Raw genomic sequence first — 57671 nt, forward strand, 5'->3', positions numbered from 1 at the left:
TGGTCTTCAAAGAAATAGAATCCCTGAAGCACATCTGCCTGTTTGATATAAGGGGATCGCAGGATCCTGTCCCAGCTCCATTTCTGGTTAATAGGTCGGTTAGACCGATCCAGGTCTTCCACGGTAACCAGTTCCTTATCCAGAAAACCATCCTGCTGCAAATAAATATTGTATTCTTCCGAGCGTGGGAAATACAGGTTCTCGGCAACGGTAGACCAGCCTTCCAGTTCCGCAGCGGTTAATTTGGTATGGCCCATGATGCGACCGTGGTCTTCCGGATAGCCTTCTTTCACTTTCTGGATTTGCTCTAGTGCGTATTGTATACACCAGCGGGCGGTATAATTGGTGTACCAGTTGTTGTTCACATTGTTCTCGTACTCATTGGGTCCGGTTACTCCAAGGATAACATATTTGTTCCGGAATTTTGAAAAAGTAGCGCGCTGGTACCAGAAGCGGGCAATCCCGATCAGGACTTCCAGTCCCATCTCCGGGATATAGGAATAGTCGCCGGTGTAACGGTAATAATTGTAAATCGCAAATGCAATAGCTCCATTTCGGTGTATCTCTTCAAAGGTAATCTCCCATTCATTATGGCATTCTTCACCGTTCATAGTTACCATAGGATAGAGTGCAGCCCCATTTTCAAATCCGAGCTTTTCAGCATTCTCAATAGCCTTATCCAGCTGGTTGTATCTATACTGTAAAAGGTTGCGGGCAACGTGGTGGTCCTTGGTGGCCATATAAAAAGGTATACAATACGCCTCCGTATCCCAGTAAGTACTACCCCCGTATTTCTCACCTGTAAAGCCTTTGGGGCCAATATTGAGTCGGGAATCCGTTCCCAGGTAGGTCTGGTTAAGGTGGAAGATATTGAACCGGATACCCTGCTGTGCTTTCTGGTCGCCTTTGATGGTGATATCGCTCATTTCCCATATTTTGGCCCAGGCATCGGCCTGTTCGGCTAGTAATTGGTCAAATCCTTTATCCCGAGCCATAGACAGGGTTTCCTTTGCAGCCTGTATCAGGGCATCCGCCTTATGATTTCGGGATACGGTATAGCCTGCAAACTTTACGAGCTGAACAGCCTCTCCCTTTTCTGCCCTAACCGCATATGAATGCGTTACCTTCAAGGGTTCCTGATTGAGTTCGGGTTCTGTTTCCTGCTCTTCCCCACCTTTAAAAAGAAGGTTGTCCATAAAGGTGCAGGTTTCAAAATGCGTCTTCATGGTATGGGCCTCTATGAATGCCTGCCTGCCTTCGGAAAGCACTTCGGTGGTATTCCAGAACTGGTCGTCCCAGTTGCTGTCCTCGTTCTTTATTCCGCTATCGAGATAGGGTTTAAAGACAACCTCTGCTGCCTTGTTAAGTGGTGTCACGCTATACCGGATTGCACCCAGTTCGTCCTGCACCAGACTAAGGAAGCGCAGTACATTTACGTCAATCTGGATTCCATTTGGCAGGGTAGCCTTGAATGTCCTTTGGTACCAGCCCTCCTTCATATTTAGTTCCCTTCTGAAATCTGAGACCGATTTACAAGTGTTGAGATCGAGCACCTCCCCATTAATCTCCACGTCAATGCCAATCCAACTGGGGGCATTGAGCACCTTGGCAAAATACTCCGGGTATCCATTCTTCCACCAGCCCACCCGGGTTTTGTCGGGATAGTATACCCCGGCAATGTAACTTCCCTGGAAGGTGGATCCGGTGTAGCGCTCTTCAAAATTAGCCCTTTGCCCCATGGCCCCATTGCCAAGGCTGAAAAGGCTTTCGGACGACTTTACCTGTTCCGGGTCGAATCCTTCTTCAATAATAGACCAGTTATCCGGTTTAATATAATCCTGATTCATTCTATATATGTACTAGTTGTTTAATAAATTTTATATCGATCTCAGTAAAATCCTTAAAAACATGCTGTGCTTCTGACAGGACCCCGGGGTCTCCGATCCCAACGCTTATCATATCTGCTGAATTTGCAGCCTCAATCCCGGCAACAGCGTCTTCAAAAACCACACAGTTTTCTGGTGACACCTGTATATCCCTGGCTGCGATCAGAAATACTTCCGGATCCGGTTTTGCCCGGGTAACCTTGTTGCCATCCACAACCGTGTCAAAATAAGACAATAGATCCACTTTTTCCAATATTGGAATGGCATTTTTACTCGCCGAGCCTAACGCCATGGGCACATGGTTTTCTTTGAGGAAATTCAGGACCCTGGGCACATCAGGCAAAATTTCGGAGGCGTCCATTCTGGCGATGTAGGAAAGGTAGTCTTCGTTTTTCTCATGAAGCCATTGCTCAAACTGAGCCTCATCCACCGTTATGCCACCCAGTTCAAGAAGGATCTCCAGGCACCTGCGACGGCTTACTCCCTTAAAGGCCTCGTTCTGTTCTTCGGTAAAATCAAACCCAAGTTCATTGGCAAGGTTCTTCCAGGCCAGGTAATGGTATTTGGCGGTGTCCACAATAACCCCATCCAAATCAAAAATAAATCCCCGTTTCCCCATATTTGGCTTAACTAAATAATTAATCTGTTGATTCCCTATCAATAATACTAGCCTTAATTACCTCAGTAATGTACTCAGGCTCATCCATATCCCGAAAATCGGCTTCTATGCGATCCACCAGCAATCGGGCTGCTGTTTCACCCATAAGCTCACCGTGCTGGGCAATAGAAGTAAGTGAGGGAATGGAATATCTGGAAAGAATCCCGTCAGTAAAGCCAATTACCGCAACATCCTGAGGTATGCGCTTACCCTGACTTTGTAGATGCCTCATACTGCGTACAGCGTAAATTTCATTCACGCAAAGGACGGCATCGGGATTTGTTCGTCTAAAGAATCCTTCGCTTAAGTTTTCCTCATGATACATATGTGGCAAAACCAGAACCAATTCCTCATCCACAGGCAGGCTATGTTCCCGTAAAGCCCTGTAATATCCTTCTGCCCGCTTCTCACTGACATTAAAATGTGCTTCGGAAGTTAATAGGGCGATGCGCTTGCGACCTGAGTTTATCATTTTCTTTACCGCGAGGTAGGCTGCCTCTTCATCATTGATAACCACTTTGTCACAGGCCACCTCGTCGGTTACCCTGTCAAACAACACAAGGGGGATGCCCTGATCGGTTACTTGTCTGAGATGGTTGTAATCGTTTTTTAGCTGGGTTCCCGCAGAAAGGGCCATAATAAATCCGTCGATACTGCCATTAGCCAACATTTCCATATTGATCACCTCCTTGTCGAATGATTCATCGGAGATGCAGGCAATAACGTTGTATCCGCGGGCATTGGCGTATTTCTCTATACCGTGAAAGACAGTGGTGAAAAAATGATGGACAATATCCGGCAGGATTACCCCGATATTCTTGGTCCTCTTGTTTTTGAGGCTGATCGCGATGTTATTGGGACGGTAATTGTACAGCCTGGCAAATGCCTGTACCTTCTCTTTTGTATCCCTGCTAATTTCCTCACTGTTCTTCAAAGCTTTTGAAACAGTAGAAATGGAAACATCGAGTTCCCTGGCAATATCCTTAAGTGTTATCTTTCGCTTCAAGCTTTTTTTATAAGAAATTGTTCCGGACTGCCTTTAACATAAAAGGTGTTAAAGATATTTAAAAAAAATGGTAAAGAAATAATTATGGTAAGGATCAATAAGGGTCAGAAAGCGCCCGTAAATTATAGCTTCAAAGTTGACCGTATAAAAAAAATATTATATTTGTTCGGGTTTTGGCAATAAATTCACCCCCAAATTCAGGATAACATAATTTTTATATGCCATTATTATGTATCCGTCAGAACCAAAAAGTTATCAACACGAAAACGGTTTCGTGCTTGATAGCCATTTATATTTAAATGTATTAACATTTATTTTATATATGTTTAACCCTTAGAATTAAAATTAACTAAACTTAAAATTAACTATCTATGAAGATTACGCTACTTAAAAGCTTTTTATTGGTTGGGGCCATTTTGTGCTTCGGACTGGTTGAAGCACAAGAAGTATCAGGTACGGTTACAGATGCTAACGGTCCTTTACCAGGAGCTAGTGTTGTAGTGAAAGGTACTACTACTGGTACGCAAACAGACTTCGACGGTAACTACACCTTAAGTAACGTAGATGCAAATGCTACGCTGGTCTTTAGTTACATTGGTTACAGTACGCAGGAAGTCCCTGTTAACGGAAGATCTACTATCAATGTAGTGCTGCAGGAAGACGCGCAGGCGCTGGATGAAGTAGTTATCATTGGTTATGGTACCACTACTGTTAAGGACGCTACCGGAGCAGTTGCCTCCGTATCATCGGAAGACTTTAACGGCGGGGTTATTTCATCTCCTGAGCAATTAATACAAGGTAAAACTGCCGGTGTTCAGATCACTCAATCCAGTGGTGAGCCTGGAGCAGGAATAGCTCTGAGAATTCGAGGTACAGGTTCCGTTAGGGCCAACAACAGTCCTTTATTCGTTATTGACGGTGTCCCTGTTTCTAATGATGGTGTTACCTCAGGTACAGCTGACCTTGGTGTTGGTGACGCTGGTGCCAGAAACCCATTGAATTTCCTGAACCCTAATGATATTGAAAGCATGAGTATCCTGAAAGATGCTTCTGCTACTGCTATTTATGGTTCCAGAGGTGCAAATGGTGTTGTGGTAATTACTACAAAATCAGGAAAAGCCGGAGGTGCACAAGGGCAATGGAATTTTTCCACTAACCTGAGCTTTGCTGGAACGGCAGACCGATACGACCTTTTAAGTGCAGATGAATTTGTTGAAAGGGGTGGTTCCGATCTAGGTGGTAATACTGATTGGCAGGATTACATCTTCAGGACTGCAGCCTCAACGGATAATAACTTGTCCTATGCCATGAATTACGGAAAAGGAAATGTAAGGGCAACCTTTGGATACGCCAAACAATTTGGTGTTATTGAAAACACCGAACTGGAACGTATTACAGGAAGGATAAACGCGAATCACAGATTTTTTGATGATAAATTAAGAGTAAGTCTGCAAGCGACTCTTTCCAGGGTAAATGACAAGTCTCCTTTTATAAGTAGAACATCCGGTAGTACCGGAGACTTACTGTCTGCTGCTTATTATTCCAACCCTACTTTGAATGCAGACCCTGATTTCAATACCAATCCAGACAGAAACCCGGCAAACCTGTTGAAATACTACGATGACAATACTAATACGGATAGATTTCTCGGAAACCTGTCTTTTGAGTATGACATAACCGAGGAGTTTTCAGCTAAATTGACTTTAGGTATGGACACCTCTGAATCTGTCAGGGGTCAGGTTGTAGGGCCACAGATTGTAGCGATAGATAATGGTGCAATCAATAATGGTAGGGCTGCGGTTAGTTATTTAGATACGGAAAGCCTTTTGATGGAATTGACAGCCACCTATAAAAAAGAGTTTGAAAATTCTTCTATAGATGCCCTGGTTGGTTATTCTTTCCAGGATTTTAACAGACAAGGGCAGTTCCTTTTGGGTCAGGGTTACGCGAGCTCAGATTTGAACCAAATCATATCCATTACCCAGGACACCTATAATTCCACAAAAAACCTTGCTGACAATTATCAGCAATATGGCATAGGTGTATTTCAAGATACTGGTGTACGGGAATTCAGAGTATTAAGCTTATTCCCGTCTCCTTCAGATAACTCTGTTCTACCTGTACCAGGTATTCCTATCGATGCATTTGGTGTTAATACTTTTGATAACACAGATGAATTACAATCCTTCTTCGGGAGGGTTAACTATACCTTAATGGACAAGTACCTGTTCACTGCGACACTAAGGGCTGATGGATCTTCAAGGTTTGGTGGCAATAATCAGTATGGTTATTTCCCTTCTGCTGCTTTTGCCTGGAAAATCAATGAAGAAGATTTCATGGGAGATTCCTTCTCAACCCTGAAGTTGCGATTGAACTGGGGTATTACCGGTAACCAGGATGGTATTGGCTACGGTCAATTTGTAAACAGAACAAGGTGGGCAGATGGAGGAATTAACCCTAATTCGCAAATAAACACTCCGGCCACTTCTGAAGTAGCATTTGCCAACCCTGACCTCAAATGGGAAGAAACCACACAATACGGACTAGGTATCGATTTTGGCCTGGGTAATGACCGATTGACAGGTAATATTGATTTGTACAGGAAAGAAACAAGAGACATCCTATTGAATTTACCTGCGGTTCAGCCAGCAACAACTCCTTTTGTTTTCCAGAATGTTGATGCAGTAATTGTTAACCAGGGTATCGAATTTGGTGTGGATTATGATATTGTCCAATCCGAGGATTTCACCTGGAATGCTAACTTTAACATTGCATACAATGAAAACGAGTTAACCGAATACGACGGTCCTAACCTTCAGGCGGGTAATCTATTCGGGCAAGGATTAACAGGTGCAACAAGCCAGATTTTAACAGAAGGCAGGTCTCTATTTACTTATAACTTACGTCTGGTTGATGATAACTTAAACGTAGATGCAGAGCCAACTATTCTAGACAAATCCGGTCTTCCAGATATCACTGCGGGATTCTCAACAAGTGCCTCCTACAAGAACTGGGATGCTTCCTTGTTCTTCTCGGGACAATTTGGCCATTATGTTTACAACAACACGGCAAATGCACTGTTTGCACTTCCTCAGATTGGAAGTAGAAACAATTTAAAAAGTGTTTTAGACAGGGGTGATAATTTATCTTCAACAAATCCAAGCACCTACTTTTTAGAAAAAGGTGACTTTGTAAGACTTCAATCTGCTTCAATTTCTTATAATGTTCCTCTGAGTGGTGATGGAGCTTTAAAGAGTATGCGTCTTAGTTTGAATGGTCAAAACCTGTTTCTAATCACAGATTACAGTGGTCTGGACCCAGAGGTAAGTACGACTAATATACCAGCAAATGGATTGCCTTCCGCTTCCATTGATTACCTTCAGTATCCTAGACCAAGAACTTTTACATTAGGAGTTAACGTTACCTTTTAAAAAAAAAAATCGATTATGAGAAAAATAACAAATTATTTAAGTATTGCACTTTTGATCCCATTTGTGTTTTCCTGCACAGATCTGGAGATTGAAGGTACTGATTCATTGATCAGTGATGGGTTTGCAGGTGTTGCCAATATTAAAGGTGAAGTTGATAATATATCTAACACTATTGCCAATGGTGCCCTGGCTAATCAGGAAAGTCTTTATGCATTAAACGAGGTGACTACGGATGAATACTTCGTTCCTACCCGGGGAACTGACTGGGGGGATAACGGTAGGTGGTTATCCATCCACCAGCAAACCTGGAATGCGGAACTTTTTGATGTAGTTCAACCCTGGCAGGCCTTAAACAGTGTTACTATTAATGCTTCCCGGGTTATTAACGAAAAGAGTGTAAATACAGCCAGCGGGGATGTGGCACAATTAAAGGCCGAAGCACGGTTCTACAGAGCCTGGGCTATGGAATGGATCCTTGATATGTGGAGACAAGTACCTATTAGGAATGTTGATGAGCCTAACAGTGCTATTCCTGATGTACTTACAGGACAGGATGCCATTGATTTTATAGTTGCTGATCTTACTGCTGCCCTTCCAGACCTGCCTACGGTTACCGCAGCTGATGGTATTGATTTAAAATCTCGACCTACAAAAGCAGCGGCAAACCTTTTATTGGCCAGACTGCATTTAAACAAGCACGTCTATTTAGATACAAGTCCGGATAATGCAGATATGCAGGTAGTTATTAATGCAGTAGACGCAATTACTGCAGATGGGTACACATTAGCAGCTCCTGGTGAATATTTTGATATTTTCCGTCCAAGTAATGATGTGGAAACAATCTGGTGGTCACCTGCTGATACAGGGCCCAGAATCTGGAATACTTTACATTACAGTCAGGACTGGCCGGGTGTCAATGATGGAGGCGGATGGAATGGTTTTGTCACGCTTTCTGAATTCTACCAATTATTTGAAGGAGATCCGGATGTTAACACTCCTGGTAGTGGACAGGAAGAACGAAGAGGGGTGGTTCACGATGCTTCTACAGCAGATGAAGATAACCTGGGTATTGGTTTAGGCTTCTTGATTGACCAGCAATACGATCAGGATGGTACGCCTTTAAATGCCAGGAATAATGTAGGTGGAGTTCCTTTAGTATTTACCAAGGAAGCAGAGAAAACCGAATATTCAGCCCCAGCTGATAATGCTGTACTTGAAACAGCAGGAACAAGATTGTTGAAATACCACCCTAATGAAGAAGGTGGAGACAGAAGAAGGCATATCGTTAGATATCGATATGCAGATGCCTACCTGATGAAAGCAGAGGCTATGTGGAGAATGGGAGGTGATCCTTTAACAATGATCAATGCTCTTAGATCACAAAGGGGTGCTACAGAACTAACAGGGCCACTTGATGGACAAGACCTATTAGATGAAAGAGGTAGAGAACTTTACGGTGAAATGGTAAGAAGACAAGATCTTATCAGGTTCGATCAGTATCTTAGGGCCTGGAACCAGAAAGAAGCTGGTTCTGACCATCTGAAAATATTCCCAATACCAGTTTCAGATGTATTGGCTAATCCTAATCTGTCTCAGAACCCTGGTTACTAAACCATTTAGAACTATAAAAAAAACCCTTGCCTGCCGGCAGGGGTTTTTTTATTAAATAATTGTATATCTTGTTGCTATAGCACAGACAATTCTTAACCGATCCTCTTAGTTATTACTTCAACATTCAGCATTTGGGATTATTTGATTTTTGCCGCTTACGGTTGCCTGATACTAGTCGTAGGACTATGGGTGTCACGTGACAAAAAAGGGCACCAGAAGAATGCCGAAGATTATTTTTTAGCAGGAAAATCCCTCCCCTGGTGGGCGATCGGAGCTTCCTTAATTGCCGCCAATATTTCTGCAGAGCAATTTATTGGGATGTCGGGCTCTGGTTTTGCCGTGGGGTTAGCTATTGCCTCCTATGAATGGATGGCGGCCATTACGCTGCTAATCGTTGGAAAATTCTTTCTGCCCATCTTTATTGAGAAAGGGCTTTACACCATACCGGAATTTGTTGAAAAACGCTATTCCACCAACCTGAAGACCATCCTGGCCATTTTCTGGATTGCACTTTATGTCTTTGTAAATCTCGCCTCAGTGCTCTACCTGGGTTCCCTGGCCCTGGAAACCATCATGGGGATTCCAATGGTCTATGGTGTTCTTGGTTTAGCGCTTTTTGCCGCAGCTTACTCACTCTATGGCGGGCTCTCTGCCGTGGCCTGGACAGACGTTATACAGGTTATTTTCCTGGTCCTCGGCGGACTGGTTACCTCATACCTGGCCCTGTCTGCAGTTTCTGATGGCCAGGGAGTTTTGGCTGGATTGAAAACCGTATATGAGACAGTCCCTGAAAAGTTTGTAATGATCCTGGACAAGTCCAACCCGGAGTATAAAAACCTTCCAGGCCTAGGGGTAATTGTAGGAGGTCTCTGGGTAGCCAATCTCTATTATTGGGGATTTAATCAGTACATCATTCAGAGGACGCTGGCGGCAAAATCACTCAGGGAATCTCAAAAAGGGATTATACTGGCCGCTTTCCTGAAAATCATTATCCCAGCTATAGTCGTTGTTCCGGGTATTGCCGCCTATGTGATGGTAAAAGACACAGAGATTTTATCACGACTTGGAGAAACAGCACTTCAGAATATGCCTTCTCTGGAGCAGGCAGATAAGGCCTACCCCTGGTTATTGCAATTCCTACCCGTAGGACTAAAAGGTGTTGCTTTCGCAGCCCTGGCAGCCGCAGTGGTTTCCTCCCTGGCCTCAATGCTTAATTCCACTTCTACCATTTTTACCATGGATATATACAAGCCATATATAAATAAGAAAGCATCTGACAAAGCCACGGTAAATGTAGGTCGAATTTCGGCGGCCGTAGCACTCATTATTGCCAGTATCATGGCACCATTATTAGGTGGTATTGATCAGGCTTTTCAATTTATCCAGGAATATACCGGTCTGGTTAGTCCCGGTATCCTGGCCGTATTTATCCTGGGTTTATTCTGGAAAAAAACAACAAACAGGGGCGCCATAGCAGGTGCCCTGGTATCTATTCCAATAGCTCTTTACTTCAAGGTCGCGCCCAATAGCTGGTCCCAAAGTGACTTTTTTTTAAACGTTCCCTTCCTGGATCAGATGGGATATACCTGCCTGCTCTCCATGCTGGTTATCTCACTGGTAAGCCTGGTTCAAAACAAAGGAACCGATGACCCCAGGGCAATCCCGGTTTCAAGGAAAACTTTTACCACCAGTCCCAAATTTAACATAGGGGCGTTCGCAGTAATGATCATTACTTCGGCTATTTACGCTTTTTTCTGGAGTTAAGCAGAACAGCAATGCCTCTGGTGTTCCCCACAGACCGTTAAATATCGTTCTAAAATCGCAATTTGCTTATCTCTAAATAGGATAGGATAGTTGATTATCTTAATTTTGAGATTCGACTTTTTGACCCTAGTTTAGGCTACAATCAGCTGGTATAAACCCATTTTATTGATTGTACAAGCCCACCCGATAAAACAGGCTGAACTTTTACAGGTCAAATAAAATTTTAATGATCGGGTTAACCATTATCAGAAAAAATCTTATGCAGATTAAACTGAACTTACTAGTAGGCATAATTATTTGTAGTAGTCTGTTCTATTCATGTTCTACCGAGGATAAATCAGCTAAAAAAGAAAGCGAAGAAAAACTGACCCTATTTAAATTGTTATCCCCCACCAAAACCGGTGTACGGTTTATAAACGCCATAGAAAACCAAAAGGATTTCAATATCTTCAAGTACAGGAACTTCTATAACGGGGGTGGTGTTGCTATTGGTGATATAAACAATGATGGCCTTGCCGATATTTATCTGACGGGTAATATGGAACCGAACAGGCTCTACCTCAACAAAGGCAACTTGACCTTTGAAGACATTTCCGAAAGTGCAGGGGTTATGGGAAATAAGCCCTGGTCCACTGGGGTTGTCATGGTTGACATTAATGCAGACGGACTTCTGGACATATACGTCAGTAATGCCGGAAATATGGAAGGAAACAACCATGACAATGACCTGTACATCAATAACGGGGATCTCACTTTCACAGAAAAGGCGGCAGAATATAACCTGGCCAAAACTGGTTTCTCTACACACGCCTCATTTTTTGATTATGATAAGGATGGTGACCTGGATGCCTATATCCTGAACAATAGCAATATTCCGGTAAGTAGCCTGGGTTATGCCGAGCAGCGGCAGGTAAGAGCCCAGGATTGGGAAGGGGTGCCTAAAATATTTCGAGGTGTTGGGGATATGCTGCTCCGTAATGACAACGGCAAATTTGTAGACGTAAGTGAAGATGCCGGTATTTACGGCAGTTTGATAGGTTTTGGCCTGGGGGTTATGGTGACTGATATCAATAAAGACCTGTATCCGGATATTTATGTTTCCAATGATTTTTATGAGCGGGATTACCTTTATATCAATAACCAGGATGGCACCTTTACGGAGGATATCAAAAACTGGACCTCACACTTGTCCTTGTCAGCCATGGGAATCGATATGGCAGACATCAATAACGATGGGCATGCCGAGATCTTTATCACAGACATGCTTCCGGAACCCGAGGAGCGTGTAAAATCTGTTATGACCTTTGAAGGATATGATGTCTTTAGACTTAAGCAAAGTAAAGACTTCTATCAGCAATACATACAGAATACCCTGCAGTTGAATAATGGTAATGGCTCTTTTTCCGAAGTAGCCTATTTCAGCGGTGTAGATGCTACTGACTGGAGCTGGGCTGGTTTGATTTTTGATATGGACAATGACGGTTTTCGTGACATCTTTATCACCAATGGTATCAATCACGATCTTACCGACCTTGATTTTGTAGACTTTTTTGCCAATGAAATCATCCAGAAAATGGCCCTTACTGGTAAGAAGGAGTCCATAGATTCCATAATTGCCAAAATGCCTGTCAAGCCACAGCCTAACTACGCATACAAGAACAACGGGGATATTACCTTTGATAATGCTAATAAAGACTGGGGATTTGAATTACCAAGCCTCTCCAATGGTGCAGCCTATGGTGATCTGGACAACGATGGCGACCTTGACCTTGTGGTCAATAATGTAAATATGGAGACTTTCATTTATCAAAACCTTACTGATGAGCAAAGGGATCACAACTATATCAAGATGCGGTTCGAAGGCACGGAGAAAAATAAATTTGCAATTGGTACCACGGCATTGCTTTACTATGGAGAGAACATTGTATTTCAGGAGTTAATGCCCTTTCGTGGTTTCCAGTCCTCAATGGACTACAACATGACAATAGGATTGGGAACAACCGATAGAATAGACTCGATCAGAATTATCTGGCCGGATGACCGAACACAATTCCTTAAAGACGTCTCGGTAAATCAATCACTTGACTTTAAATATTCCGATACCCTTAAAACTTATCAACCGCCGCAACTCGAACCTATAAGACCCCTGCTGAGAGAAATGGAAAATAGCTCGCTGATTGCGCACAGGGAAAATAACTACAATGACTTTGACTATGAGGGCCTTATCTATAAGCAACTATCTCAGGAAGGTCCCGCATTGGCTATAGCGGATGTTGACAGAGATGGGAATGACGATATTTTTATCGGTGGCGCCAAAGGGCAGCCGGGTATTCTATACAGACACCTGGGTAATGGTAAACTAGCCATCGTTGAACAGTCCGCCTTCGGTAAGGACATGGATCTTGAAGACACAGCTGCAGCTTTTCTTGATGTCGATGGTGACGGTGATATGGATTTAATGGTTGGTAGTGGAGGAAACCAGGTCGGGGACGAACAGTCCTATCGTACGCGTCTGTATTTGAATGACGGCAAGGGAATCTTCTCAAAATCACCTTCGCCATTGCCTTCGGTATTTAAAAATATAGCCGTGATTGCACCTCAGGATTTCGATGCTGATGGAGATATGGATGTATTTATAGGTTCACGCAGTGTGGTTGGCACTTATGGGGTAAATCCGGATCATCTTTTCCTTGAAAATGATGGAAATGGTTCCTTTTCTGATGCAACCGAACGACTGGCTTATGATTTGAGGAATGAAGGAATGGTTACCGATGCTATCTGGGCAGATCTCGATGGTGACGGAAGGAATGACCTGCTAACCATATCCGAATGGGACAACCCGCGCATTTACAGGAATACGGGCAGGAGGTTAACCCAAATGCCAACAACCCTTGACAGCCTGAGTGGTTGGTGGAATACCGTGGAAACAGCCGACCTGGACAAAGATGGGGACCTTGACCTTATCCTTGGAAACCAGGGAGCAAACCTTCATTATAAACCTTCTCCAAAAGCGCCTATGCGAATCTGGATCAATGATTTTGATAACAACGGGACTATTGAACAAATCGTAACCATGCACGAAAATGGTAAGGACTACCCGATTCACCAAAAGAAAGAACTCACCAGTCAGTTGGTTTCCCTTAAAAAGGAAAATCTGAAAGCCTCGGAATACGCCAGAAGAAGCATAGATAAACTTTTCCCCAGGAATATTTTCGAAAGGTCAATCATGAAAGAGGTAACCTATTCGGAGTCAATAATTGCCATTAACGAAGGGGATGGGAAATTCAGCATACAATTCCTGCCAAACCGGGTACAACTATCCTGCGTTTGTGGAATTAGCTGTGAAGACGTCAATGGCGACGGTAATCTCGACTTAATCATGGGAGGAAATAATTTTGAATACAAGCCGCAATTCTCCCGTCTGGATGCCAGCTATGGAAATGTATTGCTCAATGACGGTAATCTTGGATTTACCTGGCAGGATTATAAGCAGAGTGGCTTCTTCATCAAAGGTGAAATCAAACACCTGAAATCTTTCAAGGATAAATCCGGAAAGCGCTTCCTGATCGCAACCATCAATGACAATAAACCCAAGATTTACGCCCTGGATGAATAAATTCATTGCACTTTTTTGCCTGGTAATGGTCCTCATTTCCTGTTCAGGGGATGGAGAATTATTCCATAATCCAGACGCATCTGAAACCGGAATCGATTTTAAAAATGTGTTGACTCCCAGGGAGGACCTGAACATCCTGGATTATCTGTATTTCTACAATGGGGGAGGCACGGCTATTGGCGATATTAATGGAGATGGTCTGCCCGATATCTATCTGGCTGGTAACCAGGTGAAAAATAAACTTTACCTCAATAAAGGCAATTTGGAGTTTGAGGATATAACTGAACAAGCCGGAGTGGCCGGAAATAGCAGCTGGAATACGGGAGCTATAATGGGTGATGTAAACGGGGATGGCCTGCTGGATATCTATGTCTGTGCCGTAGTAGGGATTAAAGGTTTTAGCGGATACAATGAGCTTTTTATAAACAACGGGGATAACACCTTTACCGAAAGTGCTGCTCGCTATGGGCTTGATTTTGACTCTTACAGTTCGTCAGCAGCCTTTCTGGATTATGACCTGGATGGGGATTTGGATCTCTATCTTCTGAACCATGCAGTGCATACTGAAGAATCTTACGGTCGCGCCAATCTACGGTACAAACGTAATTATGAAACCGGTGACAAGTTACTTCGCAACGACGGAGAATCCTTTACGGACGTAAGTGAAGAAGCAGGTATTTTTGGCGGGATCATCGGCTATGGCCTGGGGGTTGCTGTTTCGGATTTTAACCAGGATGGCTATCCGGACATCTATGTGGGTAATGATTTCCACGAAGACGACTATTACTACCTGAATAATGGAGACGGAACCTTTACCGAAAGCCTGAAGAAATTTTTTGGTCATACTACTCGGTTTTCCATGGGAAATGACGTGGCTGATGTGAATCACGACGGCTGGCCAGACCTAATTTCTTTAGATATGCTTCCCGAAGAGGAAGAGATACTCAAAACATCGGAAGGCGATGACAATGTTCAAACACAGCGAATGCGCATTGACCGTTTTGGTTACCATTACCAATTTTCTCGGAACATGTTGCAGTTGAATCGTCCCGGCTCTTTTTATGCGGAAACCGCACTTCAAAGTGGTATAGCTGCCTCTGACTGGAGCTGGAGTGCCCTATTTGCTGACTATGACCAGGACGGAGAACAGGACCTGTTTATCTCTAACGGGATTCCAAAAAGGCCCAATGATCTGGATTATATTCGCTTTGTTTCCAGTGAAGAAATAAGAAGTAAAATCAACAATACACGGCTGGTTGACCAGGATGCTCTGGAAATGATGCCTTCGGGAGCAGTCCATAACTATTATTTCCGCGGTAAGGGAGCATCATTTGAAAATCTTTCAGAAACCATGTTGCGCAAAGACACATTGGTTTCCGGGGCAACGGCCTATGCCGATCTGGATTTGGATGGGGACCTGGATCTGGTAACCAATAACCTGAACCGTGAGGCCAGTTTGTACATCAATCAAACAAATAACAAAGCGAATTACCTGAAAATCAAATTCAATTATCCCGGACCCAATAAATTTGGAATTGGAACTAAGGTGTTTTCATATCATAAAGGGCTGCTTCAATATAAGGAGCTGTACCCGGTGAGGGGCTTTCAGGCCTCCTCCGAGCCCATTATACATTTTGGATATGGACAGACGGATGTAGTAGACTCACTTAAGATAGTTTGGCCCGATGGGACATTTCAGGTAGTGAAAAATGCAAAGGTTAATCAGACACTAAAGCTTAGTCCTGAAAACACGCTAAAGTTTGACTATGCTTCACTCCTGCCGCAGCAAGGGAATCGCTTTAAACAAGTAACGGATAATCTGGGGATCGATTATGAGCATGTGGAAGACAATTACGTTGATTTTAACCGACAAAAACTTATACCTTATCAGATTTCAGACAGGGGGCCTGCGGTGGCTTCCGGAGATCTTAATGGGGACGGGAAAGACGACCTCTATTTTGGAGGTTCCAAGTATCATTCTGCCCAGATATACCTGCAAACAGACACCGCCTTTGTAAGCTCATCTTATCCGGAACTTGTCAGGGATTCCGTTATCGAGGAAATAAGTGCTGTAATTGAGGATTTCAATTCGGATGGTAAAAAAGATCTGTTCCTGGGAACGGGGGGTGGCGACTTTTTTGGACAAAGTACGCGCTTGCTGGACAGGTTATTTATACAGGGAGAAAGTGGATTTAATCAAGCCCAGGTTCCGGAATACTTTGAACATGCCGCTGTGATAAAACCCCACGATATTGATGGTGATGGTGATCTTGATCTTTTTGTCGGTAATTATACCCGTACCAATGATTTTGGTGCCATTCCACCTTCCTACCTTCTTAGAAACGAAGGTGGTGTTTTTCAAATCGTGGATAACCTGTCGTTGCAAAAACTGGGGCTTGTTACCGATGCCTATTGGGCAGATCTGGATAATGACCAAAAGGAGGAACTGATTGTAGTAGGAGAATGGATGGCCCCGCGTTTCTTTAAAAATGACAAGGGTAGTTTAACAGAGGTTGAACTGCTGGAACAGGAAATTTCAGGGCTATGGCAGGCTGTTATCCCTAACGATATAGATGGCGATGGGGACCTGGACCTCATTTTAGGTAACTGGGGAAATAACAATAAATTTAGGGCCTCACAAAGCAATCCCCTGAAAATGTACTACGGGGATTTTGACTCCAACGGGAGTACAGAAACCATAATAGCTATCCCCAAAGATGGTAAATACTATCCCCTGGAAAGCCTGGAAGGTTTATCTCAACAGATAGTATCACTGCGAAAAAAGTTTACTACTTTCCGCAGTATGGCAGGGAAATCTGTTGAGGAGATACTGGACAAAAAAACACTTAAAGAAGCAAGCCTATTCCAGGTCAGTGAATTGCGTTCCGGCATTCTTATGAATAATGAGGGAAAATTTTCTTTCACGCCCTTTGGACAGGAACTGCAAGTGGCACCAATAACTTCTTTTGTATCCTATGATTTCGACCAGGATGGCAAAGAAGAAGTTTTGGCCGGGGGAAATTACTTTGGTGTAAAACCCTATCACGGGAGGTTTGGTTCCTTTTCCGGGGCTATGATAGCCGGCGAAAATGATGTAATTTTGGGGCATGAAATGGGGATGGACTTTTCACAAAAAGCTGTACGCCATCTTCATATAATACATATGAATGACCAGCCTTATATATTGGTAACATTCAATAACGGCAAAGCAGAGGTATATCAGTGGTTAAATTAAATCGGATTGGTGATGAGGAACTTTAGTGTATTGGTTCTGATACTTTGGATGGTATCTTGCAACGTGAAACAAGAGCCAATAGAGGTATCTGCAGAAGAATTGCATAGTGCAGTGGATAGGGTCACTAATATTATGGTTCATGACATATTCTCACCTCCTGTTGCCAGCCGGATATATGCCTATCCCAATATTGCTGCCTACGAAATCATGGCGTTGAACAATGAAGGGTACAATTCCCTTTCCGGACAGGTTCGCGACCTAAGTCCCATTCCAAAACCAGAAGCGGAAAAGGCCATAAATTACTCCCTTGCCGCACTCATTGCCCATATGGATGTAAGCCGCCGACTGATCTTCACAGAGGAAATGATCGAGGTATTCCGCGACAGCCTCTATGGTGTTTGGGAAGGGCAAAACAGCAAGGAATTTAACGAATCCAAAGAATACGGCCTTAGAGTAGCTGAACATATTGCTTCCTGGATGGATAAGGACAACTACAAGCAAACCAGGACCATGCCGAAGTTTACTGTTGATACGGACAATCCCGGGCGCTGGCAGCCTACACCTCCGGCCTATATGGATGGGATTGAACCTCACTGGAACAAAATCAGGCCATTTGTGATTGACTCTGCCGATCAGTTCAAGCCTGTTCCCCCTCCTCCATTCTCCATGGAGGAAGGATCGGACTTTTATAAGGAGGTAAAGGAGGTATACGACATCAGCAATGAAATAACAGAAAAAGGAGATACTTCAGAGGAAATTGAAATTGCGCAGTTCTGGGATTGCAATCCCTATGTTTCCGTAACCCGGGGACACCTGATGTTTGCCACCAAGAAAATCACTCCCGGAGCCCACTGGATTGGAATTACAAAGATAGCCTGCAGAAAAACCAACAGCTCCTTTGACGATGCCCTGTATGCCTATACGAAAGCTTCCATTGCCATGGCCGATGCATTTATCAGTTGCTGGGATGAAAAATACCGCAGTAATCTGATACGGCCGGAAACTTTGATTAATGAACACTTTAACGACAACTGGAAACCCATTTTACAAACCCCTCCTTTTCCGGAATATACCAGTGGTCATAGTGTAGTTTCTGGAGCCGCAGCAACCACCCTTACTAATATCTTCGGTGATAATTTCGCATTTGATGATGATACGGAACTGCGGTATGGACTGCCTGTGCGAAGTTTTAATTCCTTTAATGAAGCTGCAGATGAAGCTGCTATAAGTAGGATGTACGGGGGTATCCACTACAGGACGGCAGTAGAGGTTGGTGTTAAACAGGGGCGTGATCTTGGTAAATTTGTATTGGAAAATCTAAATATGACTAAGGAAACAATAGTAGCTACTAAATAACAAATCGATGAAAAAGATTTTATTCGTTGTGGGCGTCTTATTAATAGGCGGTCTTGTTTGGTATTTATTTCTAAGGCCTTATGATTATGTGGTAAACTTTAAGGCTAAAACATTTCCGGGAGCAATTCAACAGACTATTCAGCTGTGGAATAATAGACTCGATAACTCAGAGATAATAGCTAAAGAGGGAATTACTGAATTTACCCAGCAACTAAAATTCGGTGATTCGGTTCATATATACGAATGGCAGATAATACGTATCAATGACTCGCTTTCCAAGATTAAGGTCTATGCCAGGGATCGGGATTATAGTTTGAGCAATAAAATTGCAATACCTTTTTCAGATACTGACTTTGAAAAGCGAACCAGAAAAACCATTTTGGATCTTGGAGAAATGCTGGTAAACCATATCGATAAATTTAAGGTTGATGTAATAGGAAAGGAGCAACTGAAAAGTACATACTGTGCATGTACTACATTGCAGACCAACCAGTTAGACAAAACCAAGGCAATGAGGAATGACTTTCCTTTATTGGATAGTTTCTTTGTCAGCAATGATGTTCAGCTAAACGGGCAACCGTTTATTGAAGTAACGGCTTGGGATATGCTAAAGGATAGTATTCAATTTAACTTCTGCTACCCAATTATACAACCAGAGCTCGATCCCTTCCATCCGGAGATAACCTACAAAAGACTTACTCGCCAGCAGGCAATAAAAGCAGTATACTATGGAAACTATACGACATCTGATAGAGCCTGGTACGCTTTGTTAGATTATGCGAAGGAAAATAATCTGGAAGTGACAGGCCTTCCTGTCGAATTTTTCTTTAACAACCCGAATTTGGGAGGGGATGAACTGAATTGGAGAGCTGAAGTTTATATGCCCATTAAAGATGCGCTTTAGTCTCTTATTGGCTCTGCTTCCTTCGCTTTTTATCATGTGCGCCCAGTACGGGCAGCTAACCCCCATAGCCGACCTCCCCAAAAGGCTCAATGAAAGCTCTGGGATGGTGGCAGTAAACGGGGAGGCCGTCTGGATCATAGAAGACAGTGGAAACCCGGATAAGATCTTTAAAGTGGATTTACAGGGAAAACTGCTTAAAGAGTTTAAGGTTAAAAATGCCCGTAACCACGACTGGGAAGCACTTGCGCAAGATCCTGAGGGCAATCTTTATGTTGGCGATATTGGGAATAATGAAAACCATAGGCAAGACCTGGTGATCTATAAACTGCCTGATCCGGATAAGGAAAAAGGGGATAAAATAGATTCGGAAAAGATTCATTATCGCTACCCGGACCAGGATAAATACCCCCCTAAACGAAAAGACTTTCGCTACAATGCAGAAGGGTTGTTTTACAAAGATGGCTTCCTCTATGTTGTAAGCAAGGATATGACTCGACCCTACCAGGGAGAAGCCCGAATCTATAAAATCCCTGCTGTGCCCGGAAAGCATAAGGCTGAGCTTGTTTCGGTGATAAATACCTGTGATGATTCCCGCAGATGCTCTATAACCGGGGCAGACCTTTCTCCGGACGGAAAAACACTTGTTTTTCTTAGCTACGGTCAGCTATGGGTGTTTAAAGACTTCAAGGGCGATGATTTTACTTCAGGAACAATAGACCTCATAGACCTGAGAGCCAATACACAACTGGAAGCCATTACATTCCTGGACAATAATACCCTCTTGCTCTCCGATGAATGGAGCGGGGGTGGCGGGAGGAACCTTTACCGCTACACCCTCAATTAAAATCCAAATCCCAGAGCGAAAGCAAACCGCAGACCATCGTCGCTGTTGAACAGGGATATGCTCCCGGCAATAACATCAGCAGCATTTACAAAAAAGCCTGCCCCTACGGAGGTATTCCATTGCTCTTCATTGAAGTCGGGGTTCAATAAAAGGTTGTCGTCTACCCAAACTCTTCCTACATCAAATCCTCCAAAAAGACCCGTCTCTATGGGTAAAATACCTGTCTTCTTCCTGCCGAAATTCCATCTGATATCAGAGCTTTGATAAAAGGCATTTTTTCCTGAAAACCGCTGGAAACGGTAGCCTCTAAGACCATCATTCCCACCAATACTAGCCGCCTGGTAAAACTCAAAATCATCCCCAAAATTCAAGTGCGCCTTAGAACGGGTGGCAAATACCAAATCTCCGGAAGGTATGAGGCGATAAGCAAAATCAAGAGAGGGGATCAGGTAGCCAAAGCCATTAGATTCATCAAGGTTTTGGGTATACCCAAATTGTAGCGCAAACTTCATCCCCAAGGTGGGGAAGGCCGGATTGTCGCTGTTTTCAAAAACATAGGAGGCCTCTGTATTCAGGAAGGTTTTTTGTTGGTCCGAGGGAAAAGCTACTACATAGTTTTCAATAAAACGCCCCTCGGTTTCTTCCAGTTCAAAGGATTGATAATTGACCCCGATATTAAACATTCCTCCATGTTCACCACGGTGAACCAGTCCGGTTCCGAAACTCAGTTTCCCCAGCTTTACACGGTTGTAATCCAGGTCAAAATTATCGTCATCCTCTGCATTGGGGTTGGGCGTTGAGTTTCCGTAACCAAAGAAGTTCCTCGCAAAATTGGGGCTGGTGAATTCGCCTCCTAAAGTCAGGTTCCAGGAGCCCAGCACATTGGCAAATTCCCCCTGGTATGCCAGTTCAAAACCACTTGTAGCCGTATAGAAAAAGCCACTAATAGTGTGCTGTGAGGTAAAGGGGTTTCGTTCAAATCCATTGACGGTATAAGTATTGGTCAATCCTACTTTAATTCCGTCATCCGGATTGCCCCCTATTCCCGGGATCAGCAAGTTGGAATTATACCTGGGCTTTTTATAATCATAATTGTTGGTTTCGTAATCGTCCCGTATATGCCTTATGCCTTTACCGGTAATAAAAGTATTTGGCTTGCTACTGTAATCATATAAATGCACCTTGTTCCCATTCTCAATCTCGTAAACATCATTGTTTAGTCCGCCTATCAGTCTTACCTTAATAAGGTCATCCCCTTCGCCATCTACATAAAAATGGTCATCATCATCCAGGGCATAGATCCAGATTTCTCTGGTGCTTTTGCGATTGTAAACGCGGTTATGGATAACATCGGCTTTTTCTCCATCCTTTATACGATATCCAACCACCCTGGTATCACCATTGGGCAAGCGGGTAATATCGAACCGGTCGTCCTTATCAGTTCCCGTTACAATGGCATATTTGTTTACCACATCGGCATAGCGGCCAGCTATGTCCACAATATTGGCCCTTCTCCCTTTTAGTTTCTTTTTTATGTCTTCCAGGCTGGCATCCTGCACTTCCCCTGGAACCTTTTTGAAAGCAGTTTCAATTACGTCATCGGTCAAATTCTGCTGAATAAAAGCGGCTTCTGCCAGCCACACGGATTTACCTGAATTACCAACTAATGCCACATCCAATGGATAGGGTTCCACATTCATCCAGTCTACATATTTCAATTCTTCGTCATAGGCATTTAAAAGTCTTATGGGTGGTACGAGGGCAGTGGCTATTCCCATAATAAAACCATCATCCATCTTGGAAAAGGCCTGGTCGCGGTCACGGGGCACAGGACGGTAAAGCGTTGTGTCTCCTTCCTCAAAAACGGCCCATCGCCATTGGTCCTGGTGCCGATCCCAGTCGCCTATCAGCATATCAAATACACGGGCACGGATATAGGCCTTTTCATCTATTTTGTACTCCTCATCCTTGCGTAATTTGTCCAGCATGTCATGGGTGCTGATCAACTCATCGGAATACCCGAATCCTGGGTTCTTGCCATGCCCATCACCTGCCCGCTCTTCAATCATATACAGGGCATCCCCGAATTCGTCATTAAACCGGCCAATAGCTTTTTGTCTGGGAACATAGTAAAGTTCCGGGTTGGTATGGTATACCCCTGCGGCATCGGAAAGGGTTCCTATAGCCAGAAAGGTATAAGGGTGGGAGGCCGTGAAGCCATCCATGAAAAGCGCCTCAACTCCTGTATCCTCAAATTCCTCTTTCACATACTGGTCCCTGAAGGCAACCGCCTGTATATACTGGAGTGCATTTTTACGAATAGCCCGCATCATGAATTCCCTACCTTCGGAATCCTCGAAACGCAGTGAGTTCGACTGGTTTCCCCCTCCTTTTCTAACCGGGGTTAATCCGCCAAACAAAGTGTCCAGGTTTACTGTGGGAACCTCAATCTCCCGGCTGAAAAGCTCCCTGTACTTTTCGCCCCAAAACCACTTATAAAAATTAGATTTATTTGTTTCGGAACTCGAATAGACTGAAGACTTTACCTTCTCAGGATAGGTGGAAAAAGTAAATTCCTCCTCCTTTTCTTCCCCGAAAACATCGGTTTCATAAACCAGTTTGTTACCGGCGGTGTAATAGCGCACATAGGAAGAACCATCCTTAAAAACATCCAAACGGGCATATCCCTGGGCCCCATAACTAAATTGTCCATAGCCCACATTTCGGGTCGGATTTAGCTTGGACCCGGAACCACTAACGATCTGCCTTAAATTCTGATCTACCAGATACTGCAGGTTGTGCTCATGACCAGACACAAAAACTACTTTGTTATTTTCCCGGGACAGTGTAGTAATACGATCAATTAATTCCCTGTAACGCCTGTGCTGCTGATCGGCCGGGGATACACCTCCGGTTTTACGAACCACATTCTTAAGTGTTCCCAGACCCGGTAACGGGGTTAAATGCGACTTGAAGGAGAATTGCCCACCATGCGGGCCATTGGTATACATGGGGTGGTGGATGGCTACCACGGTTGTCTTACCCCTTGCTTTTTTGATCAGGCTTGCGTACTCATCAAAAAAGCGGTTCCTGTTCCGGATTTCACAATCGTCATTGATCCCGGGAAACTTGTCCCATTTAGCCACATACCATTCCGAATCCACAATGATCAGTACTGCCTCATCATTGATATCTACCTTAGTGATCGGGCATCCATTTTCCGGGAGGAAGGAATCTTTCCCCAGCAGGTCTTCCACAAATTCTTCCTGCCGCTTTAACCCTTTTGGGCCATCGCTATACCAGTCGTGATTACCAGGAATGAAGATGGTATTTCCTTTAAATAATTTGGCGACCCCGGCCTGTGCCTTTAGCTGATGTTCCGCAAAGTCCCTGCCCCTGGTATTTTTTTTAGGCAACCCATGGGGGTAAATATTATCTCCCAGGTACAGCAGTGTACTATTAGCCGGAGCACGGTCAATAATTTTCTCCAGGCCTGAAAGCGCCGGAGACTTGCTCCCCATTGGAGAGTTGCCCGCATCCCCAACGAGATAAAAACTATGTGCAATGGCCTTATCGGGAAATCTGGAAATGCTCGTTGGTTCCTTGTATTGAGGCGTATAGGTTGCGCACCCTACAAGAAGGGACAGCAGGGTAATGCTGCAATGTTTTCTGAACTTCAACGTCAAAATTTCGTAATTTGGAACTTCAATTTTATAGTATGTCGGATATACTGCAAAAAACTGAACACTACGTAGTAGATTTATTGACGAATCATTTGGATTCGAACTACCGATACCACAACCTCAAACATACCCAACGAGTAGTTAAAAGTACCAAAGAATTATTGAACCACCACAATTTGTCGGAGGAGGATCAGGTAGCGCTCATCCTGACTGCCTGGCTGCATGATACAGGATACACGCAGGGCACCGATGAACATGAAAAAAAAAGTTGTGGCATTGCCCGGAAATTCCTGAAAGAACAAGGCGTGGAAAAAGCAATAATCGATAAGGTGGAAACCTATATTATGGCCACTAAACGATATTACCAGCCCACTTCCGAACAGGAAAAAATTATCCGGGACGCAGATTCTTCACATTTTGGCAAAAAGTCTTACTGGGAAACCGCAGAAGAATTGAAAACCGAGCTTGAGCTATTAGGACTTGCGAGTTACAGCGGTCAGGAATGGAGAGAGGTTAATATAGACTTTTTCAAAAAAGAACACGAGTTCTACACGGACTACGCCAAAGAACAGTGGCAAGCGGGAAAGGATAAGAACCTCAGTAAACTGATCAAGGATAAAAAAACGGAATATGATATCGCCAAAAAAGAGAAGCTGAAAGCAAAATATAAGCGCGAATCCCCGGACAGAGGTATACAGACCTTGTACAGGGTAACTCTCAAGAATCACCTCACCCTGAGTAATATTGCCGATACCAAAGCCAATATCTTACTTTCTGTAAATGCCATAATCATTTCCCTTGCCCTGTCTAACCTGATCCCCAAACTGGATAATCCTTCCAATACCTATTTGATCTATCCAACGGTGATATTCATTGTTTTTAGTGTGGCGTCAATGGTACTGGCCGTGCTGGCTACCAGACCCAATGTTACTCGCGGGAAGTTTACCATGGAAGATGTGAAACAAAAGAAAGTGAACCTGCTTTTTTTTGGCAACTTTCACAAAATGAAGCTGGACGACTACGAATGGGCTATTGGAGAGCTGGTGAAGGATAAGGATTACATCTATTCCTCACTGACCAAAGACCTGTACTTCCTGGGTTTGGTACTGAATAGAAAGTACAATATCCTGAGATGGACCTACACCATCTTTATGATTGGGATTATTGTTTCGGTGATTTCTTTCGGGGTCGCTTTTAAATATTTTGGCCCGGATAGGATCTAAGCAGGCTCTAGTCTTCTAGCTCCTGCATGAGCTCTTCATAGGTATAGGTTTTTTCGGACTCTTTCCCTTTATGGTAAAGGATCTCAGCACGAATAGCCTTAAGGCCGGTAACCCCTTGCAATCCTTCCAGTTCTACGATTTCAATATTGTTTGTGAAGTATCCCTTTGATTTCAGGAAGCGGATATACCTGAGGTACTCCATTTCATCTTCTTTCTGTGAATAGATAATGACCATCTTACCACTTTGGGTTACCCGCTCATTGGTGCCTTTTACATAAGATTTGTCAATCCTCTTCTTGATGATCTCGTAGCGGGCATTATAGGTGCCATCCACATCAAACCGCTTTTCGTCCATACGGAAACGAATAGACAGGGAGGTGTTGTAAACCAGGATCAGAGAAGCTATGTCCAGCTTCACAGGCAACTCTGCCTTAAGGTTGTAATAGCGGTTCTCCATATCCACCATAGTCTGCAGTTCCCATAGTCTCAGGTTGTTCAGGAAAAGCCTGTTAAACTTCTGATCGCCGGAGATGGACTCCCCTATGTACATATTGTGCTCTACCCCATCGGTTTTATACCGCTCAAAATAATGCGGGAACATTTCCTGGGCTGCCAGCTGTTTCTGATCCAGTACCTCTGCCAGCTCCTGGTTGATCTTCATTACACTCTCGTCATAATTTCTGCGGTGGTCATAATAGGTACCAGTATGCTTGTCGATGGTAGACTCATAGGCAGTAATGGATTTGCCTATCTCCTCATCGGTTTCTTTGAGGTAATTAAAAACGGGTAACACATCTTCCTGAACAAAATTAAAGATGAGTTGTTCACTATTAGTATGCAGCACTTCCTTAATGTCGTCTACAAGGCTTTTGACGCGATATTTCAGCTCTTCGTAGATGGGTAGCCTGTATTTGACCCTTGCTTGTTCAAGAACCTGACTGATTGCGATAAGCTGTATTATCATGTCCCGCTGAATAGCCTCATTACGCGCCCTGGAAGAACTTCTTATATCTACCTGACCATAAAGGGGGTAAACATTTTCAAAGACGATTTCCCTGAAAGTGGGTTTATTCCCCTGCAGCTGATCTGTTATGAACTGCTGGGCTTCCTCCCTGAATTTCCAGTAAACGGATTCATGCACCGAGGTACATTCGTTTTGAATGACTGCGTCAATTAGGTTTGCTTCTTCGATCTTGGAACGAACCACGGCCGAAACAATGTAAGGCATTACATCGTCCAGTTTAGTGGCATTTACCCCATTCAGCTCATTTTTAATGGTGGAAACCACTTCCAGTACCCCTAAAAGTTCACCCTGGGAAGCAATGGGAGCGAGAATAGCACTTTTAATTCCCTGCTCATGCAGGGGTTTATAGGGTGCTGCCCCCTCCGAAAGAGTATAGTATTTTTCTACATCCGGGATAGCGAAATAGGTATTTTGCTTTAGGAGCTTTTCGTAAGAACCCTGGCAGAGGGCCTCGTCACAGACCTCTGTCTCTTTATCGTGCAGAAGAAAACTGCTCATCTTTTTCCCGTGGATCCTTTTAAAATAATTGGCTTTGGGGTCGTAGGCTACAAATCCTACTTTTAGGTTTTTGGAACGGAAGAACGAGCGGAAAGTTTCCTGCAGGTCTTCCATGAAATTTTCATTTCCACGTTTATCACTCGCTATCAGGGCCGATTTGATATCGGAAATGGTTTGGTCCGATGTAACATCGAACATATTGGAGATTACAAAACCCTTGGATATGAAACTGCCTGGGGGTATTTTCTCCTTCCACAACTCCAGGTTGTCCGGGTTTTCGAGTAACTGGTCCAGATCGTCCTGGTTAAGGTCTTTAGCAAGTTCTGTGGGATAAAGGTCCATAAAATCGGCATTGTACAAAATCCGATAATGCCGGATTACCCCATTGGCGTCCGGGATATCATAGAAATAAGGTCTTCCAAAATCCAGGTTAAACCCATAATGGAATTTCAGGATTACGGTACTGGCCATCATATAGTCAACCCCTTCTTCGCGATGACTTATATCCAATCGATAATTGGCTCCTGCCTCATCAAGGATCTTTTGAAATCTCCTGGATGGATTAAACATCAGATTGAAATAGGGCAGTGAAGCTGCTTTAATCTCGTTATCTCCAAGGATATCACTAAACGCGTCCTGTAAAATGATCCGGATTACGTCTTTGTGCTTCTCTAAAAGGCTCATATCTGTGAAACCTTCCCGCAATTCAGGATATGGGGCCTGAGCCTCAAGTATATTCCTGGCCTTTGCTGCAAGCAAGGGGTCCTCACTTTCTACCATAGCGTCGTACTGCCTCAGGTACCTGTCAAAGCTGATAAGTGGCTTAATCGGAAAATCCTTCTCTGGGTTTCTATTCATGACGCATTAGTCTCAGAACTTCCTATAAAATTACAAAATTAGCAGGGTATTTGCTTGTTCTGGCATAATTACGGTGTTCCGTTGATTTTTTGGATATTAGTACAAACTAGCAGAATGTCTACCAATAAGAGGTTAAATAGAGCCTATTCCAAAGCGAAGCGTATTCCGTTTACGAACAGGTCCAGGTTTATTCTGTTTAGCGATTGTCACAGGGGAGACAATAGTTTTGCGGATGATTTTGCCAATAACCGGAACATCTACTTTCACGCCTTAAGCCATTATTACCGGGAGGGATTTGAGTACTTTGAACTGGGCGATGGGGACGAGCTATGGGAAAATATTCATTTTGAGGACTTATTCGAGGCCCACAAAAATGTCTACCAGCTGCTCCAAAAATTCCATCTGGATGGCCGTCTGCATATGATATGGGGCAACCACGACATGGTCTATAAAGACCCCGATTATGTGAAGAAACATCTCGGCAGCTACTTTGAGCCCATTGAGGAACGGGACAAGGAACTTTTCAAAGACATTACCTATCACGAGTCACTGGTGTTAAAACACGAGGAAAGCGGACAGGAATTATTTCTTCTGCACGGTCACCAGGCCGACTGGTTTAATTATACCTTCTGGCGATGGGGGCGCTTTCTGGTAAGGATCCTTTGGAAACCCTTGCAGGTCTGGGGTATAGCAGACCCGACCAGTCCGGCTAAAAACTACAGGGAACTGATAAAAATAGAACGCCGGATGAAAAAGTGGATCCTGCGAAACAATATGCAGCTCACCATCGCCGGGCATACGCACAGGCCTAGATTTCCCGAACCCGGGGAAATCCCCTTTTTCAATGACGGCAGTTGCGTGCATCCCAGGAGTATTACGGGAATAGAAATTGTGGAAGGAACAATTTCCCTTATCAAATGGCATATAGCTACCAAGGAAGACGGTACTCTGCAAATTGTAAGGGTATTGCTTGAAGGTCCGCAAAAATTGCTGGATTACAAGGATTAAAATCACTTATAGAAATAAAAAAAGGGCCCATTTCTGGGCCCTACCTTCAACAAACTTCTGCCTTTAAGGCTATTGTATCATGAAGTTGATCGGGATGCTGTAAGGTACTTTTACTGCCTGTCCGCGCTGCGTTCCCGGCTTCATTTTTGGAAGTGAAGCAATAATTCTGGCAGCTTCCTTTTCCAGTAATTTATCCGGTCCGCGAGTCCTTATGCCGCTGATCAGTCCTTTTGAATTAATCTCAAACTGTACAAAAACGCGTCCTTTAATACCCAATTCAAGGGCAGATTGCGGATAGGTGAACTCTTTTCTTACATGCTCCTGGATTTTTTCCTGGAAGCATAACTTTCTTTCATCATTATTCTTCGCACTTTCACATCCCGGGAAAATCGGAACATTTTCAATAACCGCAAACGGAACTGATATTTCCTCTTCTTCTTCCCCAACTTCTACATCATCCACATCAATAGCTTCTTCCACTACTGCATCCTGGCTGGTTTCGGTACTTTCGATAATGGTTTCCTCGATCTCTTCGGTGTCTTCCACTACTTCAATTACTTCGGGAGCCGCAGGTGGAGGTGGAGGTGGAGGCGTTTTAATGTTTTGGGTAACGGGTACATCTTCCTTGAGATCATCTACCGCTTCAGCAATCTCAATGGTAAATTCGTCTTTCTCGTAGGACTTATATTCCAAAGCCCTCCATGTTAAGAATAGCACAATAGTGAGTCCAATCACAAAATACAATCCACTATTTCTATTCAGATCTGCTTCTGGATTTTTTTTGACTTGCATGATACAATGATTTTGTTTTTACTAATGTACCTTTAATACACTCCCCATTTTATGATATTTATCAGTTTTTCAGGAAGTTAGCTTTTTTAACATCAAGGATTTGGCCTGAGTTAGTATCATAAAAAAACAGGCCCGGGAGAGCCTGTTTAACTATAGAACGGTATTTATTTTAACACTAAGTGCTTCTGAGCAAAACCTCATCAAAATCAATTCCATCAATAGGCACGAGTTGTTCGGAAACGGGATCCCAGTCGATCCTCCTTCCCAGTTTATAGGAAAGTCCGGCCATATGGGCAGAAATGGCTTCATCAAAGCCCTCATCAATACCACAACTCAATTTGCCTCCGTTTCGCGTTGCACTGAGCCATTCCCGAAGGTGGAGGAAAGTAGAATCTACGCGCTTTCCGTCGATATAGGTCCACATCAGGCCCTTATCTGCAAAATACTGGGAAGTAGCTGAAGAAACTGCATCAGGTGCACTAGCCGCAGGATCATACTGATAAATGGGCACACGCGGATTCATTTTTTCCGCTTCAATCATTTCCGCATATTTTGTAGAGCCACTTTCCGGCCAGATAGTAAGCCTGTTGCCCAGCTCCATGGTAGCATCATGGCCCATTAATATGGTTGGCCTGCTGAAACCATTTCCAAGAGTAGCACTGTAAACAAATGTCATCCCTTTTTCTTTTCCCTTTACCTGGCTGCTTCCGGTACTGTAGTCTGAAAATTCCATGTTTACCTGCAATACATCCGGAACATTGCGGCCGTCATTATGGGTATAGATACCACCGGAAGCCATTACACTATTAGGTATACCCATATTAAGCACGCAATTCAAACGGTCGTAGTCATGTGTCAACAGATCCCCGGAAAGACCGGATCCATACGCCCACCACTTCCTCCACCTGAAGAAGTGGTTCTTATTGAAGGGTATTTTTGGTGCACTGCCCAGGAACATCTCCCAATCGATGGTATTCTCATTGGCCTGCTCGTGAATATCATAGTTCCAGGCCCCGTTGTCATCATTCCTGTTGGTATTGGTCTGGATCAGGGAAACATGTCCCAGTATACCTTTTTCGATAATATCCTGGGCTGTCTGGAAGCTCAGCGTTTGCCTGTGCTGGTGCCCAACCATCAACAATGCTTTAGATTTACGTGCTGCTTCCCTCAATCTATACGTTTCTTCAATGGTATGGGTCATGGGTTTTTCCACATAGGCGTGTACACCATTCTCTAGGGCATCAATGGCCATAGGGGCATGCCAGTGGTCTGGCGTGGCGATAATAACAGCATCTACTTCACCACTGCGGATCATTTCCTCGTGGGTCCTGAATCGCTTTAAAGGCTTATACGGATTTAGTTTTCTGGCCTGCTCAGCCCGAACGTCAAAAATATCGCATACGGCTACAAGGTCTACATTGAGCTTTTCCTGATCCAGAAAATCCTGAAGTTGATTGTTTTTCGGATCTTCTTCATGCGCAATGCGCATGGCCTCTTTCCATTCCTCCGTGGCATATCCCAATGCCCGGCACAATTGCTCCCCTCGTATCCCAAAACCTATAATTCCTATACGAATGGGGTTTCCACTTATGGCCTTAACAGCACTGGGTAGTGAAGGGTCTATTTTCAATTGTTCGAGAATTGCAGATCGTTCCCTGTTTTTGGATACTGTATTTGATGCGCCGGCCCACCAGACTGCTCCTAGTATAGGAATTCCACCAAGGCCTTTGAGAACATCTCGTCTAGTCCATTTCATTGCGCTTCGGATTTATTTAGTGATTTATTTCGATTCCAAATATTGCCAAGGCCAAATATTTGGGCTGTTGGATGTTGCAGTACGATCAGGCATGCTACAAGTTCAATCAGGTTCTTGTTTACAAACCAGTAGCTCCCTTCCACATTTACCTGCTCTAACCAGGGAAAAGGCGGATGAGCCAGGTAATACAGGGCCAGAAGAAATATACCTACCCCTGCACCCCATTTTTCAAAGACTCCAAGGGTGAGGGTAATGCCCACAAACATCAGGGCCATCCAGTTCAGGTTATCTGCCCAAACCAAAAAAGGCTCCTGACTAATAGCTAAAAAAACTGGTTTAAAAGGTCCTTGTGCTGAAGCCAGATACCCGAAAGAGGTCCAGTCCGGGTTATATAATTTGATCACACCTTCGTACAGAAAGTGCCAGCCAATTAAAATCCTCATGAGAACTATGCTATGCTTTAGTTCCCACCTCGTTTTTGATCCTGACATACTATTTGAATTAATTATTTTTTATCGTTTAAGTCCTGCCGTTAGAGGAATAAATCTATCTGAGATAAAACTCCCAAAACTAAACCTTGTCCAACAGGACAACTATGATTTTTGTCAGGGCTTAAGCCTGTTTGCTGTTCTTCCTTTCTCATTCTTCAAACCCGTGATGCCAATTCCTTCATTGCACTGATAAAGCGATCCAGTTCTGCAGTGGTTGTATAAACATTTGGAGTAATCCTGCAACCCCGGACATTTGCATGGTCTATGGCAACGGTAAATATATTGAATTCTTCCAGGAGGGTTTTGGCAAGGTCCGCAGGTTTCATATGGTTAATCCCCACGTTAGCAATACCACAACTCCTGCCCTTTTCCTCCGGAGTGTTTACTTCTATGTTTTTAACCTTGCGCAAGGGTTCGCTCCAGTATCGCTGAAGGAAACGCATGCGATTTTCTTTGCGTTCCAGTCCAATAAGCTCCAGATAATCAATGGCATTGTCAATGGCAAGGTCTGTATGCACCGGATGGGTGCCTGTATGGTTTAAACGACCAATATCCCCTGCTTCGCGTCTGTGTTCCGCGAGTAGTGGCCAGATCTTCGGTATATGATCCTTTTTCACATATAAAAGTCCTGCGCCAAGAGGAGTACTCAGCCATTTATGGAGGCTTGAACCATAGTAATCGCATTTCAGACCGGGAATATCCACCTGAATATGGCCAATGCAATGAGCCCCGTCTACCATGACCTCCACCCCATAGCGATGCGCCATTTCACAGATCTTTCGAACAGGCATGATTTGCCCCGTGATATTGATCATATGGCACAGCATGATCAGCCTGGTCCTGGGCGTGATCTGCTCCTCGTAAAGGGCTACTAGCTCTTCATCTGATTTCGGATGATTCGGAATTGATATCTCTTTATTGACTACCCCATGGCGTTTGGCCACCTGCTGAAAATGCATTCGCATGGCACCGTAATCCTGAATGGCATAGATGGCTTCATCCCCTTCTTGCCAGGGAAATCCACCGATGATCATATCCAGAGATTCCGTGGTGTTCCGGGTAATGATCACTTCTTCAGAGTTGCACCCCACAAGGGCAGCAAGCCGGGCTGTTATACGCTTTTTGTTGTCCCACTGAACCGTTCTCATATAATACGAACCCTGGTAGTTCACCTCCTGAATATGCCCCCAGAATTTTTGCAGAGTAGGAATGGGGGCAATGTTGTAATAACCATTTTCCAGGTTGATGTAGTCCGGTTTCAGGGCATAGTCCTTCCGGATCCTCTCCCAGAACTTATCTTCACCCCAAACATCATATGGATCCCGATCAGCCGGTTCAGACCCAAAAGAGGCTATGGGGACAGCCAAAAATGGTGAAGCCAGAGCGCCCTTGCCTAATTGCTTCAGAAAATCCCTTTTGTGCATAGTCGAGGAGTATACCTCCACAAGATAAAAAATGTATGCTATTCCTTACGCTTCAAAATGGTATATTTAATCCAGATATGAACCGCCTTAACCAACACAGCTGAATGCCTTTATTTATAGTAATTCTTGGGATCCTTCTCCTGTTCGTCCTTATTGCCCGCTATAAGCTTAACGCCTTTATCGCCTTTACCCTGGTTTCCCTGCTTGTTGGCATTGCAGAGGGTATGCCGCTACTAGAGGTGGTAGGTGCCATTCAGAAGGGTATTGGAGACACCCTTGGCTTTTTGATCCTGATCCTTGGTTTTGGTGCCATGTTGGGCAAATTGGTGGCAGACAGCGGAGCCGCGCAGCGAATCACAACCCAACTGATTGCCCGTTTTGGTAAACGCAATATACAGTGGGCAGTTGTACTCACTGGTTTTATTGTTGGAATCCCCATGTTCTATACGGTAGGGTTTGTTATCCTGGTACCACTGGTCTTTACTGTGGCTGCATCAACAGGCCTGCCATTGATCTACGTTGGCCTGCCAATGCTGGCCTCTCTTTCTGTTACCCACGGATATCTTCCGCCACACCCGGCACCCACAGCCATAACAGCTATGTTCAATGCCGATCTTGGCAAAACACTATTGTATGGTATTGCGATAGCCATACCTGCTATTGTAGTTGCTGGTCCATTCTTTTCCCGGACATTGAAAAACATACCGGCGGCCCCACTAAAGGAGTTTGTAAATCCCAGGGTGCTTACGGATGAAGAGATGCCTGGCACCGCAATAAGCATCTTTACAGCCCTGCTTCCAGTGGTTCTGATCACACTGGCGACAATAATGGAAATGATACTCCCTGCCGGATCCCAGGTACTGCAGATTATTCAATTTGCTGGTGATCCTGTAATCGCCATGTTGATTTCCGTTCTTGTAGCCATTTACACCCTTGGTCTTTCACGTGGGAGGAAAATGAAAGAAGTAATGGATTCTGTGGGGAATTCAATTTCCGGAATTACCATGGTCTTACTAATCATTGCCGGTGCAGGAGCATTAAAACAAGTCCTGGTAGAAAGTGGAGTCAGCGAATACATTGCTGATTTATTGCGGGGTTCAACTCTTTCACCACTTTTCCTTGCCTGGCTGATCGCCACCGTGCTAAGGGTTTGCGTGGGATCTGCCACGGTTGCCGGACTTACGGCAGCCGGTATAGTGGCCCCACTGGTTAACGCCCCGGGGGTAAGCGCAGAACTCATGGTGCTGGCCATAGGTTCCGGCAGCCTCATGCTCTCACATGTAAATGATGGGGGGTTCTGGCTATTCAAGGAATATTTCAGCCTGTCTGTGAAAGATACCCTGAGAAGCTGGACCATTATGGAAACTACCGTAGGTGTAATGGGGCTCATTGGCGTTTTAATTCTTAATACCATCATTTAATTATACTACAATGAATACAAAACCATCACAGAGAATTTCCTCATTAGGCCTAGCCCTGCCACCCGCCCCTCCGCCTGCAGGATTGTACAAACCCGTTCTGGTAGTTGGTAATTTCCTGTATGTTTCCGGACAGGGGCCTATGCTGTCCGATGGCAGTTATATGACCGGCTGTGTAGGCGATGACCTCAACCTTGGAGAGGCTAAGCTTGCTGCTGAGCAGGTGGGCTTAACCATGCTCTCGACAATTAAAACTCATTTTGGTGATATAGACCGGATAAAACGCCTGGTCAAGACGTTGGGCATGGTAAATTCCACGCCAGACTTTGATCAGCAACCGCTTGTAATCAATGGCTTTAGCGAATTGATGGCGGATGTATTTGGCACTGAAATGGGTGTTGGAGTCAGGAGTGCTGTTGGCATGATACTGCCGGGAAATGTGCCGGTTGAAATTGAAGCCATGTTCGAGCTCCACTAAAGAATTACAGGTATGGATACTGAGAATTGGTACGAGCTAAAAGACACAGACCAACTGGTAACTCCCTGCTTGCTTGTCTATCCCGATCGTATAAGTAAGAATATAGAACGCATGGTCGAAATAGCCGGGACCCCTTCGCGGCTAAGACCGCACATCAAAACCCATAAAACAGCTGAGATCATACAAATGCAGATGGATAAGGGGATAAATCAATTCAAGTGTGCCACCATAGCTGAGGCCGAACTCCTGGGCAACTGTAAAGCCCCGGATGTACTTCTCGCAATGCAACCAGTGGGTTTTAATATAGTGCGCCTGTTTAACCTCATAGAAACCTTCCCGGAAACCCGTTTCTCTGCCCTGGTAGACTGTATGGAAATACGGGAGCAATTAGAACAGGAAGCTCGTAAACGCCATATTAAATTAGGCATATACCTCGATTTGAATACCGGCATGAACCGGACAGGCATTATTCCCGGAAACAAAGCGCTGGAATTGTATCGTTCGATCTGGGGGTCCGAAAATCTTGAAGCCGAAGGACTTCATGCATATGACGGACATATCCGAAACACCGATTTTGAAGAACGCAGAACCGTATGTAAAAAGGCCTTTGAGCCCGTTCAAAAATTGAAAGAAGATATCGAAAGGGAAGGGATGTCTGTCAAGTTTATAATCGCCGGTGGTTCTCCCTCCTTCCCGGTGCATGCTTTGAATGAGGAAGTGATCACCAGCCCTGGCACCACCTTGCTATGGGATGCCCGCTACGAATCCCTGTTTCCTGAAATGAAGATGCTCACTGCTGCGGTATTATGTTCGAGGGTAATAAGCAGGCCTGCGCCAAATGTCATTTGCCTTGACCTCGGCCATAAGGCCCTGGCACCGGAAATGCCCTTTCCCAGGGTAGAATTATTAGATATAGACAACTGCAGGCAAATCAGCCAAAGCGAAGAGCATCTTGTGCTGGAATGTTCAGACCCTGAACAATTCCAAATTGGTGATGTGGTGTATGCTATCCCGATGCATATCTGCCCCACTGTTGCAAAATACCGGCAGCTGATCACCGTATCAAAAGGAAAAGTAACCGGGTCATGGAAAGTAGCCGCCCGTGACCACCAACTAACAATTTAGAGCAACTGTGTTTGTATTCGATGCACATCTTGACCTGGCGATGAATGCCATGGAATGGAACCGGGACCTGAGGCTGCCTGTAAGGGCTATCAGAGAACGGGAAGCTCATCTCAAGGACAAACCGGACCGGGGAAAAAACACCGTTTCCTTCCCTGCCATGAGGGCAGGTAATATTGGGCTGTGCATGGCTACGCAGATTGCCCGCTATGTTAAGGAAAATAACCCCCTTCCGGGATGGCATTCCCCTGAACAGGCCTGGGCACAGACCCAGGGTCAGTTATCCTGGTACCGGGCTATGGAATCAGCGGGAGAGCTGGTACAGATCAGATCCCTGGACCAGCTGGAAAAGCATCTGGAACTTTGGTCAGTTCCGCCTGGAGACAAAAGACCTATCGGGTATATACTTACCCTGGAAGGGGCAGATTCTATCGTTAACCTGGATTATTTACAGCAGGCTCACCAGCAAGGGCTAAGGGCTATTGGCCCGGCACATTACGGCCCGGGGACTTATGCTCAGGGGACGAACGCCAGTGGCGGGATCGGTGAAAAAGGGAAGGCCTTGTTAAGGGAAATGGAAAACCTCAATATAATCCTTGATGTTACCCACCTTTGCGACCAAAGCTTCTGGGAGGCACTGGATCACTTTAATGGCCCTGTTTGGGCAAGTCATAACAACTGCCGTTCCCTGGTACCTCACAACAGGCAATTCTCCGACGATCAGATCAGGGCATTGATCGAAAGGGAGGCTGTAATTGGCATTGCCCTGGATACATGGATGCTTGTACCGGGATGGGAAAAAGGGATATCTCTACCAAAGGAGATGGGTGCAAACCTTAATTCGGCCGTGGAGCATATGGACCATATCTGCCAGCTGGCAGGCAATGCTATGCATGTGGGTATAGGAACGGACCTTGACGGAGGCTTTGGCAAAGAACAAAGTCCGGCAGACCTCGATACTATTGCCGATTTGCAGAAGTTTATTCCACTGCTCAATCAACGGGGATATTCTGAAACAGAAATAGAAAATTTTATGCACGGTAATTTCCTGAGGTTTCTCAGAAAAGCCTGGCAAAAATAAATCCTCCCTGTTGAGGAAGGATTTACCGAATAAATAATTAACTAATTAAATAAAACTAACGCACTTTCTTTACCAGGGTTCCGAAAACTGTTGATTTAATATCCCTTATTTCGGCTATTTTATCACCCGCTTCCTGTTGTTCAGGGGTCCATTCTATATTGGGTGAAGCATTGAAATACTGATCCCAATCCTTGAACATATCCACTGTAATATGGGATGCATAGGCTTCAGTAGTATAACCCATCATATTTCTGAGCAATCCCCAGCTTGCCATAGCACCAGCTTTTATACGCCGCTCGTGAATCCCTCTGAATACTGTAGCTTCCATCTCCTCATAGGTGCCAGCTTCTCCAGTTTTGGCCTTCATAAAGTTAATCTGTGCAAGGGTCCCAAGCGGCATCTCAAAATCATCCCCTGCTCCGGCAATTTGTTGTAGATACACTATTACCGCAAGATCCCTGCTTTTCACAGTTTGATCCATTTGTTTGTCTATTTCAAATTGTGACATTTTCGGATAGGCGCCTTCCATTGTCTTATCAAAGTCTGTTCCCCCTCCCATCATTTTTACAGGGTCACTGTACAAGGTAACGGTCATATACTGATGTCCCTGATTTGTACCGGAAGGAGAGAGTGCCCAGAGGTCCCAGCCAATAATATCTCCATCTTTTACCCTTTGCTCATGGATTTTTTCCCAGAAGGATTCTGTTTCCCAGTAATCAGCCCCCATTCCTTCCTCAACCTTCATAAATTCGAAAGTGAGGTACAGGGGTTCCTGCGAATAGGCGCCCAAACTGAACAGGGCGGCCATGAAAATAAGAAGTAGTTTTTTCATCTTGATTAGGTTTTAAGGGTTGTAGACCTAAAAAAGATGATCTGTGGCAATATTCAAAACCAGGCAGGACGAAGCTATGGATTTGATGTCCGAATCCCCATATTTAATTATCAACCAGAATCCGAGACCTACCGGATAATGCGTTCCTCCCTGAAGAAACTATCGAGACTGTCCGCGATATTAAAACACCGGCTCTGGCTTTCTGCTCCATTGCAGAAACGCGACTCTACATGTACATCACATTCCAAACCGGAAAGGTTTATTTTATCGAAATGTGGGTTAATGCTCCTGCACTTTTCGTAAAGCCGATCTAAACTCTCCCCTTCCACGGGGCTGACACTATTTGCCATGAGATATCCCTTCAGGTAATTCAATATAGCCTCCTGTGAATTTTTACAAACTACCGGAGCTACAACGTCTTCCTCGGGACGGCATAATTCATCATTAGCCTCTCTTAGTTTTTCAATGGCCTTGTCAAAAAGTGCAGTCGCATTAGTTTCCATACCACGTATTAACTTTTGTTTCTGTATTTACTATAAACCCACCTCTTACATACTGCGGAAGAGTTCCAGTCTTTCCCACTTGGTATCTACTTCTTCCTGGGCTTGTTTCAGGAGCTTCTCACCGAGTTCCGCATTCTCCTTAACCACTCTGGTAAATCGGGTTTCATTGTACATGAAATCCTCAAGAGGTCTTGTTGGAGGTTTGGAATCCAGCCTGAATTTCTTCCCTTTGGGTTTGGAAGGATCAAAGCGGAATAATGGCCAGTAACCGGTTTCTACCGCTTTCTCCTGATGGAGTGCTCCTTCTTCCAATCCGTATCCGTGTTCACCACAATGTGAGTATGCCACGATCAGTGATGGTCCCGGGTAGGCTGCTGCTTCTTCAATAGCCTGAAGGGTTTGCCGGTCTTTGGCTCCCATGGCAACCTGGGCCACGTAGACATTCTCATAAGATACGGCCTGCAGTGCCAGGCTCTTTTTGCCTGTCTTCTTACCAGAGACAGAGAATTTGGCACTTGCGCCCAAAGGAGTAGCCTTAGATGTCTGTCCGCCTGTATTGGAATACACCTCGGTATCCAGCACCATTATATTGATATCTTCACCGGAAGCCAACACGTGGTCTACACCTCCATATCCAATATCGTAGGCCCATCCGTCACCTCCGAGTATCCATACGGCTTTCTTCCTTAGGTATTCACTGAGCTGACTGAGCTTGACTGCTTTCTTATTATCCGGGAGCGTATTGAGTATTTGAGTGACTTTTTCAATATCGTCCAGTTTCTGTTTGCGTTCCAGTTCGTTGGACTCCGGATTATTGATAATGGCATTGACCAGTTCTTCACCGATCTCGGCTTCGAGTTCCTTCAACAACCCAACGGCGATCTCCTGTTTCTTGGTCAGCGCCAGTTTCATGCCAAATCCAAACTCCGCATTATCTTCAAACAATGAGTTTGCCCATGCCGGTCCGCGACCTTCTTTATTCTTCTTATAAGGAGTCGTTGGCAGGTTACCACCGTAGATTGACGAACATCCAGTGGCATTCGCAATCATGATTGAATCCCCGTACAACTGTGTAAGCATTTTGATATAAGGGGTTTCCCCGCAACCGGAACAGGCTCCTGAAAATTCAAACAGGGGTTCCAGGAACTGAGATCCTTTCACGTTGGTAATCTGCAATGCAGTACGGTCGTAATCCGGTAAATCAACAAAGTAATCCCAGTTGGTATTCTCGGCCTTTTCAACATCCAGTTTACGACGCATGTTAATGGCCTTGAAGTCTTCTATTTCCTTGCTTTCAGCAGGACATACCGCTACACACAGATCACAACCGGTACAATCTTCCGGAGATACCTGAAGTATGTAGGATTCCGTTTCTTTGGAGAATGGGCGCCCTTTTGCCGGCGCGGTCTTCATAGAAGCCGGAGCATTATCCAGTTCCATATTGGAAACCACCTTGGCCCGTATGGCCGCATGCGGACAAATAGCCACACATTTATTACACTGGGTGCAGAGTTGTTCATCGTCCCAGACAGGAATAAAATCAGCTATTCCACGCTTCTCATATTGGGTGGTTCCCGTTGGGAAAGTACCATCAACAGGGAAGGCTGAAACAGGCAATTCATCTCCTCTGCCTGCCAGGATTTTACCTAAAACCTCACGAACAAACGGATCGGGATCACCGCTCATAATGGGTTTAAGTGACCTGTCGTTAGTTGTCTCTTTGGGGTATTCCACCTTTTGGAGGTATTCCAGGGATTTGTCTACCGCATTAAAGTTCATTTCAACCACATCTTCGCCCTTATGCGAATACGTTTTCACGATGGCGTTCTTGATGCGTTCAATAGCTTCTTCCTTGGGCAGTATTCCAGAAATTGCAAAGAAGCAGGTTTGCAGAACGGTATTGGTCCTTTTACCCAACTGTGCTTCGTGGGCCACTTTTGTAGCGTCAACAACATAGAATTCCAGTTCATTCTGGATAATTTCTTCCTGCATGATTCTTGGCAGCTGATTCCAGATCTCTTCTGCAGAGTATGGGGCATTCAACAAGAAAGTACCGCCTTTTTTGACGTGCTTCAGCACATCGTATTTCTCAATAAAATTGAACTGATGGCAGGCCACGAAGTCTGCTGTGTTGATCAGATAGGAGGAATAGATAGGGTCTGGTCCAAACCGCAGGTGCGAAACAGTCTGTGCACCTGCCTTTTTGGAATCGTACACAAAATATCCCTGAACAAAATTGTCTGTAGTTTCTCCAATGATCTTGATGGAGTTTTTATTGGCCCCCACAGTACCATCGGAACCCAGGCCATAGAACATACAGTTAAAGGTAGATTTTTTGGTCTCAAATACCGGGTTATAATCCAGGCTCATATGACTTACATCATCCTGAATACCTATGGTAAAGTGATTTTTGGGCTTTTCTTTGAGCAACTCGTCGTAAATGGCTTTCACCATGGCCGGGTTGAATTCTTTGGAAGACAATCCATACCGACCGCCAACGATTACCGGAGTTTCCCTTTCGTGTTCGGCAAAAGCAGTAACTACATCGAGGTATAGGGGTTCACCGGTACTGCCAGGTTCCTTAGTACGGTCCAGCACTGCTATCTTACTTACCGTTTTGGGCAAGCTGTCTATGAAGTGTTTTACTGAGAAGGGACGATACAACCTTACAAAAACGGCACCAACTTTTTCACCATTGGCAACCATTGTATCTACAGTCTCCTTGACGGCGCCTTCACCAGAACCCATAATCACAACAACTCGTTCTGCTTCAGGATGACCTACATAATAAAATAAGGTATAGCGCCTTCCGGTATGCTGATAGAATTCGTCCATTACTTCCTGAACAATTCCCGGAACTTTATCATAAAAAGGATTGGCAGCTTCCCTTGCCTGGAAGAATACATCGGGATTCTGAGAAGTACCGCGAACTACAGGATGGTCTGGATCCAGGCTGCGTTTTTTATGAGCCATTATAGCTTCTTCGGGCATCATGGCTTTAATAACCTCATCCGGTATAGCATTGATTTTGGAAATCTCATGCGAAGTCCGGAAACCATCGAATATATTAAGGAAAGGTACCCTGGACTTCAGCGAAGCCACCTGAGCGATCAAAGCGAAATCCATGGATTCCTGTACGGAACCTCCGAACAACATGGAAAAACCTGTCTGGCGGGTAGCCATAACATCAGAGTGATCCCCAAAAATGGAAAGCGCATGGGTAGCTACTGTCCTGGCTGCAACATGGATTACAGAAGGAAGCAATTCCCCGGCTATCTTGAACATATTGGGTATCATCAACAGCAAACCCTGCGAGGCTGTAAAGGTTGTGGTGAGGGCCCCTGCCTGCAGGGATCCGTGAACTGCACCTGAGGCGCCGCCTTCACTCTGCATTTCCACAATCCTTGGAACATTGCCCCATATATTGGTCATACCCCGGGCACTGAAAACATCAACATGCTCCCCCATAGGAGATGCAGGGGTAATGGGATATATGGCACAAACCTCATTAGTCTTGTGAGCTATTCGGGCCACTGCTTCATTAGCATCGCAAATTAGTTTCGGATTCTCGCTTTTCATGATATACTTTTTATGTTGTTCGGTACATTAATTCTTCTTGTTTTCTTAATTCGATATCCAATTGGAAGGCATAATTCTCCACAGAATCAAATCGCTATAAAAGTATGGTCATTGCCGCGCGCAGACTATGATAAATGTCAGGTATGGAAAGGGGGTTAGCCCATAAACAATCACCCCTTTGCAACATTGTACAAAGGGGTGACCCACTGGTGTTCCCCGTTGGGGAACTTCCAGTAATTATGGAAGTATAAGTTCTTAAACTATGTGCCGGATTGCACTATTCCCCGTGCATCCAGACTTTCTTAGCCAGGAGTTGTTCCTCAGTCTCAACGTGATCCTCATCGGGAACACAGCAATCAACCGGACAAACGGCAGCACATTGAGGTTCATCGTGGAAGCCTTTGCACTCGGTACATTTATCGGGAACTATAAAATAAAACTCCTCAGATATCGGTTCGTTTTCGGCGTCTGCATCCACCTCTTCCCCATAAGGCGTGGTGGTCATTCCGCTGAGCTCTGTTTCATCTGAATAAGACCATTCCTGATCGGGCTCATAAATGGCATTATTTGGGCATTCGGAAACACAGGCATCGCAATTAATACATTCGTCGGTGATGATAATAGCCATAACTTCAGTTTTAAAAATACTACCGCTAAAATACTGTGACCTTTCCTAGCCATTAATGATATATGTCATATTTTCACTATGAAAGAAGGGGTAATTTTCAGACCTTTGAAAGAACTTACTTTTAAGCGTAATCCTTACGCTAATCTGATAAATAAATATCCATGACAACGGTAAAAACAAAACAATCGGAACAAGCTCTTGAGGCTGTTGTTGTTCGTTTTGCCGGAGATTCAGGAGATGGTATGCAATTAACCGGCACCCAGTTCTCAGATACTTCGGCAATGTTTGGAAATGATGTAGCTACCTTCCCTAATTACCCTGCTGAAATCCGTGCCCCTCAGGGGAGTTTATACGGAGTTTCAGGATTCCAGGTACATATTGGAAGTGTTGAGATAAGTACACCGGGGGACAATGTGGATCTTCTGGTAGCCATGAACCCGGCGGGTCTTAAAACCAACCTGCATGCGGTGAAGGCTGGCCACGGGATTATTGTAGACACAGATGCATTTACCCATAAAAATCTGGAGAAAGCACAGTATAGCTCAAACCCTCTTGAAGACGGAAGCCTAGATGGATATCAGGTTATTGAAGTCAGCATGACCTCATTGACCAAGGAGGCCCTGAAAGATGTGGAGGGCCTGGATAATAAAAGCATTACCCGAAGCAAAAATATGTTTGCCCTGGGTATGGTCTACTGGATGTACCATAGGTCACGGGAGCATACCATAGATTTTTTCAAAAAGAAATTTAAGGGGAAACCAGCCCTGATCGAAGCAAATACCAAGGTGCTCAATGCCGGTTTTTACTTCGCCGAAACCCTGGAACTGATCCCTAATTCCTACACCGTGGCCCCGGCAAAAATGCCTTCGGGGAAATACAGGATAATCATGGGGAATACAGCTACTGCATGGGGTTTCCTGGCAGCGGCAGAAAAGTCCGGGCTGGAATTGTTCCTGGGATCCTACCCTATAACTCCGGCTTCAGATATCCTTCATGAGCTTGCCAAGCACAAGCATTTTGGGGTAAAATCACTTCAGGCCGAAGACGAAATTGCGGGAATAGGCTCGGCTATTGGCGCCTCCTTTGCAGGAGATCTGGCCATCACCACCACATCAGGCCCCGGGTTGGCTCTGAAAAGTGAAGCGCTGGGCCTGGCCATGATGCTGGAACTGCCCCTCGTGGTTGTCGACGTGCAACGGGGAGGGCCCTCTACCGGTTTACCCACCAAGACAGAACAATCAGACCTGCTACAGGCCATGTACGGACGAAATGGAGAGAGCCCGGTAATTGTTATCGCCGCAAGTACTCCTGCAAATTGCTTCAATTTTGCCTATGAGGCCTGCAAGCTTACCCTGGAGCATATGACCCCGGTTATTTTGCTTACTGATGGTTATATCGCCAATGGTTCTGCTCCGTGGAAGATCAAAAGTGTATCCGAAATGCCGGATATCAAACATCGTATCATAAGGGAAGCAAAGAATACCTGGCATCCCTACGAACGGGATAAGGATACCCTTGCCCGGGATTGGGCTGTTCCTGGAACTGCAGGACTTGAGCATAGGGTTGGAGGCCTCGAAAAAGACAAACTCAGCGGACAGGTTTCCTATGTTCCGGAAAACCATGAACATATGACTCAGGTGCGTGCGGAAAAGATCAAAAAAGTTCAGAACTACATTCCGGATCTGGAAGTGAAATTCGCCGAGGAAGGCGAGTTACTGGTCGTAGGCTGGGGTGGCACCTATGGAACACTTTATGCGGCAGTAAAGGAATTGGCCTCAAGTGGGGTTTCCGGGGTTGGCCTGGCCCATTTCAATTACATCAACCCACTTCCGAAGAATACGGAAGAGGTATTAAGGCGATTTAAAAAGATAGTTGTCTGCGAACTGAATAACGGACAATTCGTTTCGATACTCAGAATGAATTTCAACGGTATTTCCTTTGAACAGTTTAATAAGGTTCAGGGGCTGCCCTTTGGAAATGCAGAATTAATTAAACGATTTAAAGAACTCCTGGGATAATTATGGAAACAGCAGAAAAACAATATACGTTTAAGGACTTTGCCAGCGACCAGGAGGTGCGTTGGTGTCCGGGATGTGATGATTACGTGATCTTAAGGGCCATGCAAAAGGCATTGCCTGAACTGGGCGTAAGAAAGGAAGATGTAGTATTTATATCCGGAATTGGGTGTTCTTCCCGCTTTCCGTATTACATGGACACCTATGGCATGCACAGTATCCACGGAAGGGCTCCCGCGATCGCTTCTGGGGTAAAACTGGCGAATCCGGATCTCAGTGTCTGGGTTATCACCGGAGACGGGGATGCCATGGCAATTGGTGGGAACCATTTTATCCACCTGCTGAGGCGTAATCTGGACATCAACATTGTCCTTTTTAACAATGAGATCTATGGCCTCACCAAAGGACAATTTTCCCCTACATCTACTGTGGGCCAGCGAACCAAATCATCCCCTTATGGAAATATCCAGCCCCCTTTCCTGCCCGGAGAATTAGCTATTGGGGCTCAGGCCCGGTTCTTTGCCCGTGTAGGAGGTAATACCCCTAAGGAAATGACCGAGGTGTTTGTAGAAGCTGCTAAATTCAAGGGTACTTCCCTTGTTGAAGTCCTTCAGAATTGCCCGATCTTCAATAATGGTGCTTTTGCCAAGTATACCGATAAGGCGGTTCGAGCTGACAAACAATTGTTTGTGGAGCATGGAAAGCCTATGATCTTTGGAAAAGAAAGGAATAAGGGCTTAGTGCTTAACGGGCTCAAACTGGAAGTGGTAACCATAGGAGAGAATGGTATTACGGAGGAAGACCTGCTGGTTCACGATGCCCAGATGCAGGATCCCACACTGCATCAAATGCTGGTACGCAGTGAGTATCCCCTGGTAACGGGAATTATACGGGGCTTTCCCGATATTACTTTTGAAGAAAGAGCAGCCGATAAAACGGAAAAAGTGAAGAGAGACTCTAATTTCCATAAAACGGATGATCTCTTCTTTTCAGGAGAGACCTACGAGGTAGATTAGCCTGGGACGGCGTACCAAAGATTAAACAAGGCCCGCAAATCCTAAAAAGGCCAGGGATAATAGCCCGGCTACGAGTAAATTAATCGGCACGCCTTTCATTCCCTCGGGCAGATCTGCCAGTTCCAGGAACTCGCGTATACTTGCGAAGACAATCAGTGCCAGGGCAAATCCTACCGAACTGGAGAAAGCGAAGAATACGGCCTTAAGCAAGCTTCCATTCTCCATACCCAGGGCCAGGATAGCCACACCCAGGACTGCACAGTTAGTGGTGATCAAAGGTAAAAAGACCCCAAGTGCCTGGTATAAAGGCGGGCTTACTTTCTTGAGAATAATCTCTACCATTTGCACCAGGGCAGCAATAACCAGAATAAAGGTTATGGTCCTCAAATAATCCAGGCCCATGGGGACCAGGATATATTGATGCAATAAATAAGTAACCGTAGTGGCGATGGTCATTACAAAAAGTACTGCCCCTGACATCCCTGCCGAGGTTGATATTTTGTTGGAAACCCCCAGGAATGGGCATATCCCCAGAAACTGTGACAATACGATGTTATTGACGAAAACGGCACCTACAAATATTACCCAATATTCCATACTACAAGACTTTATGAGTTAACCTGTTGAACGCAATGGCCAGATAGGCAAGCGCCACAAAAGCCCCCGGGGGTAATATAAAAAGGATCAGGGTATTGGCATCTTCGGATACAAACCTGAACTCAAAGATGCTGCCGCTACCAAGAATCTCCCGGGTTGCCCCCAAAGCAGTAAGTGCGATAACAAATCCAATTCCCATACCGAGGGCATCAACCACTGAAGCCATCAGGTTATTTTTAGAGGCAAAGGCTTCTGCCCTGCCCAGTATAAGGCAGTTAACCACTATAAGTGGAATAAAAATCCCCAGTTGTTCATATAAAAATGGAATATAGGCCTCCAGTACCATTTCCACAATGGTGACAAAGGAAGCAATGATCACGATAAAAGCAGGAATCCGTACTTTATTCGGAATCTGGGATTTGATGATGGAAACTACAATATTAGACATAAGCAAAACAAACAGGGTTGCCAGGCCCATACCAAGGCCATTAAAGGCTGAGGAGGTTACCCCAAGGGTGGGACACATCCCAAGAAGCATCACAAAGACCGGGTTTTCTTTGATGATGCCCTTCAGGAAATTTTGTTTGAGTTCTCCAGAGTTACCCATATCCTTTACTTATCCGATTTTAAATTCCTTTCCCTAAACGCCAAATACGCATCGTAGGCCTGCTGTGTGGCCTCAGAAAAAGCTCTTGTGCTAATAGTGGCTCCGGCAAGGGCATCCACTTCACCTCCGTCTTTCCTTACCTTAAGGTCAAAATCTGCCGGATGCTTTCCCCGGAACTGCCGCAAGAACTTTTCACCCTTCATTTTGGTACCCAACCCAGGGGTTTCCTTTTGTTCGAGCACGGCAATATTTATAATATTCCCGTCGGGTTCAAAGCCCACCATGAGTTTTACCAGTCCGCTGTATCCCCTTTCGGATACGCCGGTAACTGCAGCCCCCACAAAGACGCCGTCTTTAGCCGCCGGATAGATCTCCACGCTATCTTTTACATCCGCCATTTTCATCAAATGCCCTTCGCTGATAGGATTATTATTGAACTGGGGAAGGACCACATTAAGAGCCCTCATTTTTTTGGCGAGCCGCGCTTTTGCCTTGGGCTCCAGTGTGATATCATTAACATATCCCAGGGAAAGGCCTGCGGCCAGGGTGATTAAAAAAAGTACAATCACCATATTGATAAGCGTTGATTCTTTCTTTTTCACCATCAAATTATTTTAGCTTTGATTTTAGACCCGAACCTCCTGGGCTTGAAATAGCTGTTGATCAGTGGCACAAAAGCATTCATTATCAGTATGGCGAATGAAATACCTTCCGGGTAGGCACCCCATAATCGGATAACCACAGTAATCACCCCGATCCCGATCGCAAAAACAACCATGCCTTTCTTGGTGACCGGACTGGTTACCAGATCGGTTGCCATGAAGAATGCACCTAATATAGCCCCTCCGGAAAGCACATGGATAAGCGGACTGGCATATTGTTCAGGGTCTATCAACCAGAAAATGCCGGTCATAATTGCAATAGTTACCAGAACTGTAACAGGGATATGCCAGGAAATCACCTTTCGAACGATAAGAAAAACCCCTCCAACGAGCAGGGCAAGGGCCGACATTTCTCCTATGGAACCGGCTGTTATGCCATAGAACATATCCATGGCAGAGGGAAGTTGTGCACTGATTTCCGACATAGTCTGCCCAAATTGCACACCTTCTTTAATAAGTCCCAGGGTAGTGGCACCGGTTACGGCATCCACCAGGGTAGTGTTATTCTCAACAGCCGTTGGCCACAGCGTCATTTCCACAGGGAAAGATACCAGCAGGAACACCCTGCCCACCAAAGCCGGGTTGAATATGTTATACCCAAGACCCCCAAAGGACAACTTAGCCACACCTATAGCCACCAGGCTACCAATAACGATCATCCATATCGGAATCCCTGCGGGCAGGTTAAACGCCAGCAGGATTCCCGTGATCAGGGCAGAACCATCCCCAATGGTAACACTGCTTTTTAAAATATAACGCTGAATGAGGTATTCGAAAAGAATACAGGAAACAACTGCTGCAGCAGTGGCAATAAAGGCATTAATTCCAAACACATAAAGCGAAACCAGAAATACGGGAATCAGTGCAATGACAACATCGTACATGAGCTTTTCGGAGGTCCGCTCTGAATGAACGTGGGGAGATGCTGAAACAATGAAGGGTTGTCCGCTCATATTAGGCCGATTTCGTTTCCAGTTGTTTTACAATAGATTTACCGAATCGAATATAGTCGAGAAGCGGACGATGCGACGGGCACACATAGCTGCAGGAACCACATTCTATACAGGTGAGAATATCTTCCTGTGATGCTTTTTCATACATGCCCTTTTCTGAAAGGTTCATCAACAAGTGGGGCTCCAGTCCCATAGGGCAGACATCCACACATTCCCCGCAGCGGATGCAATTCTTGGGAGCGCCCCTGCTTGCCTCATCCTCTGAAATAACAAGAATACCAGAGGTGCCTTTTGTAACCGGAACATCCATATTTTTGAGGGCCATACCCATCATGGGACCTCCGCTCACAATTTTGCGTGTATTTTCCGGTACGCCACCGACGGCATCTATCAGATCACTGATAGGTGTTCCTATTTTTACCCAGAAGTTTGAGGGTTGATCCAGTTTTTTCCCGGTTACGGTCACTACACGTTCCAGCAAGGGACGGTTATGCTGAACCGCCTGATAGATGGCATAAACAGTACCTACATTATGCACTACAACACCCACATCGAGGGGCAGTCCATTTTTGGGCACTTCCCTTTTTAACAGGGCCCGGACCAATTGCTTTTCTCCCCCCTGAGGATATTTCACCTTCAATGCCGCGATCTGTATCCCGGATTCATTGGTGGTTAACTTTTTAAAAAGGTCTATCGCATCCCTTTTATTGTTTTCAATTCCAATTATCGCCCTGTCTACATGCAGTGCGTGCATCAGTATTCGGATGCCAACCAGGATTTCTTCAGAATGCTCCAGCATAAGCCTGTGATCTGCAGTAAGGTAAGGCTCACACTCCACGCCATTAATGATCAGGCAGTCTAGTTTTTTTCCCTCTTTGATCTGAAGCTTCACATGCGATGGAAACGTAGCTCCCCCCAGTCCAACAATACCGTAATCCGATATACGCTGTAAAATTTCTTCAGGTTCCAGTTCTATTTCCTTCCTGAGCGGATATTCTATTTCCTCCAGGTTGGATTCATTCTTGGCATCTGTCCTGATAACAATACACTGCTTCTTATAACCACGGGTATCTACTATCTTGTCCAGTTTAGTTACCGTGCCGGCCACAGGCGCGTGAATATTGGAAGAAACGAAGCCTCCGGATTTTGCAATAACCTGACCAATCTCTACCTTGTCTTTCCTGTCCACAATTATTTCTGCCGGGATCCCGATATGCTGGGAAATGGGGACATAGACTACTTTAGGCAAAGGGAGCCTTTTAATAGGTTTCGAAGAAGTCAACTTATTTTCTGGAGGATGAATTCCCCCTTTTGGAAATGTCCTAAGCATCTTTTTGCACCTTTACCGATTCAACTTTAGCTGCAACCTCAGGTTCTGCCTTTTTCACTTTCCTGGGTGGAAAGTTGGTTTCAATTATCGAATTAGTCGGGCATACGGGAACACATTTCCTGCACAGGGTGCAGTAAGCGGGATCGATGTATGCCAGGTTGTTTTCTACCACTATGGCATCTTTGGGACAGGCATCTACACATTTAGAGCAGCCAATACAGGCTACAGAACAGGCCTTTCTGGCGATACCGCCTTTCTCCTCGTTCAGGCACCCCACATATATCTTCAGATCCCTTTTCTTTTTCGGGCGCATTTCAATAATATTCCGTGGGCAGGCATCCACACACATTCCGCAGGAGGTACATTTATCTGTGATCACCACAGGGAGTCCCGTGGCTTCATCCATGTACATGGCATCAAAAGAGCAGGCCGCCACACAATCCCCGTCGCCCAGACAACCATACTGACAATCCGTTTCGCCGCTGTATATCAAAGCAGAAATTGCACAGGATTTTGGGCCCTGGTATTCTGTGGTTTTGGGCCGGACCTCACAACTTCCCTGGCAACGTACCACGGCTACGGTGGGATCTTTCTCCGCCACTTCCTTACCCAGGGTTTCGGAAACCAGCTTCATAACTTCATTTCCCCCAACCGGACAGAAAAGATCTGATATATCTTCGGTGTTTACGAGTTTTTCTGCAAATGCTTTACAGCCCGGAGAACCACAGCCTGCGCAGTTGGCTGCGGGAAGAAGATCCTCCACTTCAGCAATCAAAGGATTTTCGTAGACATAGAATTTTTTGGATACCACGAAGAGTACCAGGGCTGCCACTGTTCCCAGCAAGGCCAACAAAATTGCACTATGTAATATGGAATCTGTCATCATATATCAAATACTCAGCACCGAAATCCTGAATTTCTTTTTGAAGTAATCTTTAAATGCATATACGGTTCCGTAATATGGGATAAGGATCAGGAGCGACAATAAACCTGCCATCCATTCCGGAAGGAATAAGGAAGAAGTTACCAGAGTTGCCAGCACAAGAAGGAAAGGGAAGATATAGGCCCAGTAGACCGCTTTTTGCCCTAAATCCTTTTTCAGGATTACTTCCACAGGCTGGTTGAGCTTAAAGGAGCCTTCCGGATTGTTAATTTCAACAGTTTTGTTTACCGTATCCGTTACACCACAGGCACCTCTTGCATTACAGGACTCGCAATGGACATTCTTGTCCAGCGAAACAATAATAGAGCTTCCTTTCATTTCAGAAACCACACCTGTGTGAACAAATGCCTCTGTTTCTTCTGCCTTTATACCCATGGCTCTTGAATTTAATCCTTTCAATTTTAGTGAATACCAATAATTCACGAGGTAAAACTAACATATCCGTTTTAGCCATTTCATGATAAATGTCAGCGTTCTGATTTGTACATCTGCAGGGTATTTTGGCTGGAAATAGCTTCCTGAAGCCAATATTTAAAGCATTTTGTGATGTCCATTTGTAAAGATTACCGCTGTTTAGCCCCAATTAGCGGATTATGAAGTGTTTAAAACCGGGCATTGATCGAATTTAACAGCATTTTTTAACCCTGTGGCAAGGTATTTGCTAATTTTATGGAAAAATAAAAGCTATGAAATCGGCTTTTCTCCTCATTTCAGCATTGATCTTTACCTGCACAGGCTGGGGGCAAACGGATATACCCAAAAGGCAGCCTCTGAAAATTTCTGCTGAGAAAAAGCTAGAGGTAAAAAGTATCCCCAATAAAGGCACGGCTCTGAATATGCCTTCTATCCTCGACAAAAACCCTGATGCCAAATTCAAAGATCCTCTTAAGGAACGCAACGTAAAAATGCTCCCGGAAAAGCAATTGAAACAGGCAGGTTTTGATATGAAAATCGATCCCAAAGTGGGCGAAGGAGAACGCAATAGTTCAGGCAAATTCTTTGGTGATATGTACCTTGGAGATGTAAAGACCAGTTCAAAATTTATTGGAGTGGTTTGCAGGGATCACGAATTTGTGGACGGGGATCGGGTAAAGGTCTATGTCAATGATATTGTTGTTGAACCCAACATCCTGCTTACCGGCAATTTTAAGGGTGTCAATATTGATCTGGACAAGGGTTTTAATCGCCTGGATTTTGAGGCCCTTAACCAGGGAACCAGCGGGCCTAATACGGCCCAGGTAGATGTGTTCGACGAAAATGGAAAGCTGCTTTATTCCAACAAATGGCTGTTATCTACAGGTTCCAAGGCTTCCCTTATCGTAGTGCAGGAATAATCCTTATCGCTCCCCGGGTTTATAGGTTTCCCTGGCCCGTTTCAGCACATCCTCCTTGTAATACGCAGCATCTTTGAACTCCATGTCTGCATACCGCTGTGCCTGGTCATTGAAGTGCGGAGATGCAGGATCACCACTCTGACCCCCTGCCAGGATGGTTTTTGCCTTTACTTTTTCACCAAACTCAACTACCGCTACAAAGCTATTCCCACGGGTTCCATAAATCTTTCTGGTATTATTGGTATAACGCGCGCCATAGGCCGCAAGTGCTCCCCATCGGCCAGAGGCAAATCCAATAGGGATGCTGGGTTTGTTGTCATTGAAGGGTTGGCGAAGGTCCCCGTTAAGTCTCTGGTAGCGGTGGACCTCGCCCCAGGGCATATTCCAGGTCCCGAAATCTTCAGTCAATTGATCCAGTACCCCTTTGAAAATAGCAAGGCGTTCTTCCTCCGGAGAATCCTTGCCAAAATAGGTCATGAGTTCCATATCACTCATCTGAAACGGCCGATCACCTTTGCGCCCGTAATGAGTACCATAGTAGTGCGCCAGGGTCATGGCTACAGAAGATTTTGAAGTGCGGTAATCCCAATTCCGGAGCACCTCTATTGCTTCCTTCATACTCTGATTGGCTTGAGGAAGAGCATCATAAGCGGCTACCAGACCTGGTATCAGTGCGGCAAAAGCCGGGAGGTAAGGATCATGGGCAAGGGCAATAAGGCTGTCGATCGTATATCCTTCCCGGTCCTTTAAAAGGTCTATAGCGTGAATACCACGGAAATTTTCGCGATCACGGGACATGTATTTTGGGTAATCCTCCCGCTTTGGACTGTATTCCAGAGCAGCCGTAAAAGGAGTAGAATTACAGTTCTGAATCCACCCGTTGGCAGGATTCAGTATAAGAATGTTTTCATCTACGGTGTGAAGCCCCTTCCAGTCTGTTGCTGGATTGGTTCCGTCAACAGGTTTCGTATAGTCAAAGAGGGTATCCCTTCTGGGAATGAAATTCCCGTGAAAATAGGCTATGTTCCCATCGGCATCGGCATAAACCGTATTGTTTGATGAATTGGTCCGGATATCCATCATTTTGCGAAAACCCTGATAATTATCCTGCTTGGTGCGAACATACGATTGCTCAAGGGCCTTAACCGGATCCCACATCATGGCAGTTGCAACAGGCCTTTCCCCCTCCTTATGGGTCAGGGGCCCGTGATGGGTCCGGTATGCCGGAAAGGTCCTCGACTTCATCCCATCTTCCGTTTTAAACTTAAGGGTCACCTCCGAGGTTTCCACCGGCCTTAACTCCTCCCCATAAACATAAAAAGGCTCTCCTTGCACCTCTACTATTTCTTCAACAAACTCGTCAATCACATCAGTATATGTTGATGTATGGATCCATCCCGTTTTTTCGTTAAATCCCTGATAGACGAAAAACTGTCCCCAGGTTACCGCTCCATAGGCATTCAAACCCTCCTCGCTAACCGCGTGTACCTCTCCCCTGAAATAAAAAGAAGTGTGAGGGTTAATCAGCAGCATGGCATTTCCCGACTGGGTGAGATTGCCCGAGATGGCTATTCCATTTGAACCCTGAGGTTCTATTTCGGCCTTTTTGCGTTCTTCCAATTCGCTATGGGCCTCTGGAAAAGTGATTCCTCCTTCATAAAAACTGCGTAATTTGCTTACGGACACCCGTTCAATGTCCCCCCCTATGGACCCCTCACTGAAATACATTGGCATCCAGGGTTCAAAGTGTGTAAGCAATTTTGGCTGCACTTCGGGATGGGTGTGCAGGTAATAATTAATGCCATCCGCAAATGCCCTGCAGAGCTCTTTTAGCCATTCCGGGCTTGATTCATAGGCCTCTATAGCCTCTTCCTTAGTCATGAACAAACGGGCCCTCAGGTCACTGTAAAGGGCGCTCTCCCCTTCCACTTCTGCCAGTCGCCCAATAGCCCAGATGTAGTTTCTTTCCACCCTGGGGAAGTCGTCTTCACACTGGGTGTAAAGCAGCCCAAACACGGCATCAGCATCGGTCTTGCCATATATGTGGGGTACCCCAAAGTCATCCCGGATAATGGTAGTATTGGAGGCATGAGATTCCCAACGATTCCTTTCTGGCATTTCCTGATTGCCTGCACAAGACAGGAATAACAGTGTTAAGAGTATTCCCAGATATTTCATAAGTCTAGTAAATTTTGGTGTTGAAAATACTTCACACAGGGCGTATTTGCTAATTTTAGACTTTAATTCTGGTACGTTCTCATCCATGGCAACTGACCTATTTAGCCTATCTTGCAACGTCCAATTTATGGAGCCATCCAAAAATAAACTATGTCCGAAAAACGGGTAAGCATTTTAAAAGCCTTCCAAACCATAATCTGGCCTCGTCGCAATCTGGTTTTTATTGGTTTACTGCTGATCGTCATTAGCAAGGCGGCAAGTTTTGTTGCCCCTATGTCCCTGAAATATCTGATGGACGACATAATTCCCAACAAGGATGTCTCCATGTTGAAAATCCTGGTGGGCATTGTCATTGCTGCTATCCTCATTCAAGCTGTAACCTCATTCCTGTTGACCAGAATTCTCAGTGTGCAGGCCCAGTTTATGATATCCGAATTGCGGGCACAAGTACAAAAGAAGGTGCTCTCATTACCTATTCGCTTTTTTGACAATACCAAGTCCGGCGAGCTGGTTTCCCGCATCATGTCTGATGTGGAAGGAGTGCGCAATCTTATTGGTACGGGGCTTGTTCAGTTGGTAGGAGGCACCGTAACGGCCGTGGTTTCCCTCATTCTGCTCTTGAGGATTAGTCCCAGCATGACATTGTTTGCCCTGATCCCCCTGTGCATCTTTGCAGTTATTGCCCTGAAAGCCTTTAAAATAATCCGGCCAATATTCAGAAACCGGGGCAAGATCAATGCCGAGGTAACCGGGCGCCTTACGGAAACCCTCGGGGGAATCCGGGTAATCAAAGGCTTCAATGCTGAAGTACAGGAGCACGGTGTATTTGAGGAAGGTGTCCACAGGTTATACCAGAACATCAAAAAAAGCCTTACCGCTACAGCTGTCATGACCAGTTCATCCACTTTTCTGCTGGGAGTAGCAACAACTGGTATCATGGGACTTGGTGGGTACAAAATCATGATGGATACCCTGACGGTGGGGGAATTCCTCACCTTCACCTTCCTTTTGGGTCTGATGGTGGCACCAATCGTACAAATGAGCAATATCGGGAGCCAGCTAACAGAAGCCCTTGCCGGGCTGGATCGTACGGAAGAGCTGATGAATATGGAACCGGAAGCCCTGGAAGAAGAAAGATCAGAGCGTATTCCGGAAGTATTGGGGCATGTTGTTTTTGAGGCGGTATCTTTTGCTTATGAGGAGGACAAACTGGTACTGGAAGACATCAATTTTGAGGTTACACCGGGTTCAGTTGTTGCCCTTGTTGGAAGTTCAGGTTCCGGAAAAAGCACGATTGCCGGCCTGGCAGCCAGTTTCCTTACGCCCGGGAAAGGAAAAATCACGGTTGATGGATACGACCTTTCAAAGGTCAATCTGGAAAGTTATCGCAAACACCTGGGTGTTGTACTGCAGGACGATTTCCTTTTTGAAGGAACCATACGCGAAAACATATTGTTTCCCCGTCCCCAGGCTTCAGACGCTGACCTCACGAATGCTGTTCGTTCCGCCTATGTTGATGAGTTTACAGATCGGTTCGATGATGGCCTTGATACCCTGATCGGCGAGCGGGGTATAAAACTGTCCGGCGGACAAAGACAACGTATTGCTATTGCCCGTGCCATCCTGGCCAACCCCAGGATACTCATTCTGGATGAAGCAACATCCAATTTAGACACTGAAAGCGAGGCACTGATCCAAAAGAGCCTTGCATCCTTAACAGCTGGAAGGACAACCTTTGTCATTGCTCACCGCCTTAGTACAATCCGAAAGGCAGATCAAATTTTGGTAATAGAAGACGGGCGTATTGCAGAACGCGGCACCCATGACGAATTGATATCAAAAGAAGGGAGGTACTATCATCTCTTTACCTACCAGGCAAGGATTTAATACTAGGCGTCGATATTGGTAACTTTTTCGATCTGAGGAGCGTGCTTCTTGATGGTCATTTCTACCCCGCTTTTCAGGGTCATCTGGTTAACGCTGCAACCAACACAATTACCCTCAAGCCGTACCACAACTTCCTTGTCGTTTTCAATACCTATCAGGGATATATTACCCCCATCGCTTTGCAGAAACGGACGTATCTCATCCAGAGCGTTCTCAACTTTTATTTTTAATTCCTCTGAAGTCATATCTATTTTTTCTTCACAGCGGAGCAGCCCGCCATGGTAGTTATTTTTATTGCCTCTGTTGGGGGCAGGTCTTTGTTCCTTGCAACCAATTCACTAACCACATTTCTGGTCAGGGATTCAAAAGCAATTTCAACGGGTGTAGCCGTTTGCATAGCTGCGGGTCTTCCCACGTCGCCAGCTTCCCGAATACTCTGAACCAGGGGTATCTCTCCAAGGAAGGGAACCTTCAGGTCTTCAGCCAGATTTTTGGCACCTTCTTTCCCAAAGATGTAATATTTATTATCAGGGAGTTCCTGCGGGGTAAAGTAAGCCATGTTTTCCACTATTCCCAGTACAGGAACATTTATCGCTTCCTGCTGGAACATAGCTACGCCTTTACGCGCATCGGCCAGTGCAACTTCCTGGGGTGTACTCACCACAACTGCACCGGTAATTGGCAGGGATTGCATAATACTCAGGTGGATATCGCCAGTTCCGGGAGGCAGATCGATCAGCAAGAAATCCAGTTCCTCCCAATGGGCATCAAAAATCATCTGGTTCAGGGCTTTGGCTGCCATGGGACCTCTCCAGATTACCGCCTGGTTTGGCTGTGTGAAAAACCCAATGGAAAGCATCTTTACCCCGTAGTTTTCAACCGGGACCATTCTGGACTTACCACCAACATCTGCTGCCAGGGGTTTGGCCTGGGCCACATCGAACATTATGGGCATGGAAGGGCCATAGATATCGGCGTCCAGCAGGCCTACCCTAAATCCCATTTTAGCCAGGGAAACGGCAAGATTAGCTGTTACCGTAGATTTTCCAACCCCTCCTTTACCGGATGCAACCGCAATGATATTGCTAATTCCAGGTATGGGCTTACCCTTAATCTCATTTGCCTTTTGCTGTGCAGGGGCATCTACCTTGACATTAACAGTAATTTTGGCCTTCTGGTAAACCTTGTCATGGATAGTCTTCAGGATCTCAACCTCAGTTTTTTTCCTCGCCTGCAGACTGGGGTTTTGGATTGTGATATCCACCACTACCTCATCTCCAAAAACCTGTACGTTCTTAACAGCTCCACTTTCAACCATATTCTGTCCCTCCCCGGGAACACTTATGGATTCTAAAGCCTGTAAAACCTGATTTTTAGTGAATAATGCTGCCATTTGCTGATGTTCTGTAGTTTAAGCTCAATAGGCTGCAAAGATAAGGT

Annotated in this window: 41 protein-coding genes (1 of these 41 running past the window's edge); 18 read left to right on the forward strand and 23 right to left on the reverse strand. The window is 45.0% G+C overall.

Annotated elements, in window-relative coordinates; translation table 11 throughout:
• The 3 genes in view from OO016_RS01015 to OO016_RS01025 are tightly spaced (at most 19 nt apart) and all read right to left on the reverse strand, a layout consistent with a single transcriptional unit that may run on beyond the window.
• Nucleotides 1–1847, reverse strand: the 5' portion of a protein-coding gene (locus tag OO016_RS01015; protein WP_266010162.1) for a glycoside hydrolase family 65 protein. The gene continues 460 nt to the left of window position 1, outside the view; only the first 1847 of its 2307 coding nucleotides appear in the window; its start codon is at nt 1845–1847; the stop codon falls past the left edge of the window.
• Between the two features lies 1 nt (nt 1848).
• The gene (gene pgmB / locus OO016_RS01020) at nt 1849–2505 is read right to left on the reverse strand and encodes a beta-phosphoglucomutase (RefSeq protein WP_266010163.1); all 657 of its coding nucleotides are present in this window, start codon (nt 2503–2505) and stop codon (nt 1849–1851) included.
• A gap of 19 nt (nt 2506–2524) precedes the next feature.
• The gene (locus OO016_RS01025) at nt 2525–3550 is read right to left on the reverse strand and encodes a LacI family DNA-binding transcriptional regulator (protein ID WP_266010164.1); all 1026 of its coding nucleotides are present in this window, start codon (nt 3548–3550) and stop codon (nt 2525–2527) included.
• A gap of 371 nt (nt 3551–3921) precedes the next feature.
• Here OO016_RS01025 and OO016_RS01030 point away from each other — a divergent pair, with 371 nt between their 5' ends.
• The 8 genes from OO016_RS01030 (at nt 3922) to OO016_RS01065 (ending at nt 20311) form a co-directional block, all read left to right on the forward strand.
• A complete protein-coding gene (locus tag OO016_RS01030; protein WP_266010165.1) occupies nt 3922–6981 on the forward strand; it encodes a SusC/RagA family TonB-linked outer membrane protein in 3060 nt (1019 codons plus the stop codon).
• 15 nt (nt 6982–6996) lie between these two features.
• The gene (locus OO016_RS01035) at nt 6997–8592 is read left to right on the forward strand and encodes a RagB/SusD family nutrient uptake outer membrane protein (protein WP_266010166.1); all 1596 of its coding nucleotides are present in this window, start codon (nt 6997–6999) and stop codon (nt 8590–8592) included.
• A 111-nt stretch (nt 8593–8703) separates the two neighbouring features.
• On the forward strand, nt 8704–10356 hold the full coding sequence (locus OO016_RS01040; protein ID WP_266011914.1) for a sodium/sugar symporter: 1653 nt from the start codon (nt 8704–8706) through the stop codon (nt 10354–10356).
• A 259-nt stretch (nt 10357–10615) separates the two neighbouring features.
• Nucleotides 10616–13972 carry a VCBS repeat-containing protein gene (locus OO016_RS01045; protein ID WP_266010167.1) on the forward strand — a complete coding sequence of 1119 codons (3357 nt, stop codon included), beginning with the start codon at nt 10616–10618 and terminating at the stop codon, nt 13970–13972.
• A complete protein-coding gene (locus OO016_RS01050; RefSeq protein WP_266010168.1) occupies nt 13965–17207 on the forward strand; it encodes a VCBS repeat-containing protein in 3243 nt (1080 codons plus the stop codon). The genes OO016_RS01045 and OO016_RS01050 overlap by 8 nt, the downstream gene beginning before the upstream one ends.
• Before the next feature lie 12 nt (nt 17208–17219).
• The gene (locus tag OO016_RS01055; RefSeq protein WP_266010169.1) at nt 17220–18563 is read left to right on the forward strand and encodes a vanadium-dependent haloperoxidase; all 1344 of its coding nucleotides are present in this window, start codon (nt 17220–17222) and stop codon (nt 18561–18563) included.
• 7 nt (nt 18564–18570) lie between these two features.
• The gene (locus OO016_RS01060; protein WP_266010170.1) at nt 18571–19467 is read left to right on the forward strand and encodes a GyrI-like domain-containing protein; all 897 of its coding nucleotides are present in this window, start codon (nt 18571–18573) and stop codon (nt 19465–19467) included.
• On the forward strand, nt 19457–20311 hold the full coding sequence (locus OO016_RS01065; protein WP_266010171.1) for a hypothetical protein: 855 nt from the start codon (nt 19457–19459) through the stop codon (nt 20309–20311). Before OO016_RS01060 ends, OO016_RS01065 begins: the two co-directional genes overlap by 11 nt.
• Here the strand turns inward: OO016_RS01065 and OO016_RS01070 are convergent.
• A complete protein-coding gene (locus tag OO016_RS01070) occupies nt 20308–23991 on the reverse strand; it encodes a metallophosphoesterase (protein WP_266010172.1) in 3684 nt (1227 codons plus the stop codon). The two genes, OO016_RS01065 and OO016_RS01070, sit on opposite strands and share 4 nt — an antisense overlap.
• 38 nt (nt 23992–24029) lie before the next feature.
• Here OO016_RS01070 and OO016_RS01075 point away from each other — a divergent pair, with 38 nt between their 5' ends.
• Nucleotides 24030–25217 carry a Pycsar system effector family protein gene (locus OO016_RS01075; protein ID WP_266010173.1) on the forward strand — a complete coding sequence of 396 codons (1188 nt, stop codon included), beginning with the start codon at nt 24030–24032 and terminating at the stop codon, nt 25215–25217.
• Nucleotides 25218–25224: 7 nt separating this feature from the next.
• On the opposite strand, the gene OO016_RS01080 is transcribed toward OO016_RS01075, so the two are convergent.
• The gene (locus OO016_RS01080) at nt 25225–27597 is read right to left on the reverse strand and encodes a GAF domain-containing protein (RefSeq protein WP_266010174.1); all 2373 of its coding nucleotides are present in this window, start codon (nt 27595–27597) and stop codon (nt 25225–25227) included.
• 114 nt (nt 27598–27711) lie between these two features.
• On the opposite strand from OO016_RS01080, the gene OO016_RS01085 reads away from it, so the two are divergent.
• On the forward strand, nt 27712–28605 hold the full coding sequence (locus OO016_RS01085; protein ID WP_266010175.1) for a metallophosphoesterase: 894 nt from the start codon (nt 27712–27714) through the stop codon (nt 28603–28605).
• Between the two features lie 69 nt (nt 28606–28674).
• On the opposite strand, the gene OO016_RS01090 is transcribed toward OO016_RS01085, so the two are convergent.
• The 4 genes from OO016_RS01090 to OO016_RS01105 all read right to left on the reverse strand — a co-directional run bounded on the left by OO016_RS01090 (nt 28675) and on the right by OO016_RS01105 (nt 33068).
• On the reverse strand, nt 28675–29397 hold the full coding sequence (locus OO016_RS01090; RefSeq protein ID WP_266010176.1) for an energy transducer TonB: 723 nt from the start codon (nt 29395–29397) through the stop codon (nt 28675–28677).
• Nucleotides 29398–29572: 175 nt separating this feature from the next.
• Nucleotides 29573–31153 carry a Gfo/Idh/MocA family protein gene (locus tag OO016_RS01095; RefSeq protein ID WP_266010177.1) on the reverse strand — a complete coding sequence of 527 codons (1581 nt, stop codon included), beginning with the start codon at nt 31151–31153 and terminating at the stop codon, nt 29573–29575.
• Complete coding sequence (locus tag OO016_RS01100) at nt 31150–31596, reverse strand: DoxX subfamily (protein ID WP_266010178.1); 447 nt, start codon at nt 31594–31596, stop codon at nt 31150–31152. The genes OO016_RS01095 and OO016_RS01100 overlap by 4 nt, the downstream gene beginning before the upstream one ends.
• A gap of 203 nt (nt 31597–31799) precedes the next feature.
• Nucleotides 31800–33068, reverse strand: coding sequence for an aminotransferase class V-fold PLP-dependent enzyme (locus tag OO016_RS01105; protein WP_266010179.1), 1269 nt, complete (start codon nt 33066–33068; stop codon nt 31800–31802).
• 104 nt (nt 33069–33172) lie between these two features.
• On the opposite strand from OO016_RS01105, the gene OO016_RS01110 reads away from it, so the two are divergent.
• The 4 genes from OO016_RS01110 to OO016_RS01125 are packed head-to-tail and all read left to right on the forward strand — an operon-like array spanning nt 33173 to nt 37167.
• Nucleotides 33173–34489: a gluconate:H+ symporter gene (locus OO016_RS01110; RefSeq protein WP_266010180.1), complete on the forward strand. Its 1317-nt coding sequence runs from the start codon at nt 33173–33175 to the stop codon at nt 34487–34489.
• A 10-nt stretch (nt 34490–34499) separates the two neighbouring features.
• Nucleotides 34500–34964, forward strand: a complete 465-nt coding sequence (locus OO016_RS01115) for a RidA family protein (RefSeq protein WP_266010181.1) — start codon at nt 34500–34502, stop codon at nt 34962–34964.
• Between the two features lie 12 nt (nt 34965–34976).
• Nucleotides 34977–36089 carry a D-TA family PLP-dependent enzyme gene (locus tag OO016_RS01120; RefSeq protein WP_266010182.1) on the forward strand — a complete coding sequence of 371 codons (1113 nt, stop codon included), beginning with the start codon at nt 34977–34979 and terminating at the stop codon, nt 36087–36089.
• 7 nt (nt 36090–36096) lie between these two features.
• A complete protein-coding gene (locus tag OO016_RS01125) occupies nt 36097–37167 on the forward strand; it encodes a dipeptidase (protein WP_266010183.1) in 1071 nt (356 codons plus the stop codon).
• A gap of 55 nt (nt 37168–37222) precedes the next feature.
• On the opposite strand, the gene OO016_RS01130 is transcribed toward OO016_RS01125, so the two are convergent.
• The 4 genes from OO016_RS01130 to OO016_RS01145 form a co-directional block, all read right to left on the reverse strand.
• Complete coding sequence (locus OO016_RS01130) at nt 37223–37999, reverse strand: hypothetical protein (RefSeq protein WP_266010184.1); 777 nt, start codon at nt 37997–37999, stop codon at nt 37223–37225.
• Nucleotides 38000–38127: 128 nt separating this feature from the next.
• Nucleotides 38128–38502: a HEPN domain-containing protein gene (locus tag OO016_RS01135; RefSeq protein WP_266010185.1), complete on the reverse strand. Its 375-nt coding sequence runs from the start codon at nt 38500–38502 to the stop codon at nt 38128–38130.
• A gap of 45 nt (nt 38503–38547) precedes the next feature.
• Nucleotides 38548–42081, reverse strand: coding sequence for a pyruvate:ferredoxin (flavodoxin) oxidoreductase (gene nifJ, locus OO016_RS01140; protein ID WP_266010186.1), 3534 nt, complete (start codon nt 42079–42081; stop codon nt 38548–38550).
• Nucleotides 42082–42358: 277 nt separating this feature from the next.
• Entirely contained in the window at nt 42359–42709 is a 351-nt protein-coding gene (locus OO016_RS01145) for a 4Fe-4S dicluster domain-containing protein (RefSeq protein WP_266010187.1), read from the reverse strand.
• A gap of 161 nt (nt 42710–42870) precedes the next feature.
• On the opposite strand from OO016_RS01145, the gene OO016_RS01150 reads away from it, so the two are divergent.
• Together OO016_RS01150 and OO016_RS01155 are read left to right on the forward strand one after the other, a co-directional pair.
• Nucleotides 42871–44727 carry a 2-oxoacid:acceptor oxidoreductase subunit alpha gene (locus tag OO016_RS01150; RefSeq protein WP_266010188.1) on the forward strand — a complete coding sequence of 619 codons (1857 nt, stop codon included), beginning with the start codon at nt 42871–42873 and terminating at the stop codon, nt 44725–44727.
• A gap of 2 nt (nt 44728–44729) precedes the next feature.
• Complete coding sequence (locus OO016_RS01155) at nt 44730–45740, forward strand: 2-oxoacid:ferredoxin oxidoreductase subunit beta (RefSeq protein ID WP_266010189.1); 1011 nt, start codon at nt 44730–44732, stop codon at nt 45738–45740.
• Between the two features lie 21 nt (nt 45741–45761).
• On the opposite strand, the gene OO016_RS01160 is transcribed toward OO016_RS01155, so the two are convergent.
• Genes OO016_RS01160 through OO016_RS01190 form a run of 7 tightly spaced genes read right to left on the reverse strand, consistent with a single transcriptional unit; the run spans nt 45762 to nt 51207 of the window.
• Nucleotides 45762–46337, reverse strand: a complete 576-nt coding sequence (locus OO016_RS01160) for an electron transport complex protein RnfA (RefSeq protein WP_266010190.1) — start codon at nt 46335–46337, stop codon at nt 45762–45764.
• 1 nt (nt 46338) lies between these two features.
• Nucleotides 46339–46944 carry an RnfABCDGE type electron transport complex subunit E gene (locus OO016_RS01165; RefSeq protein WP_266010191.1) on the reverse strand — a complete coding sequence of 202 codons (606 nt, stop codon included), beginning with the start codon at nt 46942–46944 and terminating at the stop codon, nt 46339–46341.
• 5 nt (nt 46945–46949) lie between these two features.
• Nucleotides 46950–47549 carry an RnfABCDGE type electron transport complex subunit G gene (locus OO016_RS01170; RefSeq protein ID WP_266010192.1) on the reverse strand — a complete coding sequence of 200 codons (600 nt, stop codon included), beginning with the start codon at nt 47547–47549 and terminating at the stop codon, nt 46950–46952.
• Nucleotides 47549–48559 carry an RnfABCDGE type electron transport complex subunit D gene (locus tag OO016_RS01175; protein WP_266010193.1) on the reverse strand — a complete coding sequence of 337 codons (1011 nt, stop codon included), beginning with the start codon at nt 48557–48559 and terminating at the stop codon, nt 47549–47551. The genes OO016_RS01170 and OO016_RS01175 overlap by 1 nt, the downstream gene beginning before the upstream one ends.
• 1 nt (nt 48560) lies before the next feature.
• Nucleotides 48561–49889, reverse strand: a complete 1329-nt coding sequence (rsxC, locus tag OO016_RS01180) for an electron transport complex subunit RsxC (RefSeq protein ID WP_266010194.1) — start codon at nt 49887–49889, stop codon at nt 48561–48563.
• Nucleotides 49882–50775 carry a Fe-S cluster domain-containing protein gene (locus OO016_RS01185; protein ID WP_266010195.1) on the reverse strand — a complete coding sequence of 298 codons (894 nt, stop codon included), beginning with the start codon at nt 50773–50775 and terminating at the stop codon, nt 49882–49884. The genes rsxC and OO016_RS01185 overlap by 8 nt, the downstream gene beginning before the upstream one ends.
• 3 nt (nt 50776–50778) lie before the next feature.
• On the reverse strand, nt 50779–51207 hold the full coding sequence (locus OO016_RS01190; protein ID WP_266010196.1) for a SoxR reducing system RseC family protein: 429 nt from the start codon (nt 51205–51207) through the stop codon (nt 50779–50781).
• Nucleotides 51208–51518: 311 nt separating this feature from the next.
• Between OO016_RS01190 and OO016_RS01195 the strand changes: the two genes are divergently transcribed.
• Entirely contained in the window at nt 51519–52166 is a 648-nt protein-coding gene (locus OO016_RS01195) for a hypothetical protein (RefSeq protein WP_266010197.1), read from the forward strand.
• A 3-nt stretch (nt 52167–52169) separates the two neighbouring features.
• On the opposite strand, the gene OO016_RS01200 is transcribed toward OO016_RS01195, so the two are convergent.
• A complete protein-coding gene (locus tag OO016_RS01200) occupies nt 52170–54344 on the reverse strand; it encodes an acylase (RefSeq protein WP_266010198.1) in 2175 nt (724 codons plus the stop codon).
• A gap of 150 nt (nt 54345–54494) precedes the next feature.
• On the opposite strand from OO016_RS01200, the gene OO016_RS01205 reads away from it, so the two are divergent.
• Nucleotides 54495–56231, forward strand: a complete 1737-nt coding sequence (locus OO016_RS01205) for an ABC transporter ATP-binding protein (RefSeq protein ID WP_266010199.1) — start codon at nt 54495–54497, stop codon at nt 56229–56231.
• Nucleotides 56232–56233: 2 nt separating this feature from the next.
• Here the strand turns inward: OO016_RS01205 and OO016_RS01210 are convergent, their stop codons facing one another.
• Together OO016_RS01210 and OO016_RS01215 are read right to left on the reverse strand one after the other, a co-directional pair.
• Complete coding sequence (locus OO016_RS01210; protein WP_266010200.1) at nt 56234–56476, reverse strand: NifU family protein; 243 nt, start codon at nt 56474–56476, stop codon at nt 56234–56236.
• A 2-nt stretch (nt 56477–56478) separates the two neighbouring features.
• Nucleotides 56479–57624, reverse strand: coding sequence for an Mrp/NBP35 family ATP-binding protein (locus OO016_RS01215; protein ID WP_266010201.1), 1146 nt, complete (start codon nt 57622–57624; stop codon nt 56479–56481).
• Nucleotides 57625–57671: the final 47 nt, after the last annotated feature.

Origin of the sequence: Lentiprolixibacter aurantiacus, assembly GCF_026241225.1 — a bacterium.
GTDB classification, from domain to species: domain Bacteria; phylum Bacteroidota; class Bacteroidia; order Flavobacteriales; family Flavobacteriaceae; genus Lentiprolixibacter; species Lentiprolixibacter aurantiacus.

Excerpts from the sequence above, each read along its gene's own strand:
- pgmB (WP_266010163.1), bottom strand. The coding sequence starts at position 2,505 with ATGGGGAAACGGGGATTTATTTTTGATTTGGATGGGGTTATTGTGGAC.
- OO016_RS01030 (WP_266010165.1), top strand. The coding sequence starts at position 3,922 with ATGAAGATTACGCTACTTAAAAGCTTTTTATTGGTTGGGGCCATTTTG.
- OO016_RS01035 (WP_266010166.1), top strand. The coding sequence starts at position 6,997 with ATGAGAAAAATAACAAATTATTTAAGTATTGCACTTTTGATCCCATTT.
- OO016_RS01045 (WP_266010167.1), top strand. The coding sequence starts at position 10,616 with ATGCAGATTAAACTGAACTTACTAGTAGGCATAATTATTTGTAGTAGT.
- OO016_RS01050 (WP_266010168.1), top strand. The coding sequence starts at position 13,965 with ATGAATAAATTCATTGCACTTTTTTGCCTGGTAATGGTCCTCATTTCC.
- OO016_RS01055 (WP_266010169.1), top strand. The coding sequence starts at position 17,220 with ATGAGGAACTTTAGTGTATTGGTTCTGATACTTTGGATGGTATCTTGC.
- OO016_RS01060 (WP_266010170.1), top strand. The coding sequence starts at position 18,571 with ATGAAAAAGATTTTATTCGTTGTGGGCGTCTTATTAATAGGCGGTCTT.
- OO016_RS01065 (WP_266010171.1), top strand. The coding sequence starts at position 19,457 with ATGCGCTTTAGTCTCTTATTGGCTCTGCTTCCTTCGCTTTTTATCATG.
- OO016_RS01075 (WP_266010173.1), top strand. The coding sequence starts at position 24,030 with ATGTCGGATATACTGCAAAAAACTGAACACTACGTAGTAGATTTATTG.
- OO016_RS01080 (WP_266010174.1), bottom strand. The coding sequence starts at position 27,597 with ATGAATAGAAACCCAGAGAAGGATTTTCCGATTAAGCCACTTATCAGC.
- OO016_RS01085 (WP_266010175.1), top strand. The coding sequence starts at position 27,712 with ATGTCTACCAATAAGAGGTTAAATAGAGCCTATTCCAAAGCGAAGCGT.
- OO016_RS01090 (WP_266010176.1), bottom strand. The coding sequence starts at position 29,397 with ATGCAAGTCAAAAAAAATCCAGAAGCAGATCTGAATAGAAATAGTGGA.
- OO016_RS01095 (WP_266010177.1), bottom strand. The coding sequence starts at position 31,153 with ATGAAATGGACTAGACGAGATGTTCTCAAAGGCCTTGGTGGAATTCCT.
- OO016_RS01100 (WP_266010178.1), bottom strand. The coding sequence starts at position 31,596 with ATGAGGATTTTAATTGGCTGGCACTTTCTGTACGAAGGTGTGATCAAA.
- OO016_RS01105 (WP_266010179.1), bottom strand. The coding sequence starts at position 33,068 with ATGCACAAAAGGGATTTTCTGAAGCAATTAGGCAAGGGCGCTCTGGCT.
- OO016_RS01110 (WP_266010180.1), top strand. The coding sequence starts at position 33,173 with ATGCCTTTATTTATAGTAATTCTTGGGATCCTTCTCCTGTTCGTCCTT.
- OO016_RS01115 (WP_266010181.1), top strand. The coding sequence starts at position 34,500 with ATGAATACAAAACCATCACAGAGAATTTCCTCATTAGGCCTAGCCCTG.
- OO016_RS01120 (WP_266010182.1), top strand. The coding sequence starts at position 34,977 with ATGGATACTGAGAATTGGTACGAGCTAAAAGACACAGACCAACTGGTA.
- OO016_RS01130 (WP_266010184.1), bottom strand. The coding sequence starts at position 37,999 with ATGAAAAAACTACTTCTTATTTTCATGGCCGCCCTGTTCAGTTTGGGC.
- OO016_RS01135 (WP_266010185.1), bottom strand. The coding sequence starts at position 38,502 with ATGGAAACTAATGCGACTGCACTTTTTGACAAGGCCATTGAAAAACTA.
- nifJ (WP_266010186.1), bottom strand. The coding sequence starts at position 42,081 with ATGAAAAGCGAGAATCCGAAACTAATTTGCGATGCTAATGAAGCAGTG.
- OO016_RS01145 (WP_266010187.1), bottom strand. The coding sequence starts at position 42,709 with ATGGCTATTATCATCACCGACGAATGTATTAATTGCGATGCCTGTGTT.
- OO016_RS01150 (WP_266010188.1), top strand. The coding sequence starts at position 42,871 with ATGACAACGGTAAAAACAAAACAATCGGAACAAGCTCTTGAGGCTGTT.
- OO016_RS01155 (WP_266010189.1), top strand. The coding sequence starts at position 44,730 with ATGGAAACAGCAGAAAAACAATATACGTTTAAGGACTTTGCCAGCGAC.
- OO016_RS01160 (WP_266010190.1), bottom strand. The coding sequence starts at position 46,337 with ATGGAATATTGGGTAATATTTGTAGGTGCCGTTTTCGTCAATAACATC.
- OO016_RS01165 (WP_266010191.1), bottom strand. The coding sequence starts at position 46,944 with ATGGGTAACTCTGGAGAACTCAAACAAAATTTCCTGAAGGGCATCATC.
- OO016_RS01170 (WP_266010192.1), bottom strand. The coding sequence starts at position 47,549 with ATGGTGAAAAAGAAAGAATCAACGCTTATCAATATGGTGATTGTACTT.
- OO016_RS01175 (WP_266010193.1), bottom strand. The coding sequence starts at position 48,559 with ATGAGCGGACAACCCTTCATTGTTTCAGCATCTCCCCACGTTCATTCA.
- rsxC (WP_266010194.1), bottom strand. The coding sequence starts at position 49,889 with ATGCTTAGGACATTTCCAAAAGGGGGAATTCATCCTCCAGAAAATAAG.
- OO016_RS01185 (WP_266010195.1), bottom strand. The coding sequence starts at position 50,775 with ATGATGACAGATTCCATATTACATAGTGCAATTTTGTTGGCCTTGCTG.
- OO016_RS01190 (WP_266010196.1), bottom strand. The coding sequence starts at position 51,207 with ATGGGTATAAAGGCAGAAGAAACAGAGGCATTTGTTCACACAGGTGTG.
- OO016_RS01195 (WP_266010197.1), top strand. The coding sequence starts at position 51,519 with ATGAAATCGGCTTTTCTCCTCATTTCAGCATTGATCTTTACCTGCACA.
- OO016_RS01200 (WP_266010198.1), bottom strand. The coding sequence starts at position 54,344 with ATGAAATATCTGGGAATACTCTTAACACTGTTATTCCTGTCTTGTGCA.
- OO016_RS01205 (WP_266010199.1), top strand. The coding sequence starts at position 54,495 with ATGTCCGAAAAACGGGTAAGCATTTTAAAAGCCTTCCAAACCATAATC.
- OO016_RS01210 (WP_266010200.1), bottom strand. The coding sequence starts at position 56,476 with ATGACTTCAGAGGAATTAAAAATAAAAGTTGAGAACGCTCTGGATGAG.
- OO016_RS01215 (WP_266010201.1), bottom strand. The coding sequence starts at position 57,624 with ATGGCAGCATTATTCACTAAAAATCAGGTTTTACAGGCTTTAGAATCC.